The following is a 57,671-nucleotide window of genomic DNA, read 5'->3' on the forward strand; positions in this document are numbered from 1 at the left end:
TCAATTTTCTCCGGGATGTAAAATCTGATAGCCAGCAACTAGGCAGGCATTACTTTCCACTTGTCAACCTGGAGCATTTTACAAATGGGGATAAGTTTGCCATAGAGGCAGAAATATCAGCTGATTTCCAGGCGGCTTTAACTGGTATATTCGCATTGCCACTCAGCTCGCGAAAGGGAGTGTATCTTGCTTATGCTTATTACCAGGTATTGTTTAAAAAAATTAAGAGTTTGCCGGCACAGCGCATTATGAATGAGAGGGTGAGAGTACCGAATACTCAAAAGCTTGGTATTATGTTACAAACTTATTTATTCCCCTTTAATTTATTGCAGCAATGATTGATAATTTTGTTTTTATTTCCATGCTGCTATTAGGTTTTGTGGGCATGGAAGGTGTAGCCTGGCTGACACACAAATACCTGATGCATGGTCCGCTATGGTTTTTGCATAGTGATCATCACCGTAAACCAGAAGGGCAATTTTTAGAAAAGAATGATTTTTTCTTTTTGATATTTGCTCTTCCTGGAATGGCGTTATTTTTAATTGGTACCATTCATAAAAGTTTTTTCCTCATTGGTCTTGCCTCGGGAATTACATTATATGGATTTACTTATTTTATGGTGCATGATATATTTGTTCATCAGCGCTTCAAATGGATTAGGAATAGCAATCATATTTATCTTAGGGCACTTCGGCGTGCGCACAAAATGCATCATAAACATCTTGGAAAGGGGGAAGGTGAATGTTTTGGAATGCTGTTTTTCCCGTTAAAATATTTCAGGTTAGTTTCAAAAAAGAATGTTAATGAAACACCTTTACCTGTGGATTGATATTAGTGCTATAATTGTTCCATTTATAGCCAGCTTTCATCCGCGGGTGAAATTTTATAAGGTTTGGGGTGTAGTATTTTTAGCTATGCTACTGTCAGGGACTTTATTTATTTTGTGGGATATAGGGTTTACTCAGGCAGGAGTGTGGGGATTTAATCCATCGTATATTTCAGGAATTTATTGTTTTTATCTTCCTGTTGAAGAGGTCTTGTTTTTCCTGTGTATTCCTTACGCCTGTACATTTTCTTATCATTGTCTTACATTGTTTTGGCCACATAAGAGTTTTTCACCTAAGATCTCATCTTTCATATCATGGGTGCTTATAACAGGAGGATTGATCGTTTCCATTTCCTTTTTCAGGTATAAGTATACCAGTGCAACGTTTCTTTTACTCGCATTATTTATAATGTATGTAAGGAATAAGAGCTGGGTAGGCCACTTCTATTTTTGCTATAGTTTGCTATTAATACCTTTCATTATTATAAATGGGTTATTAACAGGGAGCTGTTTAGAAGCTCCTGTTGTCTGGTATAATAGTCATGAGATCATTGGATGGAGAATATTGACTATACCTGTAGAAGATGTGTTTTATGGATTAGTGTTGATTGGATCACAGATTGTTTTCTACGAATTGTTTGCCAGGGAAAGATGGATATCTGAATGCCGGCAAGTTACCCATTCCTGACTTTTTTAAATTTATCAGGTTGTTGCTATTTTTCGGAGCATGCCGCGGAATATGAAATAATGAAATGGGAGCATCAGGTACCAGTAAAAACGTCCGGTAAGCCCTACAGGTCTGAAAGTGGCTTCCTGGCGAATTATTCCTGCATCGGAGACACTAAATTCTAACCATGCTTCACCAGGTAATTTCATTTCTGCATATAGCAATAACCTGTTTCGGGTATGATCCGCATACAGCACTCTCCAGAAATCAAGACTATCTCCTATTGCCAGACGTGTTGCATGTTTTCTTCCACGTTTAAGTCCGACGCCGCCAAATAATTTATCTATAAATCCTCTGATTTCCCAAAGCCAGTCTGCATAGTACCATCCAACGTTTCCTCCTATAGAAAAAATTTTATCAACTGAGCTTTGGATGTTTTCAGCTTTGATGTATCGGCAATCTTTAAAACAACCATATTGAGGTACCTGGATATGATATGGCAGGCTTTGAAGATTGTTGCCAGAGCTGAGGGCATCTTTCCAGGTAGATAATACCATATCCTGTTCTATTTTATCAAAGGCCATCCTGATAGCAGTGCGGTAGTCGATAAGGGAGATTCCTAATGTTTCTGCCAGGTTATTAGGGCGTGCAACAGTTTCTACCTTCATGCTATCGACAAGGTTTCTGGCAAGCATGTAGGAGGTAGACGTCACGAAATATAGCCAATAAGACGAAAGTCTTGGTGTCATTACGGGCACTGTTAAAATGTATCTTTTCAATCCTCTTTCTTCAGCAAAGATCTGGAGCATTTCTTTATAGGTTAACTTATCCGCACCATACAAGTCGTAAGTTTTTCCGAAAGTTTCTTCTTTCAGGAGTACGCCTGTTAAGAATTCAATAACGTTTCTGATGGCAATGGGTTGTGTATGTATATTGAGCCATGCAGGAGCGATCATAACAGGTAGTTTTTCTGTCAGGTCGCGGATTATTTCAAAGGATGCACTTCCTGAGCCAACCACAATTCCGGCGCGTAAAACTGTAATTCTTGCCTTGCAATCTGCGAGTATTTCTTCCACTTGCTTTCTGGAATGCAGGTGTGTGGAAAGGTTATCTGCATTTACAATTCCGCCGAGGTAGATGATCTGTCTGGCGGAAGTGTAATTCATAGCGGATACAAAATTCATTGCAGAGCGTTTTTCCATTTCAGTAAAATCCCCTTTTTTACTCATGGAATGTACCAGGTAATATGCAGCGTCAATATCAGGGGGGATTAACCCGGGGGATATGGGGTTCAGGAGGTCTGCTTCAATAATATGCGGTGTATATAATTCCTGGTTTACCCTGTTGCGATCTCTTACCAGGCAGTACACTTCATGACCTTGCTCAAGAAGTACAGAGAGTAATCTTTTGCCAATATAACCTGTGCTACCGGTTAGTAAAATTTTCATAAATAATATCTATTGTCAGTATTGATCTTAATACAGCATATAGGGAGCTTCTTTGCAGATAATAAATAGGAGGTCAGGAGGAAAAGGACTGCATCTAATGGCAGTTTAAAAAGAGTATATAAGTAAATATACTGGAAATTTGCTGTTTAATGAATAATTTGATTAAATAAACAGGTTATAGGTTATGTACAGATATGTCACTAGATATTTGTGGTTTATTATGGTTGATATTTACATTGACTATTTCAGTGGTTAATTATACTTTTGTTTAATTAAACAATGTGAAATATAAACAAAATGTCGAACCTTACTCAGGCTGTAAAAAACATTCTGCTTGCTGATGATGATCTGGACGATAATGTTGTTTTCATGGATGTTGTTAATGAGATTGACAATCAAATAAATGTTAGCATAGTAAATGATGGGGAGGAGCTGATTATCGGGTATCGAATCAACCACGACCAGCCTGGATGCTTGTAATCTCACAGGTTTTCATCTTAATCACTTCGAATTTTAGAACTGAAAGTAATATTAGAGATAACAAGCAGGCCTGGCAAAGATCTGGCGGGCCTAAAACAAGAACGAGGCCGTATCAGAAGTTAGATACGGCCTCGTTGAAATGGCATTATTTGAATAACAGTTGGGCAAACTTGTAGAGATTATTACGCCATACCGGCCAGGTATGGCCGCCAGGATATTCGCTGTAGTTATATTTAATCTGCATTTCATCAAACTTTGCCAGCATATTCTGGCAGTTGTTGTATGCTATGTCTTCTTTGCCGCCCATACTGATCCAGAATTGTTTCAGGTTACCATTGATTTTACTGGCTGACTGCTTCATAAAAGCATATTGCTGTTCTGCCGCCGGTTGCTTGCCACCAAACCAACCGGAACTGAACACGCCCAGATAAGCAAATTGATCAGTGTTATTGATACCTGCATAAAGTGTTTGTATACCACCCATGGACAGGCCTGCCAACGCTCTGTGTTCTGCGTTCGCTATTGTACGATAATTTTTTTCAATAAAAGGAACCGCAACGCGCATTAGTTCATTTTCAAAAGTTCGCAACGATTGCTCATTGAAGGTTCCTGAAGATACATTGCCATCCATCATTACCACCAGCATAGGTTTAGCTTGTTGTGCGGCAATGAGATTGTCGAGGATCAGGTCGGTCTTGCCCTGCGCACTCCATCCTCTTTCATCCTCGCCTCCGCCATGCAAAAGATAGAGTACCGGATATCGTTGATTTGTAGCGCTATCATACCCTGGAGGCGTATATACAAAACAACGACGCCAGGAATTAGTGATGGGTGAGAAGTAGCGCTTGATCCTTACATCGCCGTGAGGCACATCTTTAATAGCATAAAAAGCGCCATCGGCAAAAGGAATCTCAATACCAGCAGCCATACGCCCCATTCCATAAAAAGTTTCGCTGGCCGGATCAGCAACGGCGACACCGTCTATCAACAGAGAATAGTAATGGAAGCCTTCACCGATAGAATCAGTAGTACCCGTCCAATAGCCTGCGGTATCCTTTATCAGGTCATATTTTTTACCAAGATCAATTTGCACCCGTTGTGCCTGTGGTGCTTTCAAACGAAACCCGACACGGTTATCAGGCAATATCTGTGGGAAACTGGCATTGCGTACATTAGTAGTCGCAGGCGTACCAAGCACTGTATACTGCGTAAAAGTATTCGGATGAATAGGCTTAAAAAGCAACTGGGAAAACATATAGAGGCTGTTTTTCCAGACTTTGAAGTCATGCACACCCGGCTCTATATAATAAATGTGTGGCACCTTGTTTTCATATAGATAGTCATGCGTACGTTTACTAAAGCTAATCAGGTTATCATTATCGCCGCAGGAAATCCAAAGTAGTCTGAGCTGCCTTTTCGCAATTTCCGGATCAGGCACCAGTAACTCGGGGCTTCGGGTATTAGGAGCTGAAGAAAAACCGCCAACCCAGGCAAACCGATCAAGATTACCCAAACCAAAGTTAAGCGCCTGGCCTCCACCCATAGATAAACCCGCAATGGCACGGTGCTCTCTATCAGTCAACACCGGGTATTGCTTTTCAACAAAAGGAATAAGATCCTGTAGCAGGTCCTGTTCAAAAGTAGCGAACGCCTGAATTTTATCAGGTGCCATAATATTGCCTGTAGCGCGATCATCTTTCATTGCTCTTCCATTTGGCATTACAACAATCATTGGCGCTAATTTACCGGCCGCATACAGGTTATCCAGGATCACCTGTGGGGTGCCACCGTTGAGCCACTCCTTCTCATCGCCACCAATGCCATGCAGTAGATACAATACAGGATATCTGGTTTTTTTAGAATAACCTGGGGGCGTATACACTATTGCCTTGCGCTTAGTACCAACTGTTTTGGACGTGTACTGGATGGTATCGATTTTTCCGTGGAGAATCTCATTACGCAAGGAATCAAAACCCTGAGGCGCATGGGTAACAATCGCTTGAGTATGCCCGGTTATATAGGCCATACAAAAAGCTGCAATGGCAAGGATCAACCTATTCATGGTTATTATGGATTTAGTTTCAACAGTTTAATACTTCGTTAATACAGACGTGCGTAAACAATGGCGGGTGTTATTTATTTTTACCCAACAATAGTAAGGTATTTTCCGAAGAAATCATTGCTTTAACTTTTTGATGGGGCTCCTGCCATCATTATGGTTGAGGAGTCGCTAATAGTTCAAAGGCGGTGATACTTATTCCTCATCATTTAACGATGTTTTTCCGTGTGATCTCAGTATCAGGTTTCTCAGGCGGGCTTCGTTTTCATCACCCCAATGGCCTAAAGCTGAGATGATGGGAATTAAAGTCATCCCAAAATCGGTAAGATAGTATTCTACCTTGGGAGGTACTATCGGGTGTATTATTTTTGAAACAAGTTCATGTTGCTCAAGCTCATTCAACTGAATATTTAACACTCTCCGGGAAGCATCCGGAATTTTCCGTTGGAGTTCACTTGGCCGCCGGTGCCCTTCGTTGATAAACCATAATAACCTTATCTTCCACTTTCCATATAAGACCTCCGCAATTAGATCGAGTCCGCAATTCAGGTTTGGTAAAATTTTTCTTTCATACATAACAACAAAAATAACTGATGTTCCGGATTCGGATAGGGATAAATTTATCCCTATCCGAATCCTATTTCCGTACTTGTTTAAAGTGATACTATGTTACAATTTTGTACAAATGTTAAGATATGCAAAACGGATTCCATTTCAATAACGAATTATCAGGTAAGATCGCATTGGTAACAGGGGGCACAAAAGGGGTGGGAAAAGCCATTGCCGAAAGATTGCTAAGTGCAGGTGCTACGGTAATTACTACAGCAAGAAAAGCACCGGAAGAGCCGAATGCTCAACTTCATTTTATTGCAGCAGATCTTAGTAAATCCGAAGGAGCAAAGAAAGTGGCACAGGAGGTTTTGTCTACATATGGCAGACTTGACATACTTGTAAACAATCTTGGCGGCTCTGAAACACCTGGTGGTGGATTTGCGGTTTTAAGCGATGAAGATTGGGAGCAAACCCTTCAAACGAATTTGCTGGCGCCCGTGCGTTTAGACAGGGAATTTTTAACACAAATGCTGGCACAGAAAAGCGGCGTAATTATCCATATTGCATCTATTCAGGGGAAGTTGCCGTTGTACGATTCCACCTTGCCTTATGCTGCTGCAAAAGCAGGGCTTATCAATTACAGCAAAGGGTTGTCAAAAGAAGTATCTCCCAAAGGCATACGGGTGTTGACCGTTTCACCGGGTTGGATCATGACCACATCTGCCACACGCATGGTAGAACGTATCGCAGAAAACTCAAACACCACTATGCAGCAAGCCACGCAAAGCATTATGGACGCGTTAGGAGGAATACCTTACGGCAGACCCGCACAACCTGAGGAAGTGGCCGAGTTGGTCGGTTTTTTGGTTTCATCCAGGGCGAATTATCTAACCGGAACAGAATACATTATTGACGGAGGAACGATCCCAACGATTTAATAGGTTTAAATATTGATACAATGAATTTACCAAAAGTAATAGCAGATTTAGTACATGCACAGGACAGTTTTGATAGTATCGCTTACACCAATTGTTTTTCTGAAACAGCAGTGGTATATGACGAAGGCAATACGCATACAGGAAAAAAAGAGATACAGCAATGGATTACCGAAGCAAATAGAAAATATAAGACAACGATGAATCCAATAGCCTATAAGGAAAAAGGTGCTGCATCTTTACTAACAGCAGAATTATCAGGAACGTTTCCGGGTAGTCCCATTGTGCTGCATTATCATTGTGAAATTACCGACGGATTGATAAGTTCTTTGAGGATAACGTCGTAATGAGTTTGATGTATAATTCCGGTATTGTATTAAGGTGGATGGAAGGCGTTAGCAAGAAATGCAACGCTGATCTGTATGAATGACTATAAACCAAGCCATTATTATATAATATGAAATGCTCCTAAAAACTAACAGCTTTTAGGAGCATTTTTATAATGGGAAAAGAGATGGATTTTTGGGAGTTGTTCAGGCCCCCGATGTTTACCGTTATTTCATTTTCTTCAATATGTTCTTTACTGGATTAATAGAATCAAAAATATGGCTTAGGGCGCCAGGTGCCAGGGAATTGTTGTTGTTATGACATGTGAAACAGCTGAAAGTGGTTCCTTGTAGATAAGTTTCCATGGTACTGTTAGCCAGCAAACTGGTACCTATTGCGCTGCCTTTGGAGGGATCTGAGGAATAGACGTTTCCATTAGGAGCTGTGCCACTATTCGTCCATGTGGCACCAATAAATACATAGTTTTTGCGAATATCATTGCCGGGGATCATGCCCATAATATTATTGTTGATTGATATTACTTCAGTATTGGAAGCGGAAGCGCTGGTATCCTGTTGGTTGGGAACAAGGTTAAAGGCTGCACCGAAAGGGAATAGACGCAGTGTATTGCTGGCGCTGATAGTTGTATAAGGTGCTTCAGCAAACAGTGTATTAACGCTGTCTGCAGTCATGTGAGGGTTATTGAAGGAATCAGCAGGTAGTGAAGTATTGCTGTTAAAGAGCCAGTTGCCTTTGTCTGCCGGAACAGTCTGTACTATTTTGTTGGAATCGATATATTGATAAGACGCATTAGGTGTATTGCTATTATGTTCAAATGTCGCCCATATCATTTCCGGGTGACCAGCCACACTGCCTACTACGTGCATTCCTACCAATGCAAGTTTTACCTGTTGTTGACCGGTGACAGGCCATTCTGAAGGGGAGCTTGTATTGTAAGTAGGGATGATAGCGTCTATTGTAACAAAACCACTTGCGTCGCTGAGGCTATCTGCAATGATCCACGAAGTTTTTAATTCAATGGCCAGTGCATTGGAATCAGGAGGTAGACTGTAGCCTTGTTGTTTTGCGTAAGCCATAATGCTATCCCGGCCAGAGAGGGTAGTGGGGAACTGGTAACCTGACATATATTTAGCCTGCACGGCGGCAAGGAAATAAGCATACATGTCATTGACAAATGTTATATAATATACGAGCGAGCCATTTTGTGCCATTAGTGCATCTTGTGTAGCCTGTGCCAATTCTGTTTCTACCTGGTTACCATTCATATCAAAGAAAACATTTCCATTGCTGGTAGCAAATGCATGGATGACGTTTTTGGGATTTGTAAGCTTAGTGACAAATTGCGGTTTTTCGATGGCTACCCCTTGTTTATCTTTTAAAAGAATAATCCCCTTAGCATCTTTCCCGACAGGGCCTAGTTCAATTATTTTGCCAGAACTGTTTTTTACCAGCACTTTTTCTCCGGCTTTGTGGAACCACACTTCAAATAGATGGCCTTTCCTGTCAGAGAATAAAGGTAGTCTGTTAGGACCATTTTTTTTGAGAGCAGGGACTACCGGTAAGATGGTACCAGGAAGATGTTTAATCAGTGTCATACCTCCGGAAGTATCAGGAGCGACTGTATAAAATACCGGCGATTCCAGTACTCTTCCGGTAGATCCATACTCGCCAGTGTTGGGTGACGTAACCCATAAGAACATGCGTTCGGACCATTGGTAGAAATCGCAATTGTTTTGATGACCGAACGTGATACTATTAGCGGGAGTAACATGTCCGTTTTCTGTTGCTTTGCCTGTCAGGAACCATGTGTTAAATGTGTCTTGTGGAATGGTACAGGTGGATAATGCGTCTTGTGGTAATTGAATGGTGGAATAAGCGGTCTTGTTTTGTGAAAGTACAGCAGGCTTCTTGCTGTTGTCTTTACATGCGCTCCATAGCAGGACTGCGCCTGTAACCGTAAGGAAAAGGATTGCAATAATAGTGTTTTTCATCTTGTTCATTTTGATTTTGAGGAAGTAATTAGAAATTGTGTCCTTTCAAGATGTCGTATAGGTTATGATTATTACTAAAGATAGGGGAATGTGAGTAATTTGAAGCTTCTTCTTTTCCTCTTTTGGGAAGTTGAGAAAATATTGGTTTATATGCTAGCCAAATTTTAGTTTCAGATCCTGAGGAAAAAAAGGAAATCCGGGAAGAAAGAAGGGGAATCGGTGGTAAAATACATAAAGATCCCTACCGGTAAGTTTTTAAACCAGGTGCAATTGATTTTGAAAAACTGATGTAATCTGAGTACTGCTTCAACATCAGATCCAGTCAGCCATCTTACTTATTCATCACAATGTTCGCAGGCAGTACATGCTCAGGAATAAATGCTGTAGTGAACATTTCTTTAACAGGCAGGTCCTTTTTCAGCAACCCAATTCTTTTGGCTACATTATAGATCTCCTGTAGTTCTTTTTCATCTGGCGTCAGGCGAACATATGATACGCGTCTGGGTGTGGATGTCAAAATATAATTCAGCAGTGAGGAATCCTGTCTATTATATCTGGAAATGATTTTTGCGGCATCGGCACGATGGATCTCAGCCCAGGCCCCAGACTCTGCTATACCCCGCACAAGTTCTTTTACTACTTCTGGTTGATTGTTAATGAGATCTTCATGTACGACCAGGACACATGATATGAAATTAGGCCAGATATCCCTGGCGTAATAGAGCACCTTTCCTATTCCCTCTTTCTCCGCTTTTGCACAAAAGGGCTCACCTACAAAATATCCGTCTATGGCCTTGGCGGCTAATGCTGTAGGCATATCTGGTGGTGGTAATGGTACAAATTGCAGATCATCTGGTGATAGGCCCTGCTTCTCCAGCAGCTTCAATAATACAAAATGCTGATTGCTGTAAAGACTGGGAATAGCGATCTTTTTTCCTTTGAGATCATGCAGGTTTTTAGCACTGCTATTGATGGGTATCACCAGTTCTGAGCCATCCCGGTGACCGAGGTAGCAGATCTTTACCGGCACGCCGTCTTCTCTCAGTTTCATAGCCAGCGGGGCTAACATAAAGGTAGCCTGTAATTTTTTGGATTGTATGGCACTTGCAATGGTAGGGAAGTCGGAGAACTTCTGAGACTTGAAATGAATGGCTGCGCCGGAAGTTTTGGTGGCATAGTCAACCACCGGGCAGGTCAGATGACAGGTAACAGGCAGATAGCCTACCTGTAATTCCTGCGGCAGTTTCGTGGCAGTGCCGGAAGTTGTCTTTTCCAGTGGCAGGACACGGAAGCGCAGGATAGCCAGCAGGGCCACTACCAGTCCTATACCCAATAGTATCTTTTTCATAATTTATATTTATTTCAGGGGTTATACAAGAATTTTCTCCATTACATGGGCAGCTACTTCCAGCAGCTCGGGCTGGGTATTATGCCTTGGATGGGCTACTTTTACATACATCTCATGACAAACACTGGTAGGGCGGCTTGTCAAAATGATGATCCGGTCAGCTATCTGCACTGCCTCATCAATATCGTGGGTCACCATGACGAGTGTCTTGGGTCGCTTATCCAATAATCGGATAAGTTCCTTCCTGATTTCCATGCGGGACAGATAATCCAGGGAAGAGAAAGGTTCATCCATGAAAATGATATCTGAAGTACCCGCCAATACCCTGGCAAGTTCCACCCGCTGCTTCATCCCGCCGGACAACTCATGGGGATAATATTTTTCAAAGCCTTTCAGATTGACCAGATTGATCAGGTCCTGGATTTCTGCATCCCGACGTACAATATCTTTCATGTGACGCAGGCCAATACCCACGTTTTCTGCCACCGTCAGCCAGGGAAACAGACCGCCCTGTTGGAAGACCGTACGTACGGAACTAGTAACCTTTACCCGACCGCTGGCAGGTTGCAGATACCCCGTTAACAGGTTGAGCAAAGTCGTTTTTCCACACCCGGAAGGGCCTACAATCACTACCCTTTCCCCACGCCTCACCTCGATAGTGATATTGTCCAGTACTTTCATGTTGCCGTATGTAAAGGAAACATTCTCCAGTATAATATGTGCGTGATCATTGTTTACCATAACCCCATTTTAAATTATCAGCTTTTGTAAATCTTTGGAATAATTTGTCAATGCCCGTACCAATGGTGCCGATCGTAATCATATAACAGACGGCTGTATCCAGTCGTAAGCCGTTTCTGGCATCCCATATCCCATATCCCAATCCATCCTGACAACCGACCATTTCTGCGGCTACAATGACCACCCAGCTGATACCATAGCAAATTCTCATAGAAGTCAGTAATTGCGGCATAATAGCCGGCAACGTGACCTTAAACAGCAGTTCTGTACCGTTATAGTCATGATCTCTGGCCACACGGAAATAAATATCCGGGATCGTAGCAACAGCTGATATTACTGATAAGGTAAGCGGAAAAAAGGTGGCCAGGAATATCAGGAAAATAGCTGGCTTGTCACCGATATGGAACCATAATATCGCAAAAGGTATCCAGGCCAGTGGAGATAAGGAACGGAAGAAATTGAGTATCGGCAGTATAGCCGTATTCCAGTTTCGGTTCCTTCCCAACCACAGCCCGATAGGGATAGCCAGGCATGCTGACGATAAAAATCCGATGGCAACTCTCCATAAAGAAGCAACAATATCATTCAATAAGCGAGCGGTGGAGAGCTCCTCCTGGAAACTTTTTACCACGGACAGCGGAGAGGGGAATGCATATTCAGGGAAGATCTTTAATAAAGAAATCACCTGCCAGCAGACTAAGATAAACAGGATAGCCAGCGGTGCCAGCCAATTTTTATGTATCATATTGCGCGTATTTTTGGGGTAATAGTTACCTGGACCGCATTGCTGCGATCATTTTTCTGTAGATGTCAGGCGGAAATACTATTTATTCTTCCCCGAAATTATCGTAATAGGTATAATCTCCTGAAATCTTGCCGTCCTGGAATGTAAAAATTGTACAGATAGGTAATTCAAAAGTGGTACTGTCAGGGGCAGTGCCTTTGGATACAAACTCTACGATGACATGCTGATCACCTGATGGGTACATTTTTACTATCTCATCCCTGACATCCGGGAATGCCTGCTGCAAGCCACTGTACTTTTCAATAACCTGGGCGGTGGTCTGTTTCACTAATCCACTTCCTAATGAGGGATCCTTGAATTCAGCTGTGGGCGTGTACATTTCAGCCATCTTTTTCCAGTCGTGGTTATTAAAATGCTCGAAATACTGTTTTACCAGGGCCTCATTGTCGTTACTCATAGTTGTCGATTTTTGGTTGTTACATGAAATGAATATCCACATTACAAAAAACAATCCTGATACTTTCTTCATATTTAAACAGATGGTTTATTTCATACGTGTCTTTTCGTCATTGCTGATCCATGCGGGCTTCTTCACTTTTACTTTACCTTTGTTGATGAAGTTGTATTTTAACGTCAGTATCAGTTGCCGGTTGTCTGCTTTCTCCTGGTAATTGGATTTCCAGTAGACGCCCTGCAACGTTCCTACATACTTTAAGGTTTTCAGGAAATCGCTCACACTCAGCTTTAGCTCAATCTTATCTTTCAGTAGTGTCTTTTTGGCGCCGGCTGAAAATGAACAGATTGTTGAAAACTTAAACTGTCCTTGTACGGATGGTGTTATTAATGTATTACTGAATTCCAGTGATGTTCCTTTGGGCAAAGCAAAAGAGTGTTGGGTGAACAACTGAAGGGTAACACGTGAGTTGTCCGGATAACCCAGTACTTTCGCTCCTGTTTCAGCAAATTTCTGGTAAGCTAAATTTACATCAAAATAGCTTTCCCACCACTTTGTAATATCTAATGGTACCGCAATATTCAAATCAATATTAGTAAGGTCTCCGATATTGGCCGGTTTCAGCTTCTGTTCTTTGGTGTCTACATTTTGAAATTGTGCGGTAGTAAAGTAATTAGTCGTACGGAATACGGTGAGGGCTGCTGTGTACATTTGCTTCCACTGTGCATTCACGGTGATTTTGTTGGTAAATGCCGGTAATAGCGAAGGATTTCCTTCCAATGCCACGTAAGGATTTACATAGTACACAAAAGGATTGATATCCACATAATTAGGACGGGCAATTCTTCTCGCATAAGCTGCCCCGACTTCCCAGGTTTTGTTGAGCGGGTAATTTAAAGAAAGACTGGGGAAAAGTCCGGACATATCCCGCGAAACACGAAACTGATTGACCGTTGAATTCCCATTTACCTTGTCATCCTCATATCTCAAACCAGCCTTAATCTCCAGTTTTTTGATATGTGTGTTAACTTCAACATAAGCTGCTATAAGATTTTCCTTATACCTGAAAGCATTTGATTTCAGGCTATCCATTTTAAACTCATTGTTGATATAGTCACTGTATTCCACATTGTTCTTTGTAGCCACATGACTGTATTTAAGTCCTGCATCTAACTTTGTCCCTTTTTTCAGATTCACTGCATAATCCAGCTGGGTGGCCCATACCATGATATTCGTAAAGGAATTATTACGTACCAGCTCCTGCCAGTTATTTCCTTTTGTATATTCATTGTAGTAATCCCCCAGATTATTCTTGTGACTGGACAGATAATCTGAACTAAATGTAATAGTGTTCGCAGAATCTATACTATTGCGATATACCAGATTCACAGCTTTCTGCCCGGCACTATAATGCTCGATAGCAGTAGAGCTGACGTCGGTAATTGTATCATTGGTTTTCAGCCGGATCGCATTGACCTGATCGACTTTTCTGCTGTTATTACTACCACTGTAAAAGAGGCTAATGGATTGCCTGGCTGTAGGTTTTATATCTATGCCCGCTGAATAGTTATGTACCTTATCCGGGATGTTCTCAAAAAATACATTTTGCTCCAGTGAGGAGTTCTGGTAGAATGATAGCTTCTCATGAATGTCACCCAGCGACTCCTTATAATTTACGCTATAGTTGGCATACAATGAATAGAATTGCTGTCCTAATGAAAGGTTGATACCAGCATTGTGTTTGGGATAATATTTATCATATCCCAAAGATGACCCTGTTCCTACACTCAGGTTTCCTGCCAGACCGGTAGCGATCTTACTTTTTGTCCTGATATTGATGACAGCCGTCCCTTCAGCATCGTACTTAGCGGAAGGATGTGCGATCACCTCTATGCTTTTGACAATATTGACAGGAATTGTCTTCAGGTACTGCATCAGGTCACCTCCTTTCATATATACAGATCTGTCATTGACGGTCACCAGCACTTTCTCCTGACCATTTAACAAGATGTTCTGCTGATGGTCTATAAATATGCCTGGCAAATTACGGATCAAGGAAATTAAATCTGATTGGGATGAGCTGATAATGCCGTTCTCCACGTTGAATATAAGCCGGTCTTTTTCTTTTACAAACAGGGGTTTGCGTGCATGATGAGCAACTTCAGATAATTGAGCAGAACTTTTTCCCAATAGCACATTGATGTTTACTCCGGGTGTGACAGCCATTTCTTTTTTTTCAAAAGAGAGATGGCTGATACGGATAAAATAGTCTTTCTCTTTTAAATCCTTAAATGAAAAAGCACCATTTATATCAGACACCGCCACTGCAACATAGCTGGTATCCGTTGTTTTCAACAGGGTGATAGTTGCCAGCTCAATGGGGCTGCCACTTTCATCCGACACCTTCCCACTCAGGATGGATTGGGCACTGACTTGTTGTAAAGTTATTAATAGTAAACAGGTAAATATGATTTTCATAGTGCTAATTTTCATTCAGCAAGGGTATAAAATGACAGCTCTGATACAATGTATTCGGGTATATGTGTCGGGTGTAAGCGTTCTTCTTTTCTGGTAAAGAAACCTATTTCATGAGTACCCTGCGCGACAATGTTTTCTCCCCTGAAGTATTCAAATTTTAGCTTTAGCTTATTTTGAGATATACTGATGAGATACATTGCGATCAGGACCTTGTCGAACGCGTGTAATTCTCCCACATAGTTACAGCTACAGCCCATGGTAACAAGTGCAAGCCCGTTCTCCATATCCTGTAGGACCTGTGGTGTTTTTTCCAGCAGAAAATGTTCCCGGCAGGTACCCTGCCATTTGACATAATTAGAAAAATAAACGTTCCCGACTACATTTGTTTCTTCAAAGGTGACAGTATGTAAGTATTCAAATCTTTTCACGATAGACGTTTTTATGGATATCACCTAATACTGCTGTGAATACGGCTTTTCCATCCACCTCCTTTAATTTGAAAGCGATAGACAGGATGGAGGATTGGCCACATTTGTAATAATGTATAGCAGATGATTCTTCTTTTTCAAACAGGATTGTTTCCAGCAGATTAAGACCCGCCTTCTTAATGCTCTCCATGATCCCCCAGATGCGGGTTCCGGCTACGGAAAGCTCTTCTCCGGTATGGGTACTGACAAACCGGGCCAGTTCATAACGTTCTTTCCCCAGCAATGTTTCTTTAAAAGAAGTTACTTTTTCAAGATCACAACCTATTTTATAACCAGCTTGTAACTGCAGGGTCAGGTCTTGCAGGTGGGTCCTGGAAACAAAGCTATTTTTGAGAGAGGGCTTCCCATCATAGCGCCGGAGAATGTAGTCCTGTTGACGCCAGTCCGTGCTATCCTGCTGACCGCTGATTTCATCCATACGGCGCTGGGCAATGACTTCAATCAGTACCAAAGGAAGTACCGGATCTTTTTGTGCTGTGAAAGATTGGAAGGTTACCTGGTCCCAATATTCCACGGGCAGCCCCTCTTCATCCAGCAGCAATAGATCATAAGTGTATATATTGCCTGATTTTGATATTTCTTTTGCTTCGATGCGGTGAACAGTTTTTGTACTTACCGTATATATTCTTCTCACACCTGTTGGCAATAATCTGTAATCAGGTACACAGGCCTGTATACAATGTAAAGCAGCATCTCTTGCTACAGGAGAGGTGGAGAGTATTTCCGGGGAAAGAAACTCGCCAAAGTAGTTGATGTTGGTAGGAGGTTGTAAGGTTACCCCGCATTGATATGGAGATAAAGCATCATAATGATCAATCACCTGGAAAATGCCCCGGTGGAAAAGCAACTGACCATAGAGGTCTTCAGCGACATTCAGATCCGGCATATTACTGTCAGAAAGAATAAATGGCTTGATCGCGGCCGGTTTTACAGTGATACATGTTTCAAAATGATCTTTGCCGTAACCAGTGGCGCTGCTTCTAAGTACAATTTTTATCACATCTGGCGATAAGCGTAAAGCGATCACCCTGATGGTCTGTGTCTCGCCTTCTTCCAATATGATCGGGTAACTGAACCTTGTATCAAGGAAGATATAATTGCTCTCTGCAGGGGAAAAAGCAGCAGCTACCTGCCGCATACATTCCAAGCCCATGACAGCAGGAAACACATATCCCCCATTGAGCATGTGGTCTTTCAGGTACAAATCATTGATAGCAGACAGTTCAAACTCAGTTATTAGTTCAATGCCGGGATATAACAGTCGCACATGTCCCAGAAAACGATATAAGGGCAACGTAAGCGGTGGTGTCTTCAGCGTCTCCATTTTACCGTAACGCCCGGAGATAATGAGGTTATGTCCGGAAGGGAAATTTTCCATCCACGACATAAATATATCGACGCCCTTTTCCAGGCTGATTGGTTGAATGCCTTGTTGCATCAGGTTTCCCAGCACTCCCAGATGTTCTCCCATACCAGCACCGCTCCACACAGACCATTCTGCATTCAAAGAGAAACATGCTGGATGAGTAGAAGCATAATTAGCAACTTCTTCTCTGAGCCATTCATTGGCCAGTGCATAGTCGGCATTACCATTCATACCACTTTCTGCTATCACCGATCCAAAAGTGATCAGTAATTTAAGGTCACTATTTACCAGGTTCCGGAACCCATCTATCTTCACATTAACAGTGGCATGCAAATCATTAGCAGTTAATTTGAACCATGGAGTAGGTATGTTCCTGCCTGCGCCATGTATAACGCCTGTGACCGGGCCCAATCTCACACTAGCTGCCTGTATCACTTTACTGATCGCTTTTTCGTTACAGATATCCACACTGTGGTATTCATAAGTGATACCCGCTGCATCAAAGCGTTCCAGGCTTTGGCGAAGGCGATCGTCATTGGTTGCACGACCGATCAATAATAACTTTACACCATATTTGGTAGCTAATGATAAAGCGCATTCCGCTGTAATACCCTTTGCGCCACCGCTGACTAATATGACATCCTTCTCTGTGAGCGGCACCTGGCCACGGGAAGGATAATTAAATACAGGGCAGAACATAGGTGTATAGCGAACACCGTCTATATACTTTACTTCCGTAAAGCCTTTATTGGCATTTACTTCACTGTTGATAAGAGTTGCGTCTGGTAAAACGTCAGTATTGATAACGACACAGCGTAGTCCTTTTTTATCAAGGAAAAGGCTTTTGACAAATCCGGTTACCAATGGCCGATCCTGTATAATAACCAGTAGATCCTTCTCCTGCAGAGATGTTAAAACGCCTGGCAGCATGTCCAACACATCGCTATGTGAACAACCTATAAGATTTAGGTAAATACCATCAGCCCCAGGCTGGGAGTCCACTTTAAGCGGTGTGTTGATATATGATGTATGAAAGAAATGTACCCATGGCTCAATGCCCGGCAACTGATCTGTTTGCGGTGCATCATTCATTTGGGAGACAGACAATACAGCTACCACTTCCGCAATACTGGCATTGGCATATTCGGTTGGAATGCCTTGCATGACAATTTTCTGGCTGGAAGCAAATCCCGCAATCAATTGGCCAACCTGTAAGGAATTCAAATGGAGGTCATCCAGAAAGCGGGCATTGATATCAATCTCTGCTACTGGTAATTCCAGCTTTTGTGCGATCAATGCGCTGAAAGATGCCAGTAGTCCGGTATCCTGTTGAGGCGCTTCTACTGGCATATTACCGACAGTGATGGAAGTATCGTCCTCACAGGGATTGGCTATGAACCTGGCCTGCCAGTTGATGTCAAATTGCTTAACTGGCCGGTCTTTGATGAAGATATCAAGCTGTATATCTGTACCGGCAGTCCAGATCAGGCCTGCAGTTTCACACAATCCCTGTGTGGTTTGACCATCCATCGTAATGGCAGCCACTGGTTTCTTCGTAAGATCTCTGGCAATTGGTGTAAGCGTTTTATCTCCTCCTACCTCCACCCATAGATCCACCAAATCATCAGCCTGTTGAAAAGCAGGCATAAATAAAACAGGATTGCTCAGCTGTCGTATCAGGTTTTCTTTCACATCATCTGACGAGCTGACAGTAGAGATCATCTTCCGGGAAGGCTTTTGTATGGACAGTTCGCTGACCACTTCACGTAAGCGATCTTCGACCTTTTTCATCCTGCTGTTGTGAAATGCATAACGGACAGGTAATAACATCGAAGGAACCTTTTGTGAGAGCAGGTAGGCTTTACAGGCATTGATATTATCAGCAGTACCTGATAAGACTGTTTGTGTAGGTGAATTAACAGCTGCAATTTCCACATTCTTCACTGTTATGCGGTCAGCAGGTAGTGGAACTATGAGCATCAAGCCGTCAATACCTGGGGTATCGTGCATGATCTCTCCCCGTTTTTGGGCCAGCTGTATAGCTTGTTCTTCACGCAGATAACCACTCCAGTGCAATGCTGATATTTCGCCCAGGCTATGACCTATGCCCACTTCCGCCTGCACACCTAATTGTTCCAGGATGCGTAATCCAATCATCGATGTACCGACAATGCCAGCCTGGATCATATCCAGCTGCTGACTGTTTTCCTTGCCGGCAGGATAACTTTCAGGAATACCTATTTGCTTAAAGCGTCCTGCTGTAGCAAATCGTTTACTTCCCTGACCGGGGAATAAAAACCCGATACGGGATTTAGTGGTGCCTGCATTGTAGTAAAATCCTTTATTTTCTATAAAATCATGCCCCTGCGTTATCAGGTGTATCAATTTCCCGAGTTTCATTGAGAGTTCTGCCGGCGAAGCAGCTACTACCGCTGCTCTGAATGAAGCAGGTTGTAATTGTTTCATCAGGTGCGTACTCAGGTCACCCAGTTCTGCAAAAGACAATGCCCCTGCATAGGTGTTGACCATATCCAGTTGCGCCAGCAGTAACTCCGGAGTGGCGGCTGCAAGCAGGAATAGCTCGGTGTCCGGGGCAGCAGGGATTGCTACACTAACCGGCATTGTGGGCTGATATTCTTCTATAGTGATATGTGTATTGATACCACCAAACCCCATTGCACTCACACTTGCTCTCATCGCTTCCTTCTCCGCATAAGGGATGGCTTTAAATGGAAGGTTCAGGGCTGTTCCATCCAATAAGTTATTTTTATTCCGGCAACCGGTCACCGGGGGGATGATCCGGTTTTTAACGACATTAATGATTTTAATAAACCCGGCAATACCTGCAGCAGCTTTTGTATGTCCTATATTCCCTTTTACAGAACCGATATAATGCGCGGCAGTTGTATTTCTAATTTTGCCAAGCAGGGTCTGTAATTCAACCTGGTCACCTACTGGCGTACCCGTACCATGTCCTTCAAAATAAGCGACTTTATCCGGCTGATAACCTGCCTTGGCGTACGCTCTTTCCATGGCCAGCGTCTGACCATTGACAGAAGGGCGTGTCAGCCCTCCCTGTCCATCAGAAGAAATTCCATATCCTTTGATAAGACCATGGACCTTTAAATTATTGGAAATCGCAAAAGACAGCGTGGAAAGGACCACAAAACCACATCCTTCACCCGGCCAGAAGCCATTGGCATCTTTATCATAGATCAGCATCTCCTTCGAGGCAAGAGCACCAGCTCTTGAAAAACCTACCAGCTCAAAAGGATCCAGGCTCAGGTCTACGCCTCCTGCAATACAGACTTCATTATCTCCTGCGGCAATATGCCGGCAGGCATCTATCACCGCCAGCAAAGAAGAGCTGCAGGCTCCATCGACTGTATAACCACCACCGTGGAAATCGTAGTAATTACATATTCTCCCCGCGATGGTATTGGATAAACCACCCGCCAGCGAATCTTCGAACATTCTGGGGAAAGCAGACTTATAATCTGCCTCCATATCCTGCATAAAGGTCGCCAGCATATCCGGGTTCAGATCCAGCTTATGCAGGTTGGCCATGAGCTTTCGCTGTACATAAGGCCAGCGTAAACGCATTGTATTCGCTCTGGAAAATTCCCCTGTCAGCGTATTCCCTACATACACGCCTACCTGATCTTTCGGGAGCTGGTTATTTTTCAATAAACCCGCATCCTCCATAGCTTCAGAAGCTACATCCAGGGCCAGCCAATGGGTAAGGTCTGTGCCCCGGAACACTTCTCCTGATATATTATATTTCTTCCTGTCAAAGGCATAATTACTCAATACGGCTGCCATAACAGTACGTATTTTATCATCATCCTTATCTGAAAAATACGCGGCGTTCAATCTCACATCCGGAATTTTCCGGAAGGCTCTTCGCTGCGCCAGGATATTTTCCCAAAACTCCTGGTAGCTATTGGCATCAGGATATTTACAGGCCATTCCGATAATCGCTATTTCATTTTTCATATGTTAACCCGCTTGAAGAAATATTTAACCGTGGCGATAATGCGTATTTAGCGGCGCCTACCTTTGGAATACTGAGCAGTATGCCTCTCAGGATACACACAATAAACAACGCAAAGAACAACCCGAATACCACATGGAAAATCATCAGCACACCATACACCATGGCTACAGAAAATGCATACAGCATTTGTTCGGTAATACCGGAAGGGGTAGTGGCAGGATCAGAGATCATATAAAATGTGAATAACAGAAACGCCACACCAGTACAAGGTAGTAAAGCAGCTGTCAGTGATACATCAAAGAAGATGCTTCTTAGCACGGCCTGTGCCACAAAGCCAGTGAGCCAGGCAAGGATCAGTGGTATTCTGCCGGTGAATTTGAAATTCAGGAATGTTCCAGCTGTCACCAGAATAGCAGGAATGATCCAATCTCCCCAGCCAGTCACATTTTCCGTGAACATATATGGGGGTGAAATGCCGACCCATGAAAACAGGATCAATGTCAGTGCAATGCCTGTATTGGAAGGATTAAGGAAATGTCTTGATTTGCCATTGATGATGATCCTGAAAATCACTTTTGAACTAATAGCTGCTGCAGATGCAAATACTATTGGTGATAAATCGCTGTTGGCAAATAGCAACATAGAAGTAGCCATCCCTGTAATATGTGCTGGCAACAGGAAGTTGACAAGATTTTTCCAGCTACCGCTAAAACGGGGGGGCTTATGATTAGCGGTTGCAAAAAGGTATTCATACAACAATTCCAGTGAATAGGTAGTAGCTAATGCTGCCAGCGGATATGCCCATGATTGTTCAAAACCAAGGAAGAAATGTCCGGCAATATTGAGTACAGTGATAGCTAGTGCAAATCTTCTTAACGCGGGAAGCGGGTTATACACTTTGTCCATGTAGATTAGTTTGATAGGGTGATCGTATTCCAGCCTTCTTTAGCGGCAAATACCTGCTGTTGGCTTTTTCCACTATTATCCAGGTATTGTATTTCGAGATGCATATGCTGTGTGGTGGCATTCTTCAGGCCAAAGAAGATATCAGTTGTGTTTCTGCCTGAATGGCCATTGCCACCATCGACAAAGCTGGTTTGCTTTAACTGGGTGCCTTCATATAAACGGACAATGGCGCCAATGGCGGGTCTTAAACAGGAATCATTTACCGGTAGCAAAACCCTTAAGCCGATAAAACCATTCTTACCTTTGTAGTTGTTCTGGTAGTAATAGGAAGTCTCCCATTGGTTGGCGACTACAAAGTCCAGGTCTCCATCATAATCCAGGTCACCCACTGAGATGCCACGGGATATCTGTGTATCATCCATACCCAGTTCAGCAGCGAGATCATAGAATTGACCGGATGCGGACCTGACAAAAAAAGGATGGTGATAATGCCCGGACAGGTCATCTCCCAGCTTGAAATTGGGCCATGAAGCCGGGTAGGCCAGCAGATCATCATTACCCAAAGCGAGCTCCTGCAGCTCCGGCCAGCGATCGGCAGTACCTTTCATAAAACCGGTTGCCTGAATGGCTTCGTTGACACCATCATTGTTGAAATCTCCCAATTTCGAATCCCATCCCCAGGAACTTCTTGATAAACCCAGTTCTTCACTTTGGTTCACGAAGGGCGCAATGCCTTTGTTGAATTTGTCTATCTCACCAGTGTTGATGAAAGCAAAATGCGATTCCTCCAGTGCATATTCAGCGGCAATATTGCTGACATAGATATCCAGTAAGCCATCGCTGTTGATATCGCCGATGCCGGCGCCCATTCCTTTATATGAGTCCTTGCCTAAAACGCTGGAAGCAGTAGTAGTCAGTTTACGTTCACCATACAGTAGCTTAAATTTTAACCGGCCGGGAACAGACTGGTTCAGCAGGAATTTATCCGGACCAAAGTCATTGGCCAGGTATAATTCGGGCAGCATGTCACCATTAAGGTCAACAGCAGCAACAGCCAGTGTCCAGTCTTCCGGGTTTTTAATACCATCAGACCATGTTTTATCTTCAGTAAAGACAGCGTTTTGCAGTTCAACACCTTTACACAGGAAGAAGTGATTTTTCCCGCCATTTGCTGCTCTTGACATGGAATGCTGCATGGTCTGGTCCTGGTCAGGTGCTACATTGTCCAGTACACGGGAGCCATCAGGGAAGTAGTTGGTGATGAGGATATCCACTTTGCCATCGCCGTCAAAATCAGCGAGTGTAGCTGCATTGGAGAACCATCTTTCACCGCTTGTCACCAGTTCCGTCTCTTTGAAGCCAATGTTGTCAGCGTAGAAAATAACAGGCGTTCTGCCCCAGTAATAGACGAGTATATCGGTTTTGCCATCAGCATTGAAATCATAAGTGAGGGAGCCCATTGGGGCCATTGTAGCTGAGTCATAAGGCAGGAGCTTTACATCCAGTCTTACAGGTGGCTCCCGTTTTTTGATAGAAGAGATGAGCACCGCATCAAACCGGGGGTCTACGTGGATGATATCATCACTGCGACCATCATTGTCGAGATCAGCAATCGTCACCGCAGCACCTACAGAAGAGATCCATGCGGCTATATCTTTATATTGCGGGTGTACATCCCGGATTAATTTCGGCGTTCCTTCCGTCACAGGCAGGTCCATTCTCGAAAAGGAGAAATCAGCGGCCAGCGTTGTTCTTTCTGCTGGTGTAAGCTGTGCTTTTCTGGCAAAAATGAAACATACACAAACGACGATGACGGCCAGTGCTTTGATCAGGTAATTGTTAATCATATTAAGCGATTAGGGTCTTTGAGTATAATTCTTCAGCGATCATTTTTCTCCAGGAGTAGTATTGCGTAAAAGCATCCTGTTGCGCATCCACTTTCAGCAGTGCCCGGTCAGTTATTTCTGCTACAGAGGACAGGCTATAACCAGTGATAGCGGTAATGGTGTTATTAGTATCTGCGGTGACCGTTTCAGCCCTTTCCCTGGCTTTGGCAGCAAATGCTACACCCTGTAAAAGGAAAGGCAGATGGGAGCCCGTATGCTCTTTTAAGCGCTGTAATTCGGCTGGTTGAGCACCGCCGGCATATACAGCAGCCAGTCCAACACCAGCCCACAGATCGGCATGATAAAGGGCAGGGAATGCATAGAGCGTTTTTGCCACGTTATCTACCTCTGTACCGCAGGTGAACCAAAGGGCACGTCCTACACCCTGATAAAAAACATGTGTGGCAGCCTGGGAGAGTTTAGGCAATATTTGCTGCCGGATTATTTTTTCAGTTTTAAAATAGGCTTCGTGGAATCCATATCCATCGATGATCAGCCATCTTAAGAGGGGATCATAACGGGATAATATGTTTTCTACATGAAAAGGCAGTCTGGCATAAGCCCATCCTATACCAACATGCAGCATATATATATGATGGTTGCCTTTACCACTGAGAAAATCAGGAATGCACTTGTTCTGTTTGGCTTTAAAAGCATCTTTCACAGCCATGCCCATAGCAGCACCTTCATAGGAAAAACCTCTGAACAGGTTTGTCTTCTGGTCCAGCGATCGGCATAACACGGCCTGGTCATCAATATCCAGGCAATGATGGTATCCATCCAGGAAAGCAATACCTATATTTTCCAGTAAGCTGGCAGCATGGGCATCCTTTACAAAAAATCCTCTCTTTTTCAGGGAGGCTTCTTTGTAGGATACCTTGAACAGGTTGTAGATCATAGTTTTTCAATTCTTTTTAACAGCTCAGATGGTACATTCAGCACGCCTGCGTTTACAATACGGGGCAGCATTTTAATTTTCCAGACAGGATCCTGGCGGAACACCGTTTTAAACACATCGAGGGCACGATCATCCATGCCTTTATTAGCCAGTTCTACAGCATACCAGAACTTCATCTCGCTATTGCCGGGATTTAATTTTTCAGCCTTATTAAAGGCTTCATCAGCAGCGTCGGGATCGTTTTTTTCCAGGTAGTAGTATCCCAAATTCACAGCATCGTAGGCAGTTTTAATGATATAGATCCTTTTCAGTTCTTTGATGGGATCGGGGTTATCTTCCACCCTGATATCAACTTTACGGTCTAACCATATTTTTCCGGTAGGCTTCTTTCTTACAACGAGCAGGCAGGCTGATTGCTTTCCCCGGATATCACCACCGGCGGCTTGAGCGGCCTCCAAAGCAGCGATCATTCTAGCGGCCAGCGGACCATCCGTTTGTTCATAAGCAGCAGCCATCATTTTCCACACGTCTTTACTTTCAGCGGTATTTGCCTGAACGGAGTAAAACCTACCCTGCTGATGACCGGCTTCCGCTACGCACATTTTACCTGTACTGACAGCGATATTGCCATTGGTATCGAGAATAGCCAACTGTCTTATATCTCTGGCAGGATCTGCCTGCAACAGTTTGTGCAATACACTGTCTGGCGATATACCCTTTTTCAGCAAGGCCATGCCATTAGGCCCAAAGCCAATATTCACCACAGCCTGTGTAGCGATAATCCCGGCCCCGGCTTCACCCCATGCTACAGTAGTACCTACTGAGAACCAATGGGACTGAACAGCTATACCCATATCTCCTGTTTCCGGATCAAATGCTACAATCGAGAATGTATGCGCAAAAGGTTCTTCATTAATGTATTGTCCATGCATCCATTGAGGATGTATGAGCAGGTACATACAGATGAACAACACATGGAATCTGTATTTCAGCATAGGAATTAATCAAGCAAGTAAGGATTTCATTTTAAAGGCCAGTCCCATACTCCCGTCAATGTTGATTTTCCCCTCCATCAATGCCAGTATGGGATTGAGCTTTCCGCTTTTCATTTTATAAAAGGTGTTCAGATCCGTTTTAACGACACAGTTTGCCTCAACATCATCCTGGCTAATAATATTTTTTTCCCCTGTACCGTCAATAAGGAAGATATGTTCTCCCATTACAAGCTTCATTTTAGCTTGAATGGGATCCATATCTTCTACCTGAACTCTCATCTGGTCGAAGATTTCAGTTAATTCCATTAAATTTATTTTATGCTGCGCAAAAGATGATTTCGATGTTATTATTTTTTGTAACCAGGTTATTACTTTCTATCTGGTACAGGTTAGCGCTTGTGGCAGAGAATGTTTCCAGTTGTGAGCAGGCCCTGGCAGATGCATCTTTGATGGCTAACTCACCATCGAAATAAATATTATACTCGAAATTCATTTCCATTGTAGAAGGGAAGTCCTGGTTGAGGTAGTGGGATTTTACGCCACTTTTGAGGTTATTGGTTACTTCAAAACGAACTTCTTTACCTAGTAAATTGCTGTATGCGCTACCGTTCCAGCTATCGAGTGCGATGTCAATATAGCGGAGGCCATCACGTTTTTTTCCGGGGTTTTTAGTTGTGAAGTGGAGCGTGCCATCTAACACCAGTACTTCTGTGTGTCCATTCTTAGTGATGGCAAAAGTTGGATTTGTATTGGTGTAATAGGCGGCAGTCGTAGGGAATGTCTCCTGGGATTCGCCTATGGTAACTTTCATTTTTTCCTTTTTGGGGAAGGAGAATGCGCCAGGTACTAATGGGGCACCAGCAAGGAAGATGGCCATGTTTTTACCAAAATCTCTTCTTTTCATTTGTTTAAGATTTTAAGGATTAGACATACTCAATACATGATTGATAACGGAGATCACGTCTTTTAATAATGGCATGACGCCAAACGTTTCTTTCATTCCTTCAATCTCTATTCCCCGACGGGGTTCCATGATGTAGTGTCCATCGTTCTGCAGCACTTTGAGGTTGCGCTGAACAGTGTTGGCATACCACATGTTTTCGTTCATCGAGGGAACAAAAATTACCGGGGCCTTGGCAGCTACGATGGTAGTAGATATGAGGTCATCACAAATACCATTGGCAGCTTTTGCTATGATGTTAGCAGTAGCAGGCATTATCATGATGAGATCAGCTTCCTGTGTAAGTTTGATATGAGGCACGATGGTATCAACACTTACATCGTAAGTGTTGGTAAATACTTCATTACCTGAATGTATTTTTAATGCATATGGAGTGACAAACTTTGTAGCATTATCTGATACCATGATGAAGACGCGTGCATTCAATTCTTTCCTTATCTGCAGGACATAAGAAGGCATTACAACCGCAGCGACAGCCCCGGTAATGCAGACTAAAATGGTCTTCAAAAATTCTGATTTACCTGTAAGAATGAATTTGGACTACATTAACAGGCGCAGGCAACTACATCAACAGTAGTGTCTTCTCCCAGTGTCATGCTTTTTCCGGCTACACGGAACATATCATTAGGCTTTGGCGGGAAGCTGTTGATCTGACCTTCAGCAGAGCCACTGAGGCCGGATTTGATTACTTCACCATTTACCATTACCTCGTATTCCATGTTGAATTCGAGCTTAGAAGGGAAGTCTTTGTTTAACTGAAGGGCAGTAACTTTACTATTGTCGCCCAGGTCTGTGATTCTGAATCCGATATCACAACCTAATAATTTGCTGGTAGCTTTTGCTTCCCAGTACTTAACATCCACGCCCACATGGCGGTTGCCGCCATCATTTTTTTTAGGGTCAGATGTTTTTACTTCCATTTTAGCATCAAAAACGAGAATTTCACGTTCCCCTTTACGTGTAATCAGGAAAATTGGATTGGAGTTGATAAGAAAAGTGTTTGCGGAAGGGAACATTACTTCATTTGAAGATGTCGACATACAAGTTGATTTAAAGTGTAAACAAAAAGGAGTAATAACCGAAAGGAGATGGGATCTACTTTACAGCACGTAATTCAATGGTTACATGAATTAGGGTACATATAGGTAATTATTAAGTTAGTTCGCTATGGGTTGTAAATGTAGCTATAGGTTGAATATATCCGGGCAACTTGGTAAATCCTTAAAGAATATACCTAAGTTAATTTTTTATTTTTAATAAAACAAGTTAGAACAACTAATATTTTTTCTGAGTAGATACAGGATGAAGTTATTTCATAAGTGCCAATTAGAGGTTTCCACCTATATGGTGTATAGTAGACAATACTTGACATAATCCGGGATTATTTCCCCCAAATCTGCCCAAAGCAGGAAATGAAATTTTACGTTGGGCTACCTTAAGTACTCATGCTCAATTATATCCTCTTTGATGAATAATGATCAATTTTTGATAATTCAATTCAAAGGGGAAAGGGGGCAAACTCAACCTGATGGGACCTGAAAATATAACGCTTAGCGATGTTGCACTTCGATTATCTTCTTTAACAGATAAACCTGTACGTTACAGACAGGAGTCCTTTGAGGAAATCAAATTCCGTTTAAACAATTGGGGAATTGGAGAAACAATACAAAACGAACTAATAGATCTATTTAAGGCCTTGGGTGATCCCAATGGCGCTTATGCTACTCCACGTACTCCCGAGGCATATACAGCTACCTCGTTTGATCAGTTTGTAATAAATAAGCTAATGCCGGTATTACTATAATTTTGAAGAATTTTTACTGAATAAAAAGGACTTTGTGGAGTGTTGAATGAACTTGCTTTCAGTACAGATACTTATTATTTGGGAAAGCTAAAAGAAGATGTGTATGGAAAGAATACCGTTGGTGATTATGATTTCTGTGTATACTATAATTAATGGTGGGTTGATAGGGGATGATACAATTGTAGCAGGAGTTGTCGCAGGTCGTATTCCGGTCAAATGGTGTGTCTTTGGTGTCAGAATGATTAGTAAATAAGGTGGGAAGCGGTTTTTTTGAGAAACGAAAATTACTGTAAATCAATGATTTAAAAGGTTGTAAAGTGCTCATCAGCGGTAAGTTATCGATTGCGCTATGCAAAATCCTTGAGGTGGGATTTATAAATGAAACACCTTGAAATTATCCGGCAGGTAATCAATTCTGCCCGACAAGGTCTAGTCAACTACTGGAAGCGAGTTTTGCGTAGTCATTATAGATGATGGCGCGAAGTGTAGACAGCGACTGCTGACGGTATGCTATTGAGACTCGAAACTGTCCTGAATGTTGAAGCTTTAGTTGTTCGAAATGCTTAAGCAACATCAAACCTGCGTTATTGACGATTAGGGGCGATTCGACCGGGGGCTAAGAACATATCAAAGGCAGACAGGGGTAGTACGGGAACACAGGAGAGCCTAACGTCTCCCATTGAATGTCTGTTGTTTTTCAAATATACTCATTTGGAACCTTTGATTGCATGAGAATAAAGTAGTAATAAAATCGGCCGGAGTTGTGCTATTCGCTTAATGCGGATATCCCTAATCATTCTCTCTGTGGTAGCTAAAATTAAGGAAAAGCTAGAAAGAAACAGTTATTCGACTCCTGTGATCCTGACTTAGAAAAAAAAACTTGCATTTATGCAGGGCTTTTGTTTTAGCAAGTTCCAGGTAAGAGAAACTGATCAGTTTTTTTTGGAGTGTTTGTTGATGTATATCAACTTTATTAATAAGGAAAGGAAGTAAATTTGATTATTGATGTTATCTCCAGTAATGGAGCCGATTATCCAAAAAAACAAACTAAAATGGCAAGTAAAGTATTTAGCGAACTGGAAGAAATACATGTGGCTGCCTGGAATGAAAAAGATAGGGCAAGACGGGATGAGCTGCTTAAAAAGATCTATTCAGATGATATTAAAATGTATGATAATGAATTAATTCTCGACAGTTTAAAAGCAGTATCGGATTTTATTGGAAAGCTTATAGCTGAAGATCCTGCTTATAATTTTTCCGCAGCCAAACCTATTGAATCACTTCAAAACAGTGCAAGGCTTTTCGGCCACATTCAAACCAGTAAAGGAATGTTAAATAGTATGGACTTTTTTCTTATCGAGGATGAAAAAGTGAAACATTTATATGCTTTTTTGACGCCTGCGGACCATTAGGTCTGGATTATCGATTATTAAGTGGCGAATCTATAAATCCGAAGCGGGTGTTTCATTTAATTGAAGCACCCGCTTCGTGAATACATGATTTTTTATTAAGTAGTTTGTTCACCAATAGCCCACCGACTTTCTTTACGTATATTAAACCACATTTGAAGAAAAAAACGCTCTTTGGCAGGCCCAATAAATGCTTCTGTATGGAGTGTATCGCTATCCACGGGCATAATTTGAAAATCACCCTTTTTCATGGATTCAGGCATTTCCTTAATTTCACCATCAATTAGTAGTAAAACTGCCTAAAAACCTGCATGTGGATGAGGTTGACGTATATCAACGGATACCTATATGGAGGGCCTCGTTAATTTGGCAATATTTTTTAGATTTGTAAAATGGTTACAGCACTTCTTAACTATTTAATCAAACAATCGTCTACACCTCTTTCAGATGTGGATAAACAGTTAATCCGAAAGGCATTTGTACCTAAGCAGTTTAAGAAAAGGCAGTTCTTATTACAGGAAGGCGAAATATGCAAATACATTTCGTTTATCGTAAAAGGGGCGGTCCGCCAATACACTGTCGACGATAAAGGAAATGAACGTGTACTGAATTTGGGTATAGAAAATTGGTGGATGTCCGACAGAGAAAGCTACCACAAACAATCGCCTTCTATATACAACATAGATGCCTGGGAAGAAACCCAAGTGCTAATGCTACCTAAACTAGATGGGTGGTATGATAAAGTAAATGCTATTCCTGCATTTTGTGAAATGCGGAAAAAACTGGACGATGCCCATCACATGGCAATGCAGTGCAGATTAAATTCTGCAATCAATAATACCGCAGAATATCGATATGATGAACTAGTTCAGAAATATCCAGAATTCCTGCAACGATTTCCACAACATATCATTGCCTCCTACTTAGGGATGACTAAAGAAACACTTAGCCGTATTCGTAACCAACAGCCCAAAACTTTACACCCGTAATACAAACATGCTGTTTTAAGTGTCTCGGTTGGTCATTTTTCTCAGAAAACAAACTTCGAACCACAGAACCGAATGTAATATTAGAGTTGATAAGCTCAGAAGAAGAGAAAAAAAGAAAGGTCGGAGAATTCTCCGACCTTTCCACTAGTGTGCCCAGTAGCGGTAAGTTTTCTAACCAGGTGTGTTTGATAATTAATAAATTGTATCAGCTATTCGTACTGAATATTCCTCATTTCCTATAAACTTGTATTTAAATTCTGCGTATTTAGCTCATTGTTTCTGCCGGCAAACTGGGGACACCCTGGTTTCGATCATTCATCCCCGCGACCTGTTATTGTGACTGGTTAAGATGCACAGGATAAAATATTGACGTCAGGTAGATCCCGGCATGTCCTTATATATGGATATTTATTTCCTGAAATGATCCTTGTCTTTGCGGCATAAATCATCAACAATGCCCGATATAGAAAGAGTCATCGCCGTCTATGACAAAACAACCAAAGACTTCATTCCCCGGAAATGGCCTTTGTCTTAAGGCTATTCTTTTCTCAGGTTTGTCACAGGGTTCACTAATGCCGCTTTAATAGCCTGGTAGCTGACCGTTAATATTGCAATTGTGACTGACAATAAACACGCAAGCGCGAATACCCACCAATGAATACTAACACGATATTCATAATCCTGTAACCATTTATACATACTCCAATATGATAATGGCGCTGCTATTAAAAATGAAATAATGACCAGCTTTACAAAATCTTTGGATAGTAAAGCCGTAATGCTGGTTACAGATGCGCCTAGCACTTTCCGCACACAAACTTCTTTTATCCTGTTTTCTGCCATATATGTAGCAAGGCCAAATAAGCCAAGGCAGGAAATAAAAATGGTAAGTCCTGAAAATAAAGCGGCTAAAATCCCCTGGCGCCGTTCATTATCGAACTTCTGCGCATATGCTTCATCCACGAACTTATACTCAAATGGATAGTCTGGGTTATATTTATTGAAAATAGCAGCTGCCTTTTTTATATTTTCAGTAGTTGCGTTATTCCCATTTAGTTTTATCTGCATCACATTGAAGGTCATAAAGCGACTCTTAGCACCACATATCAATATGGGTCTTGTTCGCTCATAAGGGCTGGTAAGAATAAAATCTTTAATAATCCCTACAATATGCCAGTCAATGCCAAGGTCACTTACTACTTTACCAAGAGGGTCTTTGAACTTCATTACTTTCAACGATGATTCGTTTATGATCAACCCTGTTGAATCGGAGGGGAATTTCTCCAAATCGAAATCACGGCCTTGTATAAATTGCAGGCCTGCTGTAACCCCCAATCCTTCATCAGATAAGTACCGATCGAAAGATGTCTTGTCATTTGGGTCTTTTCCTTCCCAGTCCTGTCCCCATCCATTACTCCACCTTTCAGTAAGGGGAGAATTTGTTTTTGTAACTGACTTCGCAATACCTGATTGAATCAATTCATTTTTTATCAATGTATAGTTCTTAGGTATATCTCCCGTCATGAAATGATAAACAAGATTGTCTTTATTATACCCGGTTGCCCGCTGACTAGCATAGTCTATCTGTTGTTTTACGATAATAGTACAAATAATAAGAATGATGGCACAGGTGAACTGCAATACAACCAGCGTTTTTCTTGGTGTGATGAATGCATTTACTTTTTTAAACGTACCTTTCAATACCTTAACGGGTTGGAAAGATGATAAAAAAAATGCGGGATAACTGCCGGCCAGTAAACCGGTGAATAAGATAAACCCGATAAATGCAATCCATGTATAGATATTACCAAAGTTTATGAATAGTTTTTTCTCCGTAAGCTGGTTGTAGCTGGGTAAGCTTATCTGAACAATAATGATAGCTGTAATGCCTGCCAGAAAAGTGATAAAAACAGATTCTCCGATAAACTGGGTTATGAGAGTGGTTTTTCCCGCACCCACTACTTTTCGTATCCCTACTTCCTTTGCCCGCTTTTCACTTTGTGCGGTACTCAGGTTCATAAAATTGATGCATGCAATCAATAATATCAGACCCGCGATGATGCCAAATATTCTGACGAATGTACTACGCCCTCCGTTGTCTTCCACACCATTAGTGAAGCTTGAATGTAAGCGCCAGCGGGTAAGGGGATAAATAAACATTTCCCATTTCATCATCTTGGCTTCGCTATTGTAATGCTGTTTTAATTCTTTTATTTTAGTAGCGACAGCATTAAAGTTAGAATTTGGATTTAGCAATACATAAGTACGGGTGCTGTTATCGTTCCAGCCTAATTCCTGTCCCTCTCCGTAATTTAAAGATGACCAGGGCAGTAAGTATTCAAAATTAAACCTTGTATTGTCAGGCAAATCTTTTAGAATACCCGTAACTGTGAAATTCTCTTTATTCTCAATTTTAATAATTTTCCCCATAGCCTCTTCATGGCCGAATAAACTTTTAGCTGTTTTTTCAGTGAGCACTATGGAATGCACATCATTCAATGCCGTAGAAGGATTGCCTTTCAGCATCGGAAAGCTGAACACCTGGAGAAAACCAGTATCAACGGTAGCTCCCGACTTCATTATTTTTTTATCATCAACTGAAAAAAGGGAATTACCATTCATCTTTACTCTTACTGCGTGCGCTACTTCAGGTACATCTTTTTCAAGGGCAGGGCCCGTCAATGAGGCTACGGAATTCCAGCAGGTGATCTTACCTTCAATTGGTACGCGATTCCACACCTCGTATATCCTGTCTTTATGCTCATGAAACTCATCATAGCTTTCTTCGTTTTGTATCCACAGCATAATGAGTATTGCAGCAGCCATGCCAATTGCAAGGCCTATAATGTTAATTGCAGAAAAGCCTTTATTACGCAGAAGATTCCGGTAAATGAGTTTGAAAAAATTTCTAACCATGATATATCAATTCATTCGTTGAAATGTAACAAGCAGGATTTGGGGAAACTATAGGCCAAGACAATGCCAGATAATTATATGATTGATTTACAACTAAGTATAATGGTGTCATAAAAGCCGGCTTGTTCATTTTCAATTCGAAATCGTCCGATTCTGAACACGGTCTGAAGATAAGATTTAAACCGGGTTAATGTGATCATCATAACGGAAAGGAAGAGAAGCTTAAAGAACACAGCCTGAGATAGAAAAATTTTCAGCGGAAGCGTTTAATGAGATAAAGGCAGAATTATCAAATGGATTTGCAACAATTTCTGCTTGTCATGCTACTTGTCAATAATAGTGGTAGAATGCGTTAAAACCTGTGATTTATTGATAAGAACAAACTAAAAAAGGCTCCTTAATCATCGATTACAGAGCCTTAGGTGCCCAGTAGCGGTAAGTTCTCGAACCAATTATTATTGATAATGAAAAAATTGTCTTAATCCCATTCCCGCATGATTCAGTTGTTAAGTTTCAAGACATCCGCTGTAGCAGAAGAGTATTCTACCAATGGTACATGGACCAGGAAATCTGGTGCTACTATTACTACTAACGGAACCTGGGTTCTGAACGGCAATAAAGTAACTGCCACAATAGGTAATGTAATTGTAACCAACACGATCAATATCCTGTGTACAGGTCAATTGGCGCTGTTGATGGATCCGATCAATGGCAGGGGGGATAGGAGAATTTCATCAAAGTAACCCAATAACCAATAATTGATACAACTACCGCCTTAAATTTTTTAGGGTGGCTTTTTATTTTCGGGTAGTCTGTAAGAGAATAGTCACCTACTTCTAAAAATAAACAGCGGTCATTTTTGAACTTTTTCATTCGCTGAATACTTTTTCTTTGCAGAAAATTGCCTGCCGATCTGTGCATGCAGCTGAAATGCTTAACCGGGTTAACATAAATAAGTTTGTTAATTGGGTTATTTGGAATAAGTTTAATGACTGTCTGATTGACAATTTTACTTATTTTCCATTAAAGACCACCCTCATGTTATGAAAAAACTAATCGTATTTATTGGATTATTTGTTGCCGGATCTTCCCTGGGCCAGCAGTATAAGAGTTTTCCTATGTGGGATTACACGCTGCCTGTGGAGCAACGTGTCAATGATCTGGTTCACCGGTTGACGCTGGAAGAAAAGGTGGGGCAGATGGTCAATGCGGCTCCTGCTATCACCCATCTCGGTATACCAGCCTATGACTGGTGGAATGAAACGCTTCATGGCGTTGCCCGTACTCCTTATCACGTTACTTCTTATCCGCAGGCCATTGCCATGGCTGCCACCTGGGATACTGCTGCTTTGTTCCTGATGGCAGATTATTCGGCCACCGAGGGCAGGGCCATTTATAACAGGGCTACGGCTGAGGGAAAGAACAATGAACGGTATATGGGGTTAACCTACTGGACACCCAATATCAATATATTTCGTGATCCCCGTTGGGGCAGGGGACAGGAGACCTACGGAGAGGACCCCTACCTGACCGCTAAACTGGGAGCTGCATTTGTACGCGGACTGCAGGGCGATGATCCCATATACCTGAAGGCTGCTGCCTGCGCCAAACATTTTGCTGTACACAGCGGTCCGGAACCCAGCCGGCATTCCGATGATATTCATCCTTCGCTGCATGATCTCTGGGATACTTACCTGCCTGCTTTTCATGAACTGGTTGTGAATGCGGGTGTTGCCGGCGTAATGTGCGCATACAATGCCGTAGATGGTCAGCCTTGCTGTGGAAATGATCTGCTGATGACCAACATTCTGCGAAGGCAATGGAAGTTCACCGGTTATGTAACCAGCGATTGCTGGGCACTGGATGATTTTTTCAAATACCATAAGACCCATAAGGATGCTACGGCAGCAGCAGCAGATGCCCTCATTCATTCAACAGATATTGAGTGCGGCACCTCGGTCTACTATTCGCTGATCAATGCAGTAAAAACCGGGTTGATCAGCGAAGCTCAGCTGGATACTTCTCTCAGTAGATTATTCACCATACGGTACCGGCTGGGTTTGTTCGACCCTGTATCACAGGTTAGGTATGCACAAACGCCCGATTCAGTACTGGAAAGCCCGGAGCATGATGCCCATGCCCTGAAAATGGCCAGGGAATCCATTGTTCTGCTGAAAAACTCGGAAGGCATACTACCGCTTAGTAAAAAGATAAAAAAGATAGCGGTGATAGGGCCCAATGCTGATAATAAAATAGCAGTTCTTGGCAACTATAACGGAACCCCCTCCCGGGTAGTGACCGTTGTGGAAGGGATCAGGGAAAAGCTGGGTCCGGACGTAACACTTATCTACGAAAAGGCGATCAATCATACTAACGATACCCTGCTGAATTACCGGGATATTACCGCTATGCTATCCTTTAAAGGGAGTCCTGGGGTGCAGGCAGCGTATTTTGACAATGAGCGGCTGGAGGGTACACCCCTGCAGACCCTCATCGAAAAGGATATTGACCATTACTGGGCGGAAGGACAGACACCTGCACCTAACCTGAAGACCATCCATTATTCAGCCAGGTATACCACCTTTCTGAAAGCAGCAGCAACGGAGATAATGAATTTTGAGATAGATGGAGATGACGGCTATCGCCTGTTTATCAATGACTCTTTGATCGTTGATGCCTGGACAAAGAACCGCTGGGGTGCAAGACCCTTTGTATTATCTGCCAGGAAAGACAGCAGCTACAAAATCGTGGTTGAATTTCATCAGAATGAGGGCAATGCCTTTATCCGGGTAAAAGCCGGCGACAGGGTAAAAACTGACTTTGCTGCTTTGGCAGGAAGGCTGAAGGATATAGATGCCATCATTTTTGCCGGCGGTATCTCACCGCAACTGGAAGGAGAAGAGATGCCTGTAAGTGTGCCGGGGTTTGACGGTGGTGACCGCACTTCCATTATGTTGCCCAAGGTACAGACAGCGCTGCTGAAAGCCTTACAGCAAACCGGTAAACCGGTCGTTTTTGTGATGATGACCGGCAGCGCTATTGCTATTCCTGAAGAGGAGGTGAAGCTACCTGCCATTATCAACGCCTGGTATGGAGGGCAGCGGGCAGGTACTGCTATTGCGGATGTACTTTTTGGTGATTATAATCCTTCGGGACGCCTGCCGGTGACGTTCTATGCATCAGATAAAGATCTGCGTTCTTTCACAGACTATTCTATGCAGAACAGGACTTACCGCTATTTCAGGGGGAAGCCTTTATATCCATTTGGGTATGGATTAAGCTACACTCATTTCTCTTATAGTGAGCTAAAGGTGGCAGAAAGTGTCCGCAAAGGGACGCCGGTCAGTATCAGTGTATTGTTGACTAATACAGGGCAATTTGATGGGGATGAGGTGGTACAGCTCTATGTAAGTCACCCCGGGGTGGCAAATGCACCTGTAAGGGCATTAAAAGGTTTTCAGCGCATATCGTTGAAACATGGTGAAAGTAAAAAAGTATCATTTACATTAACGACAGAAGATCTTTCTCTGGTTGATGACAATGGAATACGATATCAACCTGGAGGAAAAACAGTGATCAGTATAGGAGGAGGACAACCGGGGCAGGCGCATGGAGGTATGAATAAGGTGTTATTGCATACGGTGATGGTCCGGTAGGTTGAAAAATTTAAAATGGGGCTGACCCAAAAAGTCAAAAAGGGCTTTTTGGGTCAGCCCCGCATTTTTTGTGCCCAGTAGCGGTAAGTTTTCGAACCAAATTACATTGATTATTAATAAATTATGCCAGTGGTAATGGTAAATGCATCCTCAATTTCATAAATCAGACATTCTTCTAATAATTAATGACCCATATGGAATAGTCTTCAAGTAGCTGATATTCCAGCGATTTTTATCTACGGCCGTCATATCTGCCAGGGGGAGCTTGAACCGTTTCTTATCAGAAATCCTGGTGACTTTTGCAAATAATCCATATTCTTCATCATAATAAGAATCAAAACTTGTCATATTGAATATGTCAGTATAAGACGGACGAGTTTTCTTTAATGTCTCGTATTCCTCTTTTTCTCCCGGACCGAAAATGTAATACTCTTCCCATTTAAAATCTTCAATTCCGGTGATGTGAAGGGGTAACTTTAAGTTTGATTCCAGGTATGACTTGTAGAACAAAAGTGTTTCAATTCGCCTGGAAGTGTCTTCAAAACTATTTTTAAATATCTGTTCAATCCTTTCTTCGCTTTTCTTAAATCCATTACTCATGTCATTTATTTTCAAACTTGTTAAGTTCCTGGCAAAGTGAATACATCAGTGAGAAAGCAGTACAGCCATTGGTAGCAATATCGATTATAGAGTAATTTTCATATGTCCACATTATCATTAAATCATTATTATCGTCACTAATCTCAAATTTGCCTAATTGAGGTAATGCTAAAAGGTATGTATTTACATTATCCGGCAATGAAATCATAAAGTCCTCCTGATCCTCAATGGTCATTTGCAAATAGATTCCCTCCCAGTTGATACCAATTTGAAGCATAATGGATGCAGGTTCATTATACGCATGAATAAAAAGCATATTAACCATATCCTTCCATTCGGCATGAGTCCACTGTTGTAAAGTTTGGTTATACCCTGTCTAATACGGTGATATTGGGCCAGTTAAAACGGTTGATGTAGGGCCACCTAAAACGGAGTCATTGGGCCACTTTCCAATGCAATTTTACGGTAATGATTTGATATTAGTCACTTAGCTTCTTCTTTTTTCTAAATGATTCTCCTGTTAGAGCTATTCGATGAGACGAGTAAACCAGTCTATCTAAAATCGCGTCGGCCATTGTGCTCTCTCCAATTAAGCCATGCCATTGATCGACGGGTATCTGGGTTGCGATAATAGTCGCCTTCTTTTCATATCGCTCTTCAATCAGATCGAGCAGAGTACTTCCCGCAGCCTGGTCAACAGTAGTCAATAAGAAGTCATCTAACATTATCAGGGGGATTTTAGCTATAGCTTTTATTAACTTGGAGTAGGTCCCATCTAATCGTGCCAGTTTGGCTTTGTCCAGTAATCTTGCCACCGGATAATATTGTGTCCGATATAAAAACTGGCAAGCTCTCGTTGCCAGGCAGTGTCCGAGGAATGATTTTCCGGACCCAGTGGGACCTGTAATGATTATATTTTCTGATCTTTCCAGGAACTGTAGTGTAAGCAGCCGTTCTATAACATTCCTATCCAGGTTTCGGTTGCTTTGGTAATCTATATTTTGAGGTGAGGCAACCTGTTTAAATCCCGCTTTCTTAATCAGCCCATCTATCTTGCTTTTTTGCCTGTGTTCCCATTCGGTATCAATCAAAAGAGTAAGGAACTCATCTGTGGTATAATTGTTATAAAGATGATCTGATAGTGCCTGGTGGTATAGTCCTGCCATGGCTTTCATATGCATGCGATGCATTTTTTCTATTGTACTGTTTTCATTCATATAGTTTGATTTGATGATAAAACTGTGTGTTACTTATATTCAGAAGCTCCGCGGATATTGCTGTGAGGAGGAATACAATAGTTCTCAACAGAAGGTTCTTCTTCTTTGTCAAGCCCATGTTTCAAGATTTTTTCTATAGTGTAAAAACTGGCTTTATGGTATTCCAGCGCGCGGAGGCAGGCTTTCTCCAACCTTTGATTAGTATAATCACGCCCCAAAGCAAGAATGCCCTGGCATTGTTTATAACCAATTTCCGGATAAGCATATTGTGATATCAACCTCCTTATGTATTCTATAGCTGATGGTCCTACTTTTGTTGCCTGATCTTCGAAGAACTGTGGGCTCCAGGAGTTGTATGCCTGATGAGTAGATGGCAGGTGATCAGCAATTGTAGTATAATATCCTGGTTTAAAGGAGCGCTTATGGCTGGTTATCCTTGTATGGTTGTAAAAGATCTCGACTATGTCCTGGTTATATTGAACTTCGACCTGCAATCCCTGATATCGGTATGGAACACTGTAATAGTTTTTGTCCTCACTAAGGTATATAAAAGAGGTCTTTTGAACCTTTGCTCTTTTATATTGTCTTAATTGGTACTCTCCTGTGGGTAAGGGTTGTAACCATTCTTTTTCTGTATCAATAAACTCTTGCCTCCTGGTGCTGCCGCCATGAGAAAATAATAAATCATTATATCTTATCAGAAGCTTACTGATATGTTCATTGAGGTCTGTTAGTGAGAAGTAAATATCCTTTGATAGAGGATAATAGATGCGCTGGTAAACCAGTTCCACAGCGCGCTCAACCAATGCCTTATCCTGCTTATGTAAATATTTACATCCGCAGGATTATGGAAACAAATATGTTATGTAAACTTTGCGACTAAGATCCACTGTTTACAGCCATATCCTGCACTAAAAGTTTACATAATATTATCTTCTACATGGGTTAGTAATGTCACTTCCCCTTAAAAGATAATATTATGACTAAAGTTTACCGCTCTTATGGAGCTTTAACAAAGGCGGCTTCTGGATATCTTAAAGACATAGGTAGAAGCGAATCTACTATATCTATGTATAACTGGATCTGGGGGAGGATTAAAAAGTACATGGATATTAACAAGATTGTTCATTGTTCCTCAACAACAGTCGCCGATTATATCAACGCCACCTATGGTTTGCGGCCAATACCATCATTAACGCATCACGAAAAGCATTCCCTGCGGTGCGCCTTATGTTTAATACAATTTGCAGAGACAGGCAGGATGATTGAAGTGATACGTCGCAGGGAATGTGTAGTACTTTCTGGAGAAATTGGTAATGAAATTGCAGCTTATGTCGAATCCAAAAGAAAATTGAGGTTGAATGTCAAAACATTGCACAGTTACTCCTATTATCTATACCAGTTTTTAAAGTACTTAAATGCAAGTGAAATACACGCCTGCAATACAATATCTTCACTCGCCCTGATGAAGTACACGTCAAACTTACTGCCTGAAGCTGCGGGAGCTAAACATCTTGCCTTGTCCATAATCAAAGGTTTTTTGAGATATCTGTATGAACAAAATAAGACAGCCAGAGACTTTTCTGTAATTGTTCCTAAAGACAATTATAAAAAGCAACCAAAGCTGCCATCGACCTATACAAAAGACGAAGTACGTACGATATTAAACTCTATCGATAGAAGCACCGCTTTGGGAAAGAGAGATTATGCTCTGCTAATCCTGGCAGTACGCTTGGGAATGCGAGCTTCTGACATTAGCCGGCTTAAGTTTGAAAATATTCGATGGACTGAGAATAGTATATCTTTTAATCAGTTTAAAACAAATGAAAAAGTGGTGCTTCCGTTAACCACAGATGTTGGCGAAACCCTCATAGATTATATCAAATATGCAAGACCAACCTCCAATGATGCGCATGTTTTTCTTGAAAAGCAGTTCCCTGTTATACCGATTAGTGCTAAGAGAGTGTCATTGACGGCGAGCAGGAATATTACAAAGTCAGGAGTCTTTATTGGTGAGCGAAAACATGGTTCACATGCATTACGACATACAATGGCCAGTTTCTTACTAGAGCAGAAAACGCCCTTACCCGTTATATCAGAATTGCTCGGGCATGCCAGTACACAAACCTCGATGTGCTATTTGCGCATAGATATGGAATCGTTACGCCAATGTGCGATGGAAGTGCCGGTTGTTTCTGAAGCGTTTTATACGCAAAAAGGAGGAGCATTTTATGAATAATAAATATAAGAACCCTGGTATACTGGCGCCTATTGTTCAGGAGTATATCAATATGAGAAAGAACCTTGGCTTTAGATCTGAAGCTCAGAAGTATAGTTTGTTTGCTTTTGATGCTTTTGCTTGCAAAGAAGGACTTTCTTCCGTAACCATTACAAAAGAACTGGCTGAAAAATGGTGTAACAGGCGCCCTGATGAAGCTACAGATACCTGGAGCCACAGAAACTGCTTTTTACGTCAGTTTGCTATCTATTTATCTAATCTTGGATATGATACTTATATTCCCTGTAAGGTATTTACAAAACATGACAACTTCATTCCTTATATATTTTCTGATGATGAACTAGGAGCTATCTTTAAAGCCTGCGACACACTGGATCTTTATGATAAGCATGCCAGAAGCAACCTTTTTGTACTACCGGCTTTTTTTCGAATGCTGGCAGGAACTGGTATTAGAATCGGTGAAGCGTCGGCATTATTGAACAAAGACGTTAATCTTGATCAAGGGTATATCGTTCTACGCAACTGTAAAAACGGTAAAGACCGGATGGTGCCCTTATCAGAATCGCTGGTCGAAGTCTGCAGGCAGTACAGGAAATACAGAGAACTGCTTCCTCATCACAGTGATTGCTTCTTTGTTAAGATGAATGGCTGCCCTTGTCCACCAAATAGCTTCTTTCATTGGTGGACTAAGATACTAAAAGCGGCCTCTATACAACGTCGTGGAAAAACAGTTGGTCCGAGGATACATGATCTTCGACACACTTTTTGTGTTAAATCCATGGCTTCCCTGGCAAAGGAAGGAAAAGATCTGTACTATATACTTCCCATACTGTCTACCTATATTGGCCATCAGTCTATAGCAGCAACTGACAGGTATGTAAGAATGACTTCGGAAATGTACCCTGATCTAATAAGTCAGACCGATAGCATCTGCTTATATATCTTTCCTCACCTCAAAAGCCAGTAATCGTATGAAACAAACTCAATTTGCCAAATACTTAACCTACTTTATGGTGAAATATCTCGTTGGAGAAAGAGGTTGCTCGAAGAATACCGTTGCTGCTTACCGGGATGCAATAAGCCTTTTTATTATCCATATGCGCGATAATCACTACATAAAAGTGGATCATCTTGAATTTATAGACATAACACAGGAGCGTATCGTTGGTTTTTTAGAATGGCTTGAGACCGAAAGGAAATGTAGTATATCCACCCGAAATGTGCGTCTGGCTGCTATCCATGCTTTTGTCCGCTTCCTGATATATAAGTCTCCGGATTATATGGAAGAATGGCAGCGGATACTTGCTATCAAAGTGAAACGAGCCCCCAAAGCAACAGTAGTTTATTTAGGTGCTGACGGCATGAAACTATTATTGGCCCAGCCGGATACATCTACTCCTAAAGGAAGGCGGGATCTGACGCTCTTGTCGCTTATGTACGATTGTGCCGGACGGGTTCAGGAAATAGCTGATCTGGTTCCCGCCAGAGTCAATTTTGGAAAACCAACTTTGTTAAGGGTAACGGGAAAAGGAAATAAAACGCGGCTAATCCCATTGTCAGATCAGGCGACAGCCTCGTTAAAGATATATATGCAGGAAAACAGGCTTTTAGAAGGGAAGGCCACTGAGTACCCCTTGTTCAGTAATGGAAGAGGAAGCAAACTAACACGAATGGCTATTACCATGATACTGAAAAAGTATAGTGCGGCTGCTAGAAAAATAAACCAAGCCTTAATACCTGCCAATGTAAGTCCACACTCCTTAAGGCACAGCAAAGCTATGATGCTGCAACAGAACGGCGTGAACTTAATATGTATACGAGACTTTTTAGGTCATGAGTCAGTGACTACGACCGAAATATATGCCAGAATCGACAACAGGCAGAAACGAGAAGCGATAGAGAAAACAAGTCTTTCTCCAGATCTTTCTGAGGATCCATCCTGGCAAAAAGACAAAGGGCTGTTGAACTGGCTGGAAAGCCTTGCCAAATAAGTGAAGTGTTATGTAAACTTTTGAGTAAGGAAAGTCTTGTAAGTACTCGGGTTAAGCGTCAAAAGTTTACATAACATATTTGTTTCCATAATCCTGCGGATGATATGGTCTGGCAGGGTCAACAGCACATCCGTAAAATAATGCGAAGTTGGCTAGTGTTTTGTTAATTATAGGGGCGTATCTATGCGCCTTATTAACGGCAGATTTTAGATTATCTGATATTATTGCTTGTGGTACACCTCCCAACCATTTTAAACAGGACACAAGGCTGCTTATAAGATCTTCACGCCTTTGTGAGGGAACAGCTTTAACAAAAGTATATTGACTACAGGGTAGTATAGCAACAAATACTTCCACCTCTATCAGTTCTCCGGTAGACTTATTTGTATAACATAATTTATTTCCACAAAAATCAACAAACAGCTTCTCCGCCGCTTTATGTATTAATTTACCCCCTGGAGTGGTTCTCTTCTTCCATTGTCTAAAATGCCAACAGAACTGTGTGTGACGATAACCGTCGGGATGCTTGAGCAGGTACTCATCATGAAGCGCACCAATAGTACAGCCTGGCTTAAGTAATTCCTTTTCAAAATAACTAAAGTAACCGGCCAATATCTCATATCGCTCTTTTTCAGTCTGGCTATCTTCAGAAAATAAATCTATCAGCTCTGCATCTTCCAGCACTGTCAGATCTTCACAAGTCAGCTCCATCTCCTTAAAACGAGCCATGTAACTGTCGACCGTTTTACGGTTGATCTTAAGGTAACCAGCAATTTTACGGTTACTCCATCCCTTTTGCTTAAGGGCAATCAATGAACGTATCTCCATGATGTTAATGCGTTGACCTGCCATGTACCTGGTTTTTAGTAGTACAAGGCTATTAAAATCATGGAAAGTGGCCCAATTACTTCCGTTTAAGGAGAAAATTATATTATAAATTAGCCCAGTGAAGTCCGGAATAAACTTGACAATTGGCCCAATGACCTCCGTTTCTTGTCAATTTTCTTTAGTTTGGCCCAATGGCCTCCGGTGAGATAACTGTTTTTAAATTGGCCCAGAATAATCCGTTTCTATTGGCCCAGCATGTTCCGTTTTAACTGGCCCATTGACCTCCGTCGTAGACAATACCCAGACCATTCCGCTAAAAGGTCATATAAAAGCTCCGTAACGGCTATTCCTAATCCTTCTCTATCAGAACAAGAACCTGTGATCAGCATTCTATTAAAATCGACGATAGTACTGGAATGAATATTGAATGATTGGATTATATTACCTTGCATCTGTGTATTTTTAGCAGCATCTCTACACGCATTTATGATTACTGAGTACCTCCCTTTTTGAATGTAAGCATTAATTCTTTCCATTTATCATCGACATACCGATCTTCTTCACGTATGCTTTTGAAGTGTTTAATAGTCTGTTGCAGTAATAAATCAAATACATCCGGACTTAGTGGCAGTTTGCCGATCTGACCTAAATATTCGAAGGATTCAATAAGAATCATTTGATAAGTCCAACCCTCATCTAATACCATACAAAGTTCGGGCTCAATCGCGAGAATAATAGCAAAGGCAGTTTCCGCAGCAGTAAGGTAGTTTTTTGCATTGATTGATTCTCTCCCTCTCTCCAGAAGACTTCTCGCAATTTTCTCAACAGCATTCTGACCATCATCGCTAATATAATCGTCTCCCTTTTTTTCTTCCGCAATAAAGGCCTTTAGAAAGGTGAGTATTTCAGCAGTCGTTTCCATTGGAACAAACCGGGCTATCATTTCATAAGCAATTGATCGGTCACGCTGAATAAGTTCATCCAGGAAACTATGAGCAGGGCTGGAAGGATTTTTTTCCATTATCATCTTCAGCTGTGCTGTATAGTTTTCAAGGGGGAAAGGAATGGGTACATTTCTTATGTATCTCATTTTTTCACTTTTACTCATATTTTCGGGGATTTGTGAATGATATGAATTGTAAGTTACTAAATCAGACGTTCTTCCAACATAAACTTCCAAGTAATGAAGCCTTTCTGTTCGTTGCTATAGTCATGAACAATCCGGCTAAAATTTTCTGGGGCAGCAGTAATGAAGGCTTGTCTGCCTTGTTGTCTGATAATATCCAGCTGCTTGTCTAAGTCTTTTAAATACATTGGCAGTAGCGACCGCTGCTTTTCGAAATACCAGATATAACTGGCTTCTTCTGTATCCAGAGTTTCTAATATTAGGTGGTACATTTCCTCTCCTTCTATCAGAAATACAAAGGAGAATGGTTGAAGAACAAAGCGGATTTTCAGTATATGTCCGGCATGTTTCTCTGCCAGATAGGGAAGTTGTTGATGATGCTTAAATTGAGGATTCTTTAATATATCTGCAATCAATTCCTCCCCGGATTCATAAAGTGGGTGTCCGTTTTGTAGCTGAGTTATATCCAATACATTTCGTTCAGGTAAAGAAGAATTATTGAGGATTACTTTTGTCACAAATCTGAATCGCACCCCCTCAATGATTTCTTTATTGATTCTCTTTATGTCGGCTGAATCTGCGGATTGTGATACCAGCACTCCATTTTCCAGTTCCGCAAATATGGAGGCCGTAATGTTTCTGTTTTTAAATACCTTAATGAAATAGGGCTTCAGCACCTCAAATTCTGGTCTTATATCTTCATGCGCTATTTCAAATTCAAGTTTCTCATCTGGTTCCTTATAAATATAAGAGAAACCAATGGCTCCATATTTGAATTCGAGTGAATTTATAGGTACGTTAACTTCTTTTTCTATGGTAAGCGAGTTACTTCTAATTACTGGCGTAATTTCTTCGACTGGATCATCAAATAACGATCTCTGTCGAATTAATTTTCTGTAATAGGTATTTCGTTTTAAAAACAGTTTATTCAGGTAATCAATTCTGATATCCCGGTAGTCGTAAATGACGGGAGCTATTTCTGATCGTTGCACCCGGCCAATATATTGAATGAGTTTTCCTTCAAATGAGAATGGATAGACAAGGAAGAGGCACGTAGCATTGTCCAAATCGGTACCTTCTCCAAAGAATTGTCCAGTGGTTATCAACACCTGGTAATTTCCGGATTTTAGTAGTTTCCATTTGGTATCACGGCTGGTTGCGCTATCCTCTCCATTTAATGTGATTGCTTCATATGATTGTTTCAGATATTGATATAATGAATCAATATGCTCTTTACGTTCAGTTAGCACCACGATACGTTTTCCGCTACTGAGCTCTTTGGTTATATCGTTTAGGATCAGATTGTTTCTTGTTGAATCATGTACCAGGATTTTAGACAAGGTTTCAAATCGGTCGGTTTTCTGGTTAAACGGTACATCCAGAGATGTGTCTCGTATAATTATTGTTGCCTGAGGAGAAATCGATACCTGATGGTTATCGATTTCTACAATAACTTCACCTAAATGGATAAAGATAAGTTTGCCATCGCTGTATTTACGGAAAGGAGTCGCAGTAAGCCCATACTGGTAATAGCTTTTGAACTGTTGGATTGTAGTATGGTACGTTTCTGAAGGAATATGATGACATTCATCAATCAATATAGTTCCGAATGAGCTGGTAAGATCCTTATTAGATTCATTGGCGATCGCTTTTGCAAGGCTTTGAATCGTTGCCAATGTTATTAGCTTTCCTGGCTTATATTTTCCCTGTCCGATTTTCCCTATTTCGTGATCGGGAATGCCTAGAAAAGTAGTGATTCGTTCTGCCCATTGTTCCATTAACTGCTTTCTATGAACTACAATTAGAGCAGATTGCTGTTTATTGGCAATTATTTTTAATCCTATCAAGGTTTTACCAGAACCGGGAGGTGCCACTATTACCCCTATATGCTTATTTTCTGTTGCGGAAACACCAATTTGCTGATAATCCCGCAATGTTGCCTCAAAACGATAAAGCTGGTTAGGTTGTTGTTTACGTTGATCTTCTAATTTGTAGACGATATTTTTTTCCTTACAAAAATCAAGCAGTTTTCTGATAAAGCCACGGGGGATAAAAATAAGATCGCTTGTTTCTTCAATGTATTTGAAATAGCGTTTGCTTTTATATGTGCTTTTACCTGCCTTCTGCCGGATAAAGAATTCTGTGTTAGCAATATTCAGCTCTTCTCGTAAATAGTTAATCAGAATTACAGGCAGGCCATTTCTTGCTATAGTGATTACGTTATTTAAATATATAGTTAAGCCTTGATTAGGCAGCGTATTTATTGATAATTCAGAAGGGGGCGACTTAGCATACAGATTATCCAGGGTAGCTATGCACGCTCTAGTTACGGTAGTAAGAAATTGCCATTGGTCTGGATAAGGTTCCATTGTTTTAGGAGCAACAAAACAGCTATTCCCATTATCCATGGCCGGTTTATGAAAGGGAAGTGCGATTAGGTTACCAAGTGGTTTTCCGGAAAGTGAATCCTGGTTAGGAAATAGTCTGTCAAAACTGGAATTTTTATCGAATGTTGATATGATACGAGCTTCTATTAGTAATGAAAGCATTATTTTCCGGCTCTTCATTGCCGGATAGGCCTGCTCGAAAAATACCCAGACATGCGCGCCATTTCCAGAACGAGAGCGTTCCAGGTAAGCTGTAATTTCTTTTTTCTGACAAAAGGCCACAAACTTGCGACTATCATCTACCCAAGTTTCTTCGTCAAAATCTGCGACTATGAACCAGGATGTATCATCTGTTAATAAGGGATAGAGACCAATAAGGTGGCTTCCGTTTAAATGTTTATATATCTGTGCTTCTGTTAATGGTTGGTATGTTTTTTCCGGAAAATTACTAAGCGTACCGCCTTTCATTTTGTGCACTTTATACCGGTATGGATCAAAATTATAAGCCGGCATATAGCCGGTTTTACTACCGTTTTCCCAGTATAATGCGAAAACATCTTGCCTGCCTTTGAAGAGTGCAGTGAAAAGGCTTATATTATATTCAGGGATCATAGTAGATCGATTAATGGGTTGGTTTAAAGGCGAAAAGGATACGATGTGAAAATTATAAGGTTGTCTTTTTCGCCTATTATTAGCTCATATGAAATGGGTTAGATAGTGTACCAGGTACCTTTTCCAATTCCATTTTTCTGAAGACGCTTTGTCTCTACCAACATCTCTAAATGTTTTTTAGTGGTATTGCGATTTGCATTGGTTATAGTAACAATATCACTGATAGTTGCTTTCCCTCTGGATTGCACCAATTGTAATATCTGAAGGGATAATTCAGGAAGTTGCATAAGGAGCAGATTTTCCTTTTCAACCTTTGCTTCCAGCCGTCTCTTTTGTCGTTGTAAAGCACGAAGAAAAAATAGCAGCCATGGTTGCCAATCAGGACTTTCACTTTTTAGTGTTCCCTGTGTTTGCCGTAATGCAAGATAATACCCTTCCTTGCTTTGTTCGATCACGGCCTCAAGAGAACTATAAGGAACATAATGATATCCTTCCTTAAGCAGGAGATATGTTGTCAATATTCGGGAAAGCCTTCCGTTTCCATCCTGGAAAGGATGTATTGCAAGAAACTCGACAATAGCCATTGCAGTGACTAATAGCGGGTGCAGGCTTTTTGTCGCATAGGCATCTGTTGCCCATTCAATTAAATCCTGCATACGAATCGGTGTCTCAAAAGGGCTTGATGTTTCAAATACAACCCCGATAGATTTACCAGTGCTATCAAAGGCTTCTACATGATTAGGTGATTTCTTATAACTTCCCCGATGCCAATTATCTTTTTCACTATGTTTTAATAATAGTGAATGCATTTGCTGAATATAGTTTTCAGAGAGCGGGATTTCAGTATAACTCTGAAAGAGCAAATTCATAACAGTTGAGTAACCTGCTACTTCTTGTTCATCTCTTGTTGTAAACTTTTGTATTTCAAGATTGGATAGGAGGGCTTCTACTTGTTTATCAGTAAGTTTACTTCCCTCAATACGAGTTGATGATCCGATACTTTCAATTGTAGCAACTTTTTTTAAGGAAGAAAGTTGTTCAGGGGCAAGTTGCCCCAAAGCACGCCATGCTCCTTTGAACTCATCTATTTCAGCTATTAGTGATAGTATTTCTGGCGTTATGTTTAAGGAAGCGGAATTTATCATACCCATAAATTTACCCATAAATACCCATATAATTGTTGGATACCCATAAAATTATCTATAAATACCCGAAAATAGGATGGGAATTTGATTTAGATATTGAGGCTGAGGTGATTTCTGGAATGGAAAAAGGGGAACTTCGAACCTATATATTTTTAAAAAACAAGGAATTAAATAGGGTAGTAAATTATTATAAAATAGGAAACCCACTCTTAGAGCGGGTTTCCTATTTTAGGTGCCCAGAACTGGAACGATCTGGGCTCTGAATATCAATTATTTACGAAGATTGCTTGTCAAATTCTTGTCAAAGATTTAGAACCAAGAGGAAGATTATCAGTTTTGGAGGCTTCCCAATTCATTCTACTTGTCAATAGCAAATATACGGGATATGGCTAATCTATTGCCCTTCGAGCTTTTGTTTCCAGTAATTTATTTTGTTAAGTCTATCATTTGATAAAACGGTAAGAAAATCAAAGTCTCGATCTTTATAATCAACAAAAAAATCTGTATCAGAATCAAAAGCCACATGATAGACCTCTTTTATGACACCTTCAGCCATATCGATTAAGGGTTTGAGATCGTCTATAAGAATATTACTATAATCTACTTCCTCCTTTTTATTAGGTTTATCAGTATGACTGTAAAATCGATCTCTTAAACCCCATACAACATTTATAGTTTCTTTTTTTTCTTCTAGGAAATCAGCCCATTGTTTCAAAACCACACTGCTAAGTCCGACTTGCTTATACTCTGGTTTATTTTCAAAATACTTTATTAGGTTTTGAATATTATAATGATGAGCATCTCTAGGTATGAATAATTTTGCGACCTCTATTACCAAATTGCGCCAATAAATATGGGCAGTATTTTTGAAAAATTTTGAGCTATTAAGGTAATCTGCTTCATCCTGGTTCTTTGCACCATAAAGTCTAATACAATATAAATAACAAAGTTTACATTCATATGTAATTTTCCAAAATTCACGAATCCAGTCATGTAACTCCTTATACTTATCTTCATTATAAAATTTCTTATTACTCTCCATTACTTTTAGAGGTTTTTAGGGAAGCTATAGTTATGTGATTTATAATCAATATTTTTTAGTTAAAAATTAAATTGCTACTATTAATGTAACAAGTATAAACCCCTAAAACTGGGAATATTTCAAGAAGTGAAAGTTGAAAAATTGAGGAAACTAGTTTTTAACCTTCACTCTATCACCAAAGATAGTCATTTCATCCGTTTCGACTAGCCCAGCATCAACATAATACACACCACTCAAAATACAAACTAGTTGGTATTTCTAATTTTACTAGTTAATCCTATCTTAGCATTTTGCAAACTCTACCACTATTTGTTCATTTATTACTAAGGCTAAGGAAATTAGATGTCTTTCAATAGTCTATCGGACAGTATTTAGTTGTTCAATTTTTATACCTATTCGGGTTATAGTTTTGGCTAATAGTTCACATAAGGCCTTAATTGGTATAAAAATTATTGTGTAAGATTGAGGATTTATATATTGGAATTATTTGTCTAAATCTCCTAATACCAATGCTTATATAATATTGCTAGAGAGGCAAAATATAATTTACTATAAATAATGTTTCGAGAGTCATGAAAGTAACTGACTATTATTACGAAATGGGTAAAAACGCCCTAAACATTTTAGATAAATCATTAGAAGATGGAGATCTAGATTTACTTTCTTCTAATCATTCGTTCTTGTATGATTTTGCAAACTGGTTAGATGTATTAAAAGAAAGACCCGAAGAAAGCATTCTTCATAATGCTATTAAAGAATATCAAATAGGCATCTTATCTAATAATTTGGGGCTTTATCAGCAGGCTTTTATGGGACTTCGGTTTTTTTTGGAGAGAACTTTGGTGGCCATATTGTTCTCCGCTAATGAGATTGAGTTGAATTTGTGGAAGATTGGAGAAAGAGATACATATTGGAATGAGCTAATGGATAAAGAGAAAGGAGTTTTCTCACATAAATTTTGCAGGGCATTTTTCCCTGAATTGAAGGGAGAAATAAATCATTTTAGTGCAATAACATCTAAAGTTTATCGGGAATGCTCTGAATATGTACATGGTAACCAGACTATCATTGAAAAAATTCCTAATACCCTTGAGTACTCTGAAGTACTTTTTAAAGAATGGAACACTAAAGCCGATATTATAAGAAGAGTAGTACTTTTTTCATTATGTCTAAGATATTTAAAGCACCTTAAATCTGAGAATGTCAGAAAAATTGAAAGTTCAATTTCCGATGAATTTAATTCTATAAGTCAAATAATTGAAATAATTAATAGATAAACAATGTCAGAATTACTGTTCAGAACAGAGGATATTCCCAATGAAGATATCCTTGGATTATTTGTAGAAACAAGTCAGGATAGAGATATAATTGATAAATTAAAATCTATTTCTCCAATTATATTAGTTGGTAGTCGAGGTGTTGGGAAATCATTTTTAATGAAGGTGACTGAAGAAGAACTTAATAGAAGTTTTAAAAAAGAGAGGGTATTACCCGTATATCTTACATTTAATAAAAGTTCCTTAATTCATTCTAATGATCGTAAGCAATTTACTCATTGGATGCTCTCCTTGGTTTGCACTAAAATTATAAGGCAATTAAGACGAAAGGGATTACTAGCAAGTATACCACAATCTATTAACGTATTAAGTGGCGGTACTTATTCTGATGATTCGCTTAAAATAGAAGGCGTTGCGAAGAACTATGAAGATTCTTGGAAAAATCCAAGGGCCAACATTGATACAGGTATAATACCGACCATTGATGATTTCAAAGATGCGATTCAAGAGATTTGTGAAGACTTAGAAATTAAAAGAATAAATCTTTTAATTGATGAGGCTGCACATATATTTAGACCTGAACAGCAAAGGCAGTTTTTTACTTTATTCAGAGATCTCCGATCACCATTTATATCTTGTAACGCAGCCGTTTATCCTGGTGTTACGTCATATGGTGAAATTTTTCAATATTCTCAGGATGCAACGTTTATTAACATCAATAGAGATGTTTTTTCATCTACTTACATTGAAAGAATGAGAGAAATCGTTGAAAAACAAGCTAATTCAGATAGTAAATTATTGAATGAAATTTCAAAAAATAAAAATAATTTCGAAGTACTTGCCTATGCTGCTTCTGGCAACCCTCGTTTCCTTTTGAAAACTATATCTAGAGCGTTTAATCTAAGTTCGTCTCAATTGAATGAAACAGTTAGGGAGTTTTACAAGGTAGAGTTATTGGCCGAGCATACTAATTTAAGTGAAAAGTACCCAGGACAAAAGGGACTTATAGATTGGGGACGGGCTTTTATTGAAAATACTGTTTTGGTTGAACTACAAAAGAAAAATAATAACTATTTAAGTAGTGATAGACAAACGTCTTGTTTTATTTGGGTTCATAAAGATATTCCTCAAACGGTTAAGGAAGCATTAAGATTATTGGAGTATACGGGGATTATTCAAGAGCACGGAAAAGGAATTAAATCTTCTATGTCAGAAGTTGGAACAAGATATTTAATAAATATAGGCTGCTTGTTTGCACAAGAGGCAACACCTTCTAGTACTGCTTTATTAATTGCCCGTAATATAACGTCTAAGAAGATGACTGAATTTGGAATGAATAATACTAGTTTTAGACCTTTGATTGATGAGATACCAAACTTTATAGAAAATGATACAACAGAAATTCTTGAGAAGGAACTTAATAAATCTATCGATGTATTAGATTTGACAAATTGGATTAAAGAAACACTTAGGGGCATTAAGATAATAACTATAGAAGATATTCTAAATACTACAGAGGAAAACTTGAAAACAGCATATTATGTTGGGGAAAAAAGGGCTAGGTTAGTAAAAAGTGCAGCTATTGCATCTGTATATGAATACTTAAATGGATAAATCAAGTTAGATTACTCCAAAATATAGTTAAGAATTGATTAAGGATCATGCCTCATTTTAATGGGTATGATCCACTTTTTTGGGATTCTCTCAATACCAGTTTATATCGCCTATTAAAGTTCTAAACTTTTCCCGTTATTTATTTCTGAAATGGTTATATCCATAAACTCATCGCCTGCAATTGGAATATCAACTTCAAGGGTTATATCGATATTCTTTTCTCTACTAACTGATTCTTTCATTGTTCCCGAATAATTCCATTCCTGGTTATCTTCATCATACCAACCATTATTATAATCAGGAAATTCAATCTCAACCTCTATTATTAGTTTTGCAAATCCGGTAAGAATAACAGAATGGTCATTTATAGATGTTATTTGAAAATCCTCGTAAAGCAAAACGTCAGAGTCGTAAATTTCAATTTCAATTATCTCAGTAGGAGTGAATTTTCTATATGTGTATTTGTCTTCCAGTTCATTTTGGACCCATTCTTCAATTTCCTTGATAAATAATTCTCTTTTCTTTTCGAATAATTTTGTAGCTAAATCTAGTCTCTTCTGTCTCTTCGCTTCTATTTCTAATTTTCGTAGTTTTTCGTCTAAGTATTCGCCTAGTGAAGACGTGATTTTTAAATATATACTCCGATAATTAATTATGTCTTTATCAGCAGAAATAACAATACATTTTTGAGAATTTTCTATACACCATTGTTCTAATGATGCCATAGTAAATGCATCGGGAAATTCGTGTTTTTTTTCTCCGCTACTAAATGGATAAGTATTGGAAAAATATTTCTCAAATACATTGCCAATATTTAAAACAGGATAATTAATTATGAGAGTTCCAACGGATTGCATCTTGCTTTCAAAAAGGCTCAACAGCTCATGAATTACCTCATCTTCTTTAAACTTTTCAAATCGATTAACTAAAGCTGGAATATTCCTTATAATTTTGGCCTTTTCACGATATGCTTTATATCCCGTTAATGCTTCAGCCGTCCTCTTTATAATTCTTGCTTGTATCTCCTTATACGTAATCATAGGCATTACTATTTGAATATGTTTTTCCGTTGAAAGCCTATATAATTCTTGAATATGTTTACCCTCCAAAAAATTTTCGCTTTCAAATATCGATGTGTCTATAAACACGTATTCCATATTGCTAACCTTTGTTTACTATTTATTTTTTTGAAAAGGAGGCATTTCATCATAAGTATGACCATTCAGCAGTCTGCCAGCTTTCTTTTTTCTAGTTCCTCCCCATTGTTTAAAGAAAAAGGCCACGTTGGCAGATTTACATTGATCCATTATATCAAGTACCCATTCAGGTTTCATTTCTCTTACTTTTCGACCACTTTCCCCTCCAACAATAACCCAATCAATCCCTGATAAATTTAATTCTGTTAGCGGGCCGATTAAAGGTTCACATGACAAAAACTTCACTCTTGCATTTGTAGTTCTCAAGAACTCTACTCTTTTCAAAACTTTCTCATTTTCTACTGATACTCCCATCCAAATATTGTGAGTCCATTTTAACTCATTATGGATCTGTGATAGGCGTTCTGCCCTTTTAGTCAAAATTTGGAATGTATGTTGTGGATTTTCATTCATCACCTTGAACACCTTTTTTATAAAATCCAGAGGAACTTTTTCATGAAACAAATCACTCATGGAGTTAACAAAAACAACTTTCTGTTTCTTCCAGGTATAAGGAATGGACAATGCGTTTTCATGTAATCTTACTTTGAAAGCATCTTTATATTTTTCGATTCCCATTGCTTGCAATCTTTTGGCCATAACCTCTGCATAACAATATTTACAACCTGCAGATATTTTGGTGCATCCGGTAACTGGATTCCAGGTCATTTCAGTCCATTCTATTGATGATTGTGCCATTTTAAAAATCTAGACTTGTTTGCGGATTTGAGAATTTCTTAGTTTTAGCCCAAAAATCATTTCCTCGTTCATGCTTAGAATAGAAAGCTAAGTAGTATAGGGGCAAATTTTTGTCATCGGATCTTATTTGGTGAAATTCAGGGGGCTTTTTATAGCCAATATTAATCATGTTTTCCTCATATTTTGTGGCTAAGAAATTGACAAATTTAGAATGATTAGATGAAAATCTATTTTGAAAATCCAAACGCCAATTGGAATCTCCGATAAAGTGATCGATTTTAGTGCTATTTTCATTTAAATAAATATCAAAGTTTCTATTGGCATCCATATGAAGCGCTAGTAATATAAGAAAATCCATAAGATTTTGCCCTAGATGTCTAATAGTTGCAAAATGTAAATTTAATGAATATGGATCTACGAAGCTAAACGGAAGTACTTTGGTTGTTTTTGAATGTAACGGAATTTCGGACTTAATTTTTTCAACCAGCCTATTGCTATCGCCTTCAATAAAAACAACATCTAAATCTGGATGTTCTCTTTGCACTCTGATTTTTAATGCTGAAAGCTTTTCTGGGTTTTCTTCACACAGTATATATTTGTCAAATTTGATGGGTATATCCATGGCAATTAGGGTCGAAGATTTTAAGATTTTCCTACTCCCTTTAATTAAGGAATATCCAGCTCCCGCAAATAAGTCAATATATATCAATTTATCCCACTTATATCTCATGCCACGTGTGAAAATGTCGGCGTAACAACCAATTAATTTATACTTTTGTTCAGACCAGCTTCTCACTTCAGGAGTAAGTATTCGGACCTCGGCATTCCAGAATAATGTTTTACAGCCCTTATCTTTGCTGCTGTAATCATGGTATTGGCTATAAATGAAGTTCTTTGTAATTCGGGGCTAATCTGCTAATTGATGTAATCATGTATTTTTCTTCTTCCAATATGGAGGCAACAGATTAATAAGTTCATGAGCTGGGCAATCATGAAGGCGGTCATAGATATCTTTAAGATAAATATAAGGATCGATGTCGTTAAGTTTACAAGACTCGATCAGGGAGTAAAAAAGTGCTACTCTCTCTGCTCCATGTTCATTTCCGGCAAACAGGCTATTATTGCGGAAGGTAGTAACGGGTCTGATGGCCCTCTCGACGCCATTGTTGTCGGCATCGACGTATCCAAGGGTCGTAAATGCTTTTAGTTTGTGCCATTGCCCCAGGGCATAATTAACTGCTTTAATTATTGGTGTACCTGGCAGATGATCTATCTGCTGTTGTTCCAGCAACCAGATATGTATTTTATCGAGAAAAGGAACGCTATATTTCTGACGCAATGCCAATCGCTGGTCATCGGTCATCTTTTTTCTTTCGGCAAAGGCTTCTATCCTGTAAATGATGTTGAACAATGTCAATGCTTCTGCCGCTAGCTTTTTATCATATTTCTCTGCTTTCTTAAAACCGCGGCGGATATGGGACAGGCATGTCATTAGGTCCACCTCCTCATTATCTTTAAAAGCTGCTACATAGCTACCCAGGCCATCCGCCTGAAGCGTGCCCTTAAAATCTTTTAATATCTGCTGTGGAACCTTATGTCCGCGGGATGGGTTAAATTCAAACAATACTAATTTTTGTTCTTCAGATAAAAATACCCATAGCCAACCCCTGGATGGTTTGCCTTCTCCAATATCATTGAGGTAATCTAATCTTGTCTCATCGACCTTCAGATACCGGGCCTGCACAATTACTTTTTTCATACATCTCAACAGCCTTAGCAGTTTCTTAAAGGCCACCTCTTCCCAACCATTTACCGTTGATGCTGCGAAGCTGATGCCAGTAGTGCTTTTTATATACCGTAACTGACGTGTATATGGATCCCCATATCCAAACCGGCGGCTGTGTAAGTGTGCCAGCAGGCTGTTTCCTACTGTTCCTTTTTCTACCAGACGAGGGGCTACTGGTTGGCAGACAAACTTTTTATCTTCTGTACGATATTGAAGCCGCTCCTGTTGTACTTTAATAATTTTACCCGGCTTGTATTCGTAATAGGTCGTCACTTTTTTGCCCATAGGGATCAGGCCTGTCTTGTCTCCTTCGACGTCAATTGTTTCTGTCACTACTTCTATACAAGATGGTTGTACTCTTCTACCTTTATGAGCGAGATGTTTTTTCTTTTTGCGGTTGCCTTTCCGGATCTGGTCATCCACTTGTTGAATATCGCCTTTTGTGGAGGCTACTCTTATAATCTCTTCCAGTTCGGTCAGATCAAAATCAGGTCCTAAGGTTTGTTGTATGGCCGCATCTACTTTTTCACGTTCAGGTATAAATTTCTCACTCTTTTTACCCTGTAGCA

Annotated in this window: 49 protein-coding genes (2 of these 49 only partly in view); 15 read left to right on the top strand and 34 right to left on the bottom strand. The window is 40.5% G+C overall.

Going from position 1 to position 57,671, the window contains the following annotated elements; translation table 11 throughout:
* The 3 genes in view from QQL36_RS17555 to QQL36_RS35690 are tightly spaced (each overlapping or abutting the next) and all read left to right on the top strand, a layout consistent with a single transcriptional unit that may run on beyond the window.
* Positions 1-338, top strand: partial view of a phytoene/squalene synthase family protein gene (locus QQL36_RS17555; RefSeq protein ID WP_321570461.1) — the final stretch only. 502 nt of this gene lie to the left of the window's left edge; only the last 338 of its 840 coding nucleotides appear in the window; its start codon lies off the left edge, out of view; its stop codon occupies positions 336-338.
* Positions 335-829, top strand: coding sequence for a sterol desaturase family protein (locus tag QQL36_RS17560; RefSeq protein ID WP_321570462.1), 495 nt, complete (start codon positions 335-337; stop codon positions 827-829). Before QQL36_RS17555 ends, QQL36_RS17560 begins: the two co-directional genes overlap by 4 nt.
* On the top strand, positions 804-1,514 hold the full coding sequence (locus QQL36_RS35690; protein ID WP_179091216.1) for a lycopene cyclase domain-containing protein: 711 nt from the start codon (positions 804-806) through the stop codon (positions 1,512-1,514). Before QQL36_RS17560 ends, QQL36_RS35690 begins: the two co-directional genes overlap by 26 nt.
* A 14-nt stretch (positions 1,515-1,528) precedes the next feature.
* On the opposite strand, the gene QQL36_RS17565 is transcribed toward QQL36_RS35690, so the two are convergent.
* The 3 genes from QQL36_RS17565 to QQL36_RS17575 all read right to left on the bottom strand — a co-directional run bounded on the left by QQL36_RS17565 (position 1,529) and on the right by QQL36_RS17575 (position 6,056).
* On the bottom strand, positions 1,529-2,941 hold the full coding sequence (locus QQL36_RS17565) for an SDR family oxidoreductase (RefSeq protein ID WP_083725848.1): 1,413 nt from the start codon (positions 2,939-2,941) through the stop codon (positions 1,529-1,531).
* Positions 2,942-3,566: 625 nt separating this feature from the next.
* A complete protein-coding gene (locus QQL36_RS17570; RefSeq protein WP_321570463.1) occupies positions 3,567-5,483 on the bottom strand; it encodes an alpha/beta hydrolase-fold protein in 1,917 nt (638 codons plus the stop codon).
* 192 nt (positions 5,484-5,675) lie between these two features.
* Positions 5,676-6,056, bottom strand: a complete 381-nt coding sequence (locus QQL36_RS17575) for a winged helix-turn-helix transcriptional regulator (protein ID WP_083725854.1) — start codon at positions 6,054-6,056, stop codon at positions 5,676-5,678.
* A 119-nt stretch (positions 6,057-6,175) separates the two neighbouring features.
* Here QQL36_RS17575 and QQL36_RS17580 point away from each other — a divergent pair, with 119 nt between their 5' ends.
* The gene (locus tag QQL36_RS17580; protein ID WP_083725856.1) at positions 6,176-6,970 is read left to right on the top strand and encodes an SDR family oxidoreductase; all 795 of its coding nucleotides are present in this window, start codon (positions 6,176-6,178) and stop codon (positions 6,968-6,970) included.
* A 20-nt stretch (positions 6,971-6,990) separates the two neighbouring features.
* Positions 6,991-7,314 carry a nuclear transport factor 2 family protein gene (locus tag QQL36_RS17585; protein WP_321570464.1) on the top strand — a complete coding sequence of 108 codons (324 nt, stop codon included), beginning with the start codon at positions 6,991-6,993 and terminating at the stop codon, positions 7,312-7,314.
* 207 nt (positions 7,315-7,521) lie between these two features.
* On the opposite strand, the gene QQL36_RS17590 is transcribed toward QQL36_RS17585, so the two are convergent.
* The 16 genes from QQL36_RS17590 to QQL36_RS17665 form a co-directional block, all read right to left on the bottom strand.
* The gene (locus QQL36_RS17590; RefSeq protein ID WP_321570465.1) at positions 7,522-9,306 is read right to left on the bottom strand and encodes a hypothetical protein; all 1,785 of its coding nucleotides are present in this window, start codon (positions 9,304-9,306) and stop codon (positions 7,522-7,524) included.
* Positions 9,307-9,637: 331 nt separating this feature from the next.
* The gene (locus QQL36_RS17595) at positions 9,638-10,654 is read right to left on the bottom strand and encodes an ABC transporter substrate-binding protein (RefSeq protein WP_321570466.1); all 1,017 of its coding nucleotides are present in this window, start codon (positions 10,652-10,654) and stop codon (positions 9,638-9,640) included.
* Positions 10,655-10,675: 21 nt separating this feature from the next.
* Positions 10,676-11,395 carry an ABC transporter ATP-binding protein gene (locus QQL36_RS17600; protein WP_083725863.1) on the bottom strand — a complete coding sequence of 240 codons (720 nt, stop codon included), beginning with the start codon at positions 11,393-11,395 and terminating at the stop codon, positions 10,676-10,678.
* On the bottom strand, positions 11,382-12,140 hold the full coding sequence (locus QQL36_RS17605) for an ABC transporter permease (protein ID WP_083725865.1): 759 nt from the start codon (positions 12,138-12,140) through the stop codon (positions 11,382-11,384). The genes QQL36_RS17600 and QQL36_RS17605 overlap by 14 nt, the downstream gene beginning before the upstream one ends.
* Positions 12,141-12,222: 82 nt before the next feature.
* Entirely contained in the window at positions 12,223-12,597 is a 375-nt protein-coding gene (locus QQL36_RS17610) for a nuclear transport factor 2 family protein (protein ID WP_220388807.1), read from the bottom strand.
* A gap of 87 nt (positions 12,598-12,684) precedes the next feature.
* Complete coding sequence (locus QQL36_RS17615; RefSeq protein WP_321570467.1) at positions 12,685-15,072, bottom strand: TonB-dependent receptor; 2,388 nt, start codon at positions 15,070-15,072, stop codon at positions 12,685-12,687.
* A gap of 11 nt (positions 15,073-15,083) precedes the next feature.
* Positions 15,084-15,500, bottom strand: coding sequence for an acyl-CoA thioesterase (locus QQL36_RS17620; protein ID WP_321570468.1), 417 nt, complete (start codon positions 15,498-15,500; stop codon positions 15,084-15,086).
* Complete coding sequence (locus QQL36_RS17625) at positions 15,487-20,922, bottom strand: SDR family NAD(P)-dependent oxidoreductase (RefSeq protein ID WP_321570469.1); 5,436 nt, start codon at positions 20,920-20,922, stop codon at positions 15,487-15,489. Before QQL36_RS17625 ends, QQL36_RS17620 begins: the two co-directional genes overlap by 14 nt.
* Positions 20,912-21,829 carry an enediyne biosynthesis protein UnbU gene (locus tag QQL36_RS17630; RefSeq protein WP_179091218.1) on the bottom strand — a complete coding sequence of 306 codons (918 nt, stop codon included), beginning with the start codon at positions 21,827-21,829 and terminating at the stop codon, positions 20,912-20,914. Before QQL36_RS17630 ends, QQL36_RS17625 begins: the two co-directional genes overlap by 11 nt.
* Positions 21,830-21,834: 5 nt before the next feature.
* The gene (locus QQL36_RS17635) at positions 21,835-23,676 is read right to left on the bottom strand and encodes an FG-GAP repeat domain-containing protein (RefSeq protein ID WP_083725875.1); all 1,842 of its coding nucleotides are present in this window, start codon (positions 23,674-23,676) and stop codon (positions 21,835-21,837) included.
* A gap of 1 nt (position 23,677) precedes the next feature.
* A complete protein-coding gene (locus QQL36_RS17640; RefSeq protein ID WP_321570470.1) occupies positions 23,678-24,613 on the bottom strand; it encodes a DUF1702 family protein in 936 nt (311 codons plus the stop codon).
* Positions 24,610-25,608, bottom strand: coding sequence for a DUF1028 domain-containing protein (locus tag QQL36_RS17645; protein ID WP_321570471.1), 999 nt, complete (start codon positions 25,606-25,608; stop codon positions 24,610-24,612). Before QQL36_RS17645 ends, QQL36_RS17640 begins: the two co-directional genes overlap by 4 nt.
* Before the next feature lie 9 nt (positions 25,609-25,617).
* On the bottom strand, positions 25,618-25,914 hold the full coding sequence (locus QQL36_RS17650; RefSeq protein WP_083725881.1) for an SCP2 sterol-binding domain-containing protein: 297 nt from the start codon (positions 25,912-25,914) through the stop codon (positions 25,618-25,620).
* A 10-nt stretch (positions 25,915-25,924) separates the two neighbouring features.
* Positions 25,925-26,512 carry a hypothetical protein gene (locus tag QQL36_RS17655; RefSeq protein WP_083725883.1) on the bottom strand — a complete coding sequence of 196 codons (588 nt, stop codon included), beginning with the start codon at positions 26,510-26,512 and terminating at the stop codon, positions 25,925-25,927.
* Between the two features lie 12 nt (positions 26,513-26,524).
* Positions 26,525-27,076, bottom strand: coding sequence for a flavoprotein (locus QQL36_RS17660; RefSeq protein WP_321570472.1), 552 nt, complete (start codon positions 27,074-27,076; stop codon positions 26,525-26,527).
* Between the two features lie 38 nt (positions 27,077-27,114).
* Positions 27,115-27,609, bottom strand: a complete 495-nt coding sequence (locus QQL36_RS17665) for a hypothetical protein (RefSeq protein WP_083725887.1) — start codon at positions 27,607-27,609, stop codon at positions 27,115-27,117.
* Between the two features lie 488 nt (positions 27,610-28,097).
* On the opposite strand from QQL36_RS17665, the gene QQL36_RS17670 reads away from it, so the two are divergent.
* Both QQL36_RS17670 and QQL36_RS17675 read left to right on the top strand, forming a co-directional pair.
* Positions 28,098-28,373 carry a hypothetical protein gene (locus QQL36_RS17670; protein WP_321570473.1) on the top strand — a complete coding sequence of 92 codons (276 nt, stop codon included), beginning with the start codon at positions 28,098-28,100 and terminating at the stop codon, positions 28,371-28,373.
* A gap of 1,052 nt (positions 28,374-29,425) precedes the next feature.
* On the top strand, positions 29,426-29,785 hold the full coding sequence (locus QQL36_RS17675) for a glyoxalase (RefSeq protein ID WP_083725964.1): 360 nt from the start codon (positions 29,426-29,428) through the stop codon (positions 29,783-29,785).
* 95 nt (positions 29,786-29,880) lie between these two features.
* On the opposite strand, the gene QQL36_RS17680 is transcribed toward QQL36_RS17675, so the two are convergent.
* Complete coding sequence (locus tag QQL36_RS17680; RefSeq protein WP_179091220.1) at positions 29,881-30,033, bottom strand: hypothetical protein; 153 nt, start codon at positions 30,031-30,033, stop codon at positions 29,881-29,883.
* A gap of 141 nt (positions 30,034-30,174) precedes the next feature.
* On the opposite strand from QQL36_RS17680, the gene QQL36_RS17685 reads away from it, so the two are divergent.
* A complete protein-coding gene (locus QQL36_RS17685; RefSeq protein ID WP_321570474.1) occupies positions 30,175-30,771 on the top strand; it encodes a Crp/Fnr family transcriptional regulator in 597 nt (198 codons plus the stop codon).
* 537 nt (positions 30,772-31,308) lie between these two features.
* On the opposite strand, the gene QQL36_RS17690 is transcribed toward QQL36_RS17685, so the two are convergent.
* Positions 31,309-33,687, bottom strand: a complete 2,379-nt coding sequence (locus QQL36_RS17690; protein WP_321570475.1) for an ABC transporter permease — start codon at positions 33,685-33,687, stop codon at positions 31,309-31,311.
* 494 nt (positions 33,688-34,181) lie between these two features.
* On the opposite strand from QQL36_RS17690, the gene QQL36_RS17695 reads away from it, so the two are divergent.
* Together QQL36_RS17695 and QQL36_RS17700 are read left to right on the top strand one after the other, a co-directional pair.
* Complete coding sequence (locus QQL36_RS17695; RefSeq protein ID WP_321570476.1) at positions 34,182-34,430, top strand: hypothetical protein; 249 nt, start codon at positions 34,182-34,184, stop codon at positions 34,428-34,430.
* Positions 34,431-34,730: 300 nt separating this feature from the next.
* Complete coding sequence (locus QQL36_RS17700) at positions 34,731-37,343, top strand: glycoside hydrolase family 3 C-terminal domain-containing protein (RefSeq protein ID WP_321570477.1); 2,613 nt, start codon at positions 34,731-34,733, stop codon at positions 37,341-37,343.
* Between the two features lie 156 nt (positions 37,344-37,499).
* Here QQL36_RS17700 and QQL36_RS17705 read toward each other — a convergent pair whose 3' ends face one another.
* From QQL36_RS17705 to QQL36_RS17720, 4 genes are all read right to left on the bottom strand, one after another.
* The gene (locus QQL36_RS17705) at positions 37,500-37,943 is read right to left on the bottom strand and encodes a hypothetical protein (protein WP_321570478.1); all 444 of its coding nucleotides are present in this window, start codon (positions 37,941-37,943) and stop codon (positions 37,500-37,502) included.
* Position 37,944: 1 nt separating this feature from the next.
* On the bottom strand, positions 37,945-38,268 hold the full coding sequence (locus tag QQL36_RS17710; RefSeq protein WP_321570479.1) for a hypothetical protein: 324 nt from the start codon (positions 38,266-38,268) through the stop codon (positions 37,945-37,947).
* Between the two features lie 154 nt (positions 38,269-38,422).
* A complete protein-coding gene (gene istB / locus QQL36_RS17715; RefSeq protein ID WP_321570480.1) occupies positions 38,423-39,160 on the bottom strand; it encodes an IS21-like element helper ATPase IstB in 738 nt (245 codons plus the stop codon).
* Between the two features lie 29 nt (positions 39,161-39,189).
* Positions 39,190-39,966 (bottom strand): Mu transposase domain-containing protein, encoded by a 777-nt coding sequence (locus QQL36_RS17720; RefSeq protein WP_321570481.1) that lies wholly within the window; start codon positions 39,964-39,966, stop codon positions 39,190-39,192.
* A 173-nt stretch (positions 39,967-40,139) separates the two neighbouring features.
* Here QQL36_RS17720 and QQL36_RS17725 point away from each other — a divergent pair, with 173 nt between their 5' ends.
* From QQL36_RS17725 to QQL36_RS17735, 3 genes are read left to right on the top strand one after another with little or no spacing between them, the layout of a single operon-like run.
* Entirely contained in the window at positions 40,140-41,399 is a 1,260-nt protein-coding gene (locus QQL36_RS17725; RefSeq protein ID WP_321568522.1) for a site-specific integrase, read from the top strand.
* Positions 41,392-42,366: a tyrosine-type recombinase/integrase gene (locus QQL36_RS17730; protein ID WP_321568521.1), complete on the top strand. Its 975-nt coding sequence runs from the start codon at positions 41,392-41,394 to the stop codon at positions 42,364-42,366. The genes QQL36_RS17725 and QQL36_RS17730 overlap by 8 nt, the downstream gene beginning before the upstream one ends.
* A gap of 4 nt (positions 42,367-42,370) precedes the next feature.
* Complete coding sequence (locus QQL36_RS17735) at positions 42,371-43,390, top strand: tyrosine-type recombinase/integrase (RefSeq protein WP_321568520.1); 1,020 nt, start codon at positions 42,371-42,373, stop codon at positions 43,388-43,390.
* 66 nt (positions 43,391-43,456) lie between these two features.
* Here the strand turns inward: QQL36_RS17735 and QQL36_RS17740 are convergent, their stop codons facing one another.
* The 5 genes from QQL36_RS17740 to QQL36_RS17760 form a co-directional block, all read right to left on the bottom strand.
* On the bottom strand, positions 43,457-44,242 hold the full coding sequence (locus tag QQL36_RS17740; RefSeq protein ID WP_321570482.1) for a DDE-type integrase/transposase/recombinase: 786 nt from the start codon (positions 44,240-44,242) through the stop codon (positions 43,457-43,459).
* A 466-nt stretch (positions 44,243-44,708) separates the two neighbouring features.
* Positions 44,709-45,326 carry a hypothetical protein gene (locus tag QQL36_RS17745; RefSeq protein WP_321570483.1) on the bottom strand — a complete coding sequence of 206 codons (618 nt, stop codon included), beginning with the start codon at positions 45,324-45,326 and terminating at the stop codon, positions 44,709-44,711.
* Between the two features lie 38 nt (positions 45,327-45,364).
* On the bottom strand, positions 45,365-48,343 hold the full coding sequence (locus QQL36_RS17750) for a TOTE conflict system archaeo-eukaryotic primase domain-containing protein (protein WP_321570484.1): 2,979 nt from the start codon (positions 48,341-48,343) through the stop codon (positions 45,365-45,367).
* 98 nt (positions 48,344-48,441) lie between these two features.
* Positions 48,442-49,506, bottom strand: coding sequence for a Fic family protein (locus QQL36_RS17755; RefSeq protein ID WP_321570485.1), 1,065 nt, complete (start codon positions 49,504-49,506; stop codon positions 48,442-48,444).
* A 376-nt stretch (positions 49,507-49,882) separates the two neighbouring features.
* Positions 49,883-50,530, bottom strand: a complete 648-nt coding sequence (locus QQL36_RS17760; protein WP_321570486.1) for a hypothetical protein — start codon at positions 50,528-50,530, stop codon at positions 49,883-49,885.
* Positions 50,531-51,102: 572 nt separating this feature from the next.
* On the opposite strand from QQL36_RS17760, the gene QQL36_RS17765 reads away from it, so the two are divergent.
* Together QQL36_RS17765 and QQL36_RS17770 are read left to right on the top strand one after the other, a co-directional pair.
* Positions 51,103-51,807 carry a hypothetical protein gene (locus tag QQL36_RS17765; RefSeq protein WP_321570487.1) on the top strand — a complete coding sequence of 235 codons (705 nt, stop codon included), beginning with the start codon at positions 51,103-51,105 and terminating at the stop codon, positions 51,805-51,807.
* A 3-nt stretch (positions 51,808-51,810) separates the two neighbouring features.
* A complete protein-coding gene (locus tag QQL36_RS17770; protein WP_321570488.1) occupies positions 51,811-53,421 on the top strand; it encodes a hypothetical protein in 1,611 nt (536 codons plus the stop codon).
* Between the two features lie 113 nt (positions 53,422-53,534).
* On the opposite strand, the gene QQL36_RS17775 is transcribed toward QQL36_RS17770, so the two are convergent.
* The 4 genes from QQL36_RS17775 to tnpC all read right to left on the bottom strand — a co-directional run.
* Positions 53,535-54,578: a PIN domain-containing protein gene (locus QQL36_RS17775; RefSeq protein WP_321570489.1), complete on the bottom strand. Its 1,044-nt coding sequence runs from the start codon at positions 54,576-54,578 to the stop codon at positions 53,535-53,537.
* 18 nt (positions 54,579-54,596) lie between these two features.
* Complete coding sequence (locus QQL36_RS17780; protein ID WP_321570490.1) at positions 54,597-55,316, bottom strand: phage Gp37/Gp68 family protein; 720 nt, start codon at positions 55,314-55,316, stop codon at positions 54,597-54,599.
* A 1-nt stretch (position 55,317) separates the two neighbouring features.
* Positions 55,318-56,112, bottom strand: coding sequence for a three-Cys-motif partner protein TcmP (tcmP, locus tag QQL36_RS17785; RefSeq protein ID WP_321570491.1), 795 nt, complete (start codon positions 56,110-56,112; stop codon positions 55,318-55,320).
* Between the two features lie 132 nt (positions 56,113-56,244).
* Positions 56,245-57,671: the 3' portion of an IS66 family transposase gene (gene tnpC, locus QQL36_RS17790; RefSeq protein ID WP_083730637.1), read on the bottom strand. 337 nt of this gene lie beyond the right edge of the window; 1,427 of the gene's 1,764 nt are visible here — the last part of the coding sequence; the start codon falls outside the window, past its right edge — the gene reads right to left on this strand; it ends in the stop codon at positions 56,245-56,247.

It is taken from the genome of Chitinophaga sp. LS1 (genome assembly GCF_034274695.1).
Taxonomy (GTDB): domain Bacteria; phylum Bacteroidota; class Bacteroidia; order Chitinophagales; family Chitinophagaceae; genus Chitinophaga.

What these genes read in the sequence shown, in the direction of transcription:
- QQL36_RS17560 (WP_321570462.1), top strand. Translation starts at nt 335, where the DNA reads ATGATTGATAATTTTGTTTTTATTTCCATGCTGCTATTAGGTTTTGTG.
- QQL36_RS35690 (WP_179091216.1), top strand. Translation starts at nt 804, where the DNA reads ATGAAACACCTTTACCTGTGGATTGATATTAGTGCTATAATTGTTCCA.
- QQL36_RS17565 (WP_083725848.1), bottom strand. Translation starts at nt 2,941, where the DNA reads ATGAAAATTTTACTAACCGGTAGCACAGGTTATATTGGCAAAAGATTA.
- QQL36_RS17570 (WP_321570463.1), bottom strand. Translation starts at nt 5,483, where the DNA reads ATGAATAGGTTGATCCTTGCCATTGCAGCTTTTTGTATGGCCTATATA.
- QQL36_RS17575 (WP_083725854.1), bottom strand. Translation starts at nt 6,056, where the DNA reads ATGTATGAAAGAAAAATTTTACCAAACCTGAATTGCGGACTCGATCTA.
- QQL36_RS17580 (WP_083725856.1), top strand. Translation starts at nt 6,176, where the DNA reads ATGCAAAACGGATTCCATTTCAATAACGAATTATCAGGTAAGATCGCA.
- QQL36_RS17585 (WP_321570464.1), top strand. Translation starts at nt 6,991, where the DNA reads ATGAATTTACCAAAAGTAATAGCAGATTTAGTACATGCACAGGACAGT.
- QQL36_RS17590 (WP_321570465.1), bottom strand. Translation starts at nt 9,306, where the DNA reads ATGAAAAACACTATTATTGCAATCCTTTTCCTTACGGTTACAGGCGCA.
- QQL36_RS17595 (WP_321570466.1), bottom strand. Translation starts at nt 10,654, where the DNA reads ATGAAAAAGATACTATTGGGTATAGGACTGGTAGTGGCCCTGCTGGCT.
- QQL36_RS17600 (WP_083725863.1), bottom strand. Translation starts at nt 11,395, where the DNA reads ATGGTAAACAATGATCACGCACATATTATACTGGAGAATGTTTCCTTT.
- QQL36_RS17605 (WP_083725865.1), bottom strand. Translation starts at nt 12,140, where the DNA reads ATGATACATAAAAATTGGCTGGCACCGCTGGCTATCCTGTTTATCTTA.
- QQL36_RS17610 (WP_220388807.1), bottom strand. Translation starts at nt 12,597, where the DNA reads ATGAGTAACGACAATGAGGCCCTGGTAAAACAGTATTTCGAGCATTTT.
- QQL36_RS17615 (WP_321570467.1), bottom strand. Translation starts at nt 15,072, where the DNA reads ATGAAAATCATATTTACCTGTTTACTATTAATAACTTTACAACAAGTC.
- QQL36_RS17625 (WP_321570469.1), bottom strand. Translation starts at nt 20,922, where the DNA reads ATGAAAAATGAAATAGCGATTATCGGAATGGCCTGTAAATATCCTGAT.
- QQL36_RS17630 (WP_179091218.1), bottom strand. Translation starts at nt 21,829, where the DNA reads ATGGACAAAGTGTATAACCCGCTTCCCGCGTTAAGAAGATTTGCACTA.
- QQL36_RS17635 (WP_083725875.1), bottom strand. Translation starts at nt 23,676, where the DNA reads ATGATTAACAATTACCTGATCAAAGCACTGGCCGTCATCGTCGTTTGT.
- QQL36_RS17640 (WP_321570470.1), bottom strand. Translation starts at nt 24,613, where the DNA reads ATGATCTACAACCTGTTCAAGGTATCCTACAAAGAAGCCTCCCTGAAA.
- QQL36_RS17645 (WP_321570471.1), bottom strand. Translation starts at nt 25,608, where the DNA reads ATGCTGAAATACAGATTCCATGTGTTGTTCATCTGTATGTACCTGCTC.
- QQL36_RS17650 (WP_083725881.1), bottom strand. Translation starts at nt 25,914, where the DNA reads ATGGAATTAACTGAAATCTTCGACCAGATGAGAGTTCAGGTAGAAGAT.
- QQL36_RS17655 (WP_083725883.1), bottom strand. Translation starts at nt 26,512, where the DNA reads ATGAAAAGAAGAGATTTTGGTAAAAACATGGCCATCTTCCTTGCTGGT.
- QQL36_RS17665 (WP_083725887.1), bottom strand. Translation starts at nt 27,609, where the DNA reads ATGTCGACATCTTCAAATGAAGTAATGTTCCCTTCCGCAAACACTTTT.
- QQL36_RS17670 (WP_321570473.1), top strand. Translation starts at nt 28,098, where the DNA reads ATGGGACCTGAAAATATAACGCTTAGCGATGTTGCACTTCGATTATCT.
- QQL36_RS17675 (WP_083725964.1), top strand. Translation starts at nt 29,426, where the DNA reads ATGGCAAGTAAAGTATTTAGCGAACTGGAAGAAATACATGTGGCTGCC.
- QQL36_RS17680 (WP_179091220.1), bottom strand. Translation starts at nt 30,033, where the DNA reads ATGAAAAAGGGTGATTTTCAAATTATGCCCGTGGATAGCGATACACTC.
- QQL36_RS17685 (WP_321570474.1), top strand. Translation starts at nt 30,175, where the DNA reads ATGGTTACAGCACTTCTTAACTATTTAATCAAACAATCGTCTACACCT.
- QQL36_RS17690 (WP_321570475.1), bottom strand. Translation starts at nt 33,687, where the DNA reads ATGGTTAGAAATTTTTTCAAACTCATTTACCGGAATCTTCTGCGTAAT.
- QQL36_RS17695 (WP_321570476.1), top strand. Translation starts at nt 34,182, where the DNA reads ATGATTCAGTTGTTAAGTTTCAAGACATCCGCTGTAGCAGAAGAGTAT.
- QQL36_RS17700 (WP_321570477.1), top strand. Translation starts at nt 34,731, where the DNA reads ATGAAAAAACTAATCGTATTTATTGGATTATTTGTTGCCGGATCTTCC.
- QQL36_RS17705 (WP_321570478.1), bottom strand. Translation starts at nt 37,943, where the DNA reads ATGAGTAATGGATTTAAGAAAAGCGAAGAAAGGATTGAACAGATATTT.
- QQL36_RS17710 (WP_321570479.1), bottom strand. Translation starts at nt 38,268, where the DNA reads ATGGTTAATATGCTTTTTATTCATGCGTATAATGAACCTGCATCCATT.
- istB (WP_321570480.1), bottom strand. Translation starts at nt 39,160, where the DNA reads ATGAATGAAAACAGTACAATAGAAAAAATGCATCGCATGCATATGAAA.
- QQL36_RS17725 (WP_321568522.1), top strand. Translation starts at nt 40,140, where the DNA reads ATGACTAAAGTTTACCGCTCTTATGGAGCTTTAACAAAGGCGGCTTCT.
- QQL36_RS17730 (WP_321568521.1), top strand. Translation starts at nt 41,392, where the DNA reads ATGAATAATAAATATAAGAACCCTGGTATACTGGCGCCTATTGTTCAG.
- QQL36_RS17735 (WP_321568520.1), top strand. Translation starts at nt 42,371, where the DNA reads ATGAAACAAACTCAATTTGCCAAATACTTAACCTACTTTATGGTGAAA.
- QQL36_RS17740 (WP_321570482.1), bottom strand. Translation starts at nt 44,242, where the DNA reads ATGGCAGGTCAACGCATTAACATCATGGAGATACGTTCATTGATTGCC.
- QQL36_RS17745 (WP_321570483.1), bottom strand. Translation starts at nt 45,326, where the DNA reads ATGAGTAAAAGTGAAAAAATGAGATACATAAGAAATGTACCCATTCCT.
- QQL36_RS17750 (WP_321570484.1), bottom strand. Translation starts at nt 48,343, where the DNA reads ATGATCCCTGAATATAATATAAGCCTTTTCACTGCACTCTTCAAAGGC.
- QQL36_RS17755 (WP_321570485.1), bottom strand. Translation starts at nt 49,506, where the DNA reads ATGGGTAAATTTATGGGTATGATAAATTCCGCTTCCTTAAACATAACG.
- QQL36_RS17760 (WP_321570486.1), bottom strand. Translation starts at nt 50,530, where the DNA reads ATGGAGAGTAATAAGAAATTTTATAATGAAGATAAGTATAAGGAGTTA.
- QQL36_RS17765 (WP_321570487.1), top strand. Translation starts at nt 51,103, where the DNA reads ATGAAAGTAACTGACTATTATTACGAAATGGGTAAAAACGCCCTAAAC.
- QQL36_RS17770 (WP_321570488.1), top strand. Translation starts at nt 51,811, where the DNA reads ATGTCAGAATTACTGTTCAGAACAGAGGATATTCCCAATGAAGATATC.
- QQL36_RS17775 (WP_321570489.1), bottom strand. Translation starts at nt 54,578, where the DNA reads ATGGAATACGTGTTTATAGACACATCGATATTTGAAAGCGAAAATTTT.
- QQL36_RS17780 (WP_321570490.1), bottom strand. Translation starts at nt 55,316, where the DNA reads ATGGCACAATCATCAATAGAATGGACTGAAATGACCTGGAATCCAGTT.